We start from the raw sequence: 57,671 nt of genomic DNA, 5'->3' as shown, positions 1-57,671 counted from the left end.
TTCTCCTTTTCTTCTTATTAATATGTATCAGTATAATTCCAAAACATTAAAGAAAGATTAGAAACTATTTAATTATATCATTTTATTTTTTTGTATATTAATCTTCCTTTAATGTTTGTTCAGTAATATAAAGGCAAGGATAAGATGCACATGTAAAGGGAGGAAAAAAGAATGAGAAAGTGGATGGTGATTGGAGCAATGTCTTGTTTATTCTTAACAGCTTGTTCTACTCAAGCTGATAACAATACAGAAGTACAACAACTGAAAGTGGAAAATGATACATTGCAAAAAGAAAGTGCTCAACTACAACAAGAACCACACAAAACAGGGCCTGCTGCGAATGATACGAAGCAAATACAAGATTTTAAAAATGAAGTCACATCTATCGTTGAAAAGGCAAATAATACGAAACCAGTTGGAGCAAAAGAAGAAAACTTAAATACGTACTTAGCAGCAAAAAAAGAAATTGATCAATTAGATGACAAAATAGATCTATCTGATAATCAGCTTGAAGCAGATTATCGTGCTGGAACGATAACTGTTGAACAATATGAAACGCAAGAAAGAGAACACGATATACTAGAAGATCAATTAGAGCAAGCAGAAAATGCACTTGAAGCAAGATTCGGAATAGATGATTAATCATGAAGGAGTGGATGAAAATGTTAAAACATAAAAAGAAAATAATGATAAGTATAATTGCTATTTTAGTAAGTGGTATTGCTATTGTTGGGGGATATTATGGTATGGGTTACAATTATGCAAAAAAGAATGAAAACTACACAGAGAAACAAGTTCGTGAAATTTCTTTATCTCATACAAAAGGAGAAATTATTAATGTGAAAAAAGAATTCGAATTAGAAGATGACAACTTAACACAATCTACATTTGAATATGAAGTGGAAATCAAAACACCTGATAATCTGTTAAATAGTTTAAAAGTTAGTGCTAGAACAGGTACAATAGAAATCAATAGTGAAGATTAAAAAAATATCGCATATTTGAAAAAACTCCTAACAAAATTTGTTAGGAGTTTTTTCATGTTTTGTGTTTGGATATTCGCTTTTCTTAGCTTGATAGCAATGTGGCTCTACCCCTTATAAACCGTACAAAAACCTTTCAAATAGCTCTAACTTGCACAATGCTTCCCGTTAATATAATACGCCGATTCTGTGAAAACCGTAAATACAACCTCTACTTCTGGAAGTCCAAAATCCATTACATATGTAGTAATGGCCTTGGCAAATCGATCACGAATTTCCTGTCCGCGCTCGAACCATTTCACTTCAATAAGAGGAAACGCTTCTATTTCTTCTCCATTGAATACAAACGTAGAACTTGGTAGTTCTAACGTAAAATTATCCGTACCACACTCACAAATCTCTGCGAGCTCTTCTACTAATGGCTTGCTTATGCGTTTTAATTGTTCAATAGTAATTCCACGAAATACAACATGCGGCATATGAATCCCTCCGTTAAATAGCTTTATATTTGCTCACATCATAACACAATTTATTTTACTGCACTAATATCTATTGGTACATTTCAATGACATTCTTAAGAATGATCATATGTTATTGAAGCAATACATGTATTATAACTATTTAAAACATTTGAGAGCTCGGTAATTGGGTAAATAAAAAAAGCCTTATCATTCTCCCTGTAAGGAAGCATGAGGGGAGGCCTCTGTTAGGAAAGGGATAGTACGCTTATATATTTTAAAAAGAAAAGACACCTTAAGGTGCCTTCCTCCGACTTGATAACCACTTTAATTTTAATAACATTGGATTCGCATCCGAATACTATTTTACTATGTTAAGTAATGTTGGTCATTGAGAAAGTCAAATACGTAGTGTTCATATATAGTGACACCTAGGAGGATGCAAGATGTAATACAGTTTTTTATTTATACAACAACAAAAAAGAATCCTAAAACCGTGCCGGGATAGGAATGTATAAAAAAATGCATAGATCGATAGAACAAAGAAAGGGGGTTCCCTTGTAAGGGGAAGATGCCTCCTTGTCCTTGCTACCGATAATAATGCGTTATGTAGACAATATTTGTATAGATAGGATATATAGTCCATACCCATCAACTTAAGAATTTAGAACTCCCCCAAAAAATTATGAGTTTTTTGTTACAAGTTATCACAAAATTTTCGTTTTTTGGGTAGTTTTATTTTCTTAGCTTGATTGCGATGAGCGGTACTCCATAAAGGCCCCTGATACATAATTGATGTTCTGCCATTTGTAGAAAACAATCCACTTATACCATTTTAACAAGAATAAATATCTCGTCCATGTTGTAATATTGGCTTACGTTAAGCTTGTGAAAAAAACATATTCATGTATAATACAATTGATGTATGATACATTAGTTGTAGGAGGGTGACCTATTTGAAAAGAGAAGATGCCTTAAAACTAAGAACAGATATTAAGAAAATGATTATAATAACTGGGGTTTTTGAATCTCAAAATTTGCCCAATGGACCATTTGAAAAACCTTTACCAACTTCTCAAATGATGGCGTTAGAGGAACTAGAGGTGGAAAAATTAACTGTTTGGCAACTATCCAATAAACTTAGATTAGAGACTTCAACTGTAAGTAGATTGGTAGATAAGTTAGTAAAAAAGGGGCTTATTTATCGTGAAGTAAATGAAAAAAATAGAAGAGAACTTTTTCTGCACCTCACAGAAAAAGGTCACATAACTGTTAATTGCTTAAGAGAGCAATCCATTACATTTTATCAAAGTATTCTCAATAATTTATCAGAATCAGAACAAAAAATAGTTGTGGATGGTTTTGAATTATTTATTGATTCTATTTCTAAGCCTTTTGATTAGAGTGAGGTAAATCATAACATTTGGAGGGTAAAATGAGTTTGGATTTTGAACGTCCTATTATTGAATTAAAAGAGAAATTTGATGAATTAAAGAAAATTATGAAAGAAAATAATGTAGATTTATCGCCAGAAATTCATGTATTAGAAAAACGTTTAAATAAAATGCAAGATAAAATTTATTCTAATATTACACCTTTTCAACGAGTTCAAATTGCAAGGCTACGTAACCGGCCCACGACATTGGACTATATACCTTTATTGTTTACAAACTTTCTCGAACTTCATGGTGATCGATTATATGGTGATGATAAAGCAATGATAGGTGGTATTGCAAAATTTAAAGGGATGCCCGTTACGGTTATTGGTCATCAAAGAGGTAGAAATACAAAGGAAAATATAGAAAGAAATTTTGGAATGGCACATCCAGAAGGTTATAGAAAAGCGCTAAGACTTATGAAACAAGCTGATAAATTTAATCGCCCTATTATTACATTTATTGATACAATAGGCGCCTATCCAGGGAAAGGGTCTGAAGAACGTGGAATTTCTGAAGCGATAGCTCGAAATCTATTTGAAATGGCTACACTTAAAGTGCCAATTGTTTGTATTGTAATTGGAGAGGCATCAAGTGGTGGAGCTCTTGGCATTAGTGTCGGTAACCATATCCATATGTTAGAGTATTCATGGTACTCGGTAATTTCGCCAGAAGGAGCAGCATCTATCCTATGGAAGGACGCTAAGTATGCTCCAGAAGCTGCCGAACATATGAAAATTTCAGCAAAAGATTTAAAACATTTAGGAGTTATTGATGAAATCATTCCTGAAATTAAAGGTGGAGCACAAAATGATATAAAATCACAGGCAAAAGTGATTGAATCTGTAATCGAATCATCTCTAAAAAAATTGATACTATTATCCTCGGAAGAGCTTATACAACAGCGGTATGAAAAGTATAGACAAATAGAGAATTATAAATGAAAATATTTAAAGTCCGTATTAAATTTTGGAGGATTATCGCAAAAAATTCTAAATATTTTGCAAGTAACCTCTTAAACTGGGATATGCTGATACTATTACACTACAAAAGGTGTATGATCGGTATGGAAAAGGAAAATTTGTTCAAATGGAAGCATTATCACATACCCATCAACTTAAGAAATGGATTGTTCCCCAAAACGAAAAAATGAGCTGAATTCTCATAAATAACTGTAAAAAGGTGGAAATTTCGGTATGGGGGTATCTCAAAGGCTTAGGTTGATGGCAATGGGGTGGGCCCCCTTTTAGCAAAACCGGAGTGGAAATGATGAGTATAAACAGTTTTGTGGGATTGATAAAGGACGAATTATTAAAAGAGGTAAGCATTAGAAGTGAGGATGAATTCGAGCCTGTAGTAGTTAAAGATATTCCTAGACTTTGGAAGTGTTTAGGGATGGGTAATTATGCCGCAGTATTTATGCATCAAGAATACAAAGATTGGGTAGTGAAAGTTTACGCGCGAGAAGGAGAAGGAATTGAAAAAGAGTCAGAAGTATACCGAAGAATTGGAAACCATCCTTCTTATTCGAAGCTTATATATAAAGGAGAAAATTTCATAGTATTGAAACGTTTAAAAGAAATTACCTTATACGATGCTATTCATAAGGGCATTAAAATTCCTAAGCAGGTGATCTTTGATATCAATGAAGCTTTAGAGTATGCAAGAGAACAAGGATTAACTCCTTGTGACGTTCACGGGAAAAATGTGATGATGGAAAACGGAAGGGGATATGTAGTCGATGTATCTGACTTCTTAAAAACAAAAGAAGATAGTAAGTGGAGAGACCTAGAAAAGGCATATTTTATATTTTATTTGCCTTTCATTTATAAATTTCCTTTCCCTGTTAAAGTACCGTATTTTATGTTAAACATTGTTAGACGTTCGTATAGAAAATATAAGAAGCTTAAAAAGAAATTCAAATTGTAAAAGGACCACATACTTATCTTTAGGTTAGATAGGTGAACCACTAGTAAACAAAAGGACCGTACATTTTAGATATGTCTAATATGTACGGTCCTTTTTTTATGAATTTATGAAGTAATCAGTAAGCTGTACCTTTCCTTTTTCACGCAATTACTTATTTTCTTCCTCAAAGCCTTTATTCTTTTTCTTGTTTATTTCGCAAGAATTGATGCGTTCTTTGAGTTCTGTTTGGTTATACAGTGTGGTTTTACTAATCAGGATTCTTTTTGTCATACTCGTGAAGTTAATTATATTTTTCTACGTACTAAATAAAAAGATAAGGCCCCCATAATAACAGGTGCAACGAAATCAAAGAAATGGGAAAAATTAAAAAGAAAAAGAAATGGTATAAGTGTATAGATAACTGCTAGTCCTATAAATACAGGAATTCCAAATTGAAATTCTCTACATCGTTTGATTTTCCTGTATAACACTTCCCCAATTAGACAGGCTACAAGAGCCGGTATACTACCATAAGTGACGATCGTTTTAATGAATCCTAATACAACGTTCGGGTGAATAAAGCTAGGATGAGAAATATATGAAATCAAGAACCATCCAAAAATAAAAGCAAACAGATTTGCAGCATAACTAATTACAAATTTTATCAACGTAATCATCCTCACAGTTTTCTAATATTAACTCCATTGTATGACATAACGTCTCATTAACAGTAGTCAATGATGCATATAATTTTCATTTTTGTGGGATTCGCTTTTCTTAACTTGATAACGAGGGTTGAGTCATAAATTGTGGGAAATCTCTATACTGCTATTAACTCATTAGTTGAAGAAGAATTTGTTCTACAACTAATGAGTTATTATAATATGAAAAATGAAATTCTCCTTCTATAATTTATTCAAATGACTCAATCTCCGCATCTTTTGAATGCCCTGAAAGTGCTAAACATAAGCAAAATAATTAACTATCTCATGCAAGAAAGTTAGGCTAGTTAATTGCATATGTTTTATTGAAAGGGTGTGATGGAACTATGGAACGGCCGAATTGGGGAATTGGAGGATTAGTATTCGTTGGCTGCATGTTTCTTGGCGGAGGAGTGGGATCTATGTTAGGTAATGCCCAAACTGGATGGTTAATAGGAATGGGAGCTGGATTTCTTGGGATGGCTTTAACAAGACTGATTAGAAAGTGAGATAACGGGATTCTGCTTCCAGTAAATAAGGAAATATGTATGTAATACATGGCATAATAGCTTTATAAATTATAGTTAGAACCTTCTATTTTCTAAATTTTTCCATACATAGATATGATTCTCGAGTTGGAGTATGGCACCTTAGGGTGTTTTTTTTATGCTTTTTAAAAATGCCTTACCATATAATAGACTTCGTTAGATTCCGATAATCTTTTTTGTAATAGTATAGATTCATTACCGTTTCAGACTTAAGTATTCATTCATAACCTAACAGTAAAAGGGGGGATGATTCAAGATATGGCGTTTAATGATGAATTAATTTGTCAACAGTTTGCAAGAATTATCGGTGGTCAAGAAGGATTCGCCGGTGGGAAATGTGTGGCAACAATAAATCGGGATGAAATACATGCAACTATTTTAGGAAAACGTTTTAGAGTAACAACTTCTTTCTCGTTTGAATCACGAGATAATAAAACTGGACGAGCATTATGTCTAGGACGTGTAGCGCTCTTGCAGAAGGAAGTCAATGGATTTGTTGCTACAATTATTAAACAAGGAATAATCGTTTCGTCTATACACAATGAGTGGTTATGTGATGATCCAAATTTGATTTACGTTAATATTGAAGATGTTGATGATCCGCTAAGTTTCGCAAGGAAAGTTAGACGAGCGTTATGCAGTTAACCGATTTTTTTAGTTAAATGTGCAATAGAAAAGGATCTTCAATCGAAAGATCCTTTTATGCATAAGATGAAGGTTTTTCCCTTTGTTTCATTAATTAAGTCTAATTGACTAGCAAACGAACGTAATTTCTGTGTACGAATCGATATAATAATAATCTTCGCTTTTATTATAGAGTCAGTCTTTTAGTAGAAAATGAAAATATACGACAAATTTTGACAAATAAAGGCTTATATTTTTGTTATGCTATGAAAGTTATTGATTTGTAATGTATATATAGGAGGATTTTTTAATGTTAAAGAAATTGTTATTTTTTGTAATTTTGAGTTTGTGTGTAATGTCTTTAAGTGCTTGTAAAGGTGATGAAGAAAAATTAAAAGTGGCATCAGATGAGCAAAAAATAGATGAAGATAAAAAAGTAGCGGAGGAAGAAAAACGTAAGCAAGAAGAGCAACAAAGAGTAGAAGAAGAGAAGCGTAAACAAGAAGAGCAGCAAAGAGTAGAGGAAGAAAAACGTAAACAAGAAGAGCAACAAAAAGCAGAGGAAGAAAAACGTAAACAAGAAGAGCAGCAAAGAGTAGAAGAAGAGAAGCGTAAACAAGAAGAGCAGAAGACTCAGCAACAACAGTCTATACAACAAGAGAGAACACAAAAACAAGAAAAAACAACACAAGCAACAGGTGGGAAACCAACAAGATCACAAATTTCAGTTGGTTCACATGTAGTTATTCAATTAGATAATGACTATAGTAAAACTGTAAGTGGTGTTGTGAAAGACATCTTAACACATAGTGAAACACATACATACGGCATTAAAGTTCGATTACAAGATGGACAAATTGGCCGTGTTCAAAGTGTTAATTAGTGAAAAAAGATTTGACTACTTTTCAAATAAATAAACGCTACAAAAAACCGGTTCTTTCGTAAAGGAACCGGTTTTTTGTAGCGTTTTGCTTAGCGTACGAAATTTGCGTTTTGTTGATGCCACCACACCTTTAGCAAGTTATCACATACAAGGTAATAGATGTTTTTTATCATTTGAAAGGAAGGGAAACGAACTTGGAGGGAGTACTGGAACCATACAATACATACATTGAGGGGCATGTTTGAGTTATGGATCTATCCTCCCGTTCTAATGAACTAAAAGAAGAACTTTCCCATACCGATTAGACTACTAAGCATTCCGATTCCATTCATGGTGCCTTTTCCTACTGTCAGTAAGTTTCCAAGCATTCCTGGCTGACCGTTATTTCCCCATCCCATAGGACTTACCTGTCCTCCCCATCCTGGAGGGTTTCCAAAAATACCCCAGTTATTATTGGTATTAAAATTAAAAGCTTTAGCTGGTGGCGATAGTAAAGCGGCGAGATGACCTTGTGCGAACATCCCTGCATGATTGAATGGTTGGGCCCAGGGTAAGGGAGGTTTTTGGAAATTACCTACATGGCCTTGTAATGGCGTCCAATTAGCGGGATGTCCTTGTGGCATCATCCCTGCATAATGGATTGGCTGACCTAAAGAGAAGGGAGGAGTTTGAGGATTGAAACCCGTATAATAGGCTGGCGAACCCCAACCAAATGGATAGCCTCGACAACTCCAATTCTCAGGAATCTTCAAATCATTCATTCCCTCAGCCTTAGTGATTTGGGGCTGTAAATATAATGATGACATTGCAATTTGGTTCGTATATTGCTCACCGTTGCCCTCTGAATTCAAATACCAATATTGGTACATAAGTTTATTCCCCTCACTTTAAAAATGTAATGTTAGACTTAGCCTATGTAATATTCCTTTTTATGGATGGTTACATAACTAGATTTACAAGCCTGTATTTAAAGGAATAGGTGTATGGTCTTGTTGATTTATCCTACTATTTGTGGGCAATAAGACAACTCCACCTCAAAATTCAGTGAAAGCGGCTGCCTGTAAAAGCACCACTGATTAAAGTTTCACTTTATTTTAAGGGTATTTTCAATTGCTCTTTTTGTTTAATTCAGCCTAATTTAATTTCGGTTAACAAACGTGTTTATAAAGGTTTAATCAGTAAAAAAATTTTAACATTTTATGTCGAGCAAGTAGAATTACTAAAAAGAGAATATCCATTCGAAGAGTTTGGCAAAATACTGAAAGGATAATGTATTCTTGTACAGATATGCAAACGATTTGAACTAATTAATGGAATTTGTAATGAAGGGGCAAATGAATATATGAGTGAAACATTACATAAAAGAAAGCCACCATATTTAATGCTTGTAATCCTTTTTATTGGAGCATTTGTTTCATTTCTAAATAACTCGCTTTTAAATGTAGCCTTGCCATCAATAATGAAGGATTTAGACATAAAAGATTATTCAACGATTCAGTGGCTTTCTACAGGGTATATGCTTGTAAGTGGTGTATTAATTCCGGCCTCAGCATTTTTAATAACCCGCTTCTCCAATAGGAGCTTATTTATTACATCTATGTTGATTTTTATTCTTGGTACGGCCTTAGCGGCTTTAGCACCGAACTTTAGTTTATTACTTTCTGGTCGGATGGTTCAAGCAGCAGGTTCTTCAGTCATGGGGCCTTTGTTAATGAATATTATGCTAGTAAGCTTTCCAAGAGAAAAAAGGGGAACAGCGATGGGGATTTTTGGATTAGTTATGATTACAGCTCCAGCAATTGGACCGACACTATCGGGTTATATTGTAGAGTATTATGACTGGCGTTTGCTTTTTGAGATGATTTTACCGTTAGCGATCATTAGCTTACTGTTAGGGGTTTGGAAATCGGAGAATGTCATGAGACAAAACAAAAATGCAAAACTTGATTATCTCTCATTACTATTATCTTCTGTCGGTTTTGGCGGTTTGTTATATGGATTCAGTTCTGCAAGCTCCGACGGTTGGACGAATAAAGTTGTTTTAACAACCTTAATCATAGGCGCTATTGCCCTAATTACTTTCATTATCCGTCAATTAAAAATGAATGAACCGTTATTGGATTTACGTGTTTACAAGTACCCAATGTTCGCACTTGCGTCTGTAATTGCGATTGTTAATGCAGTGGCCATGTTTTCGGGTATGATTTTAACCCCAGCTTATGTACAAAACGTCCGTGGTATTTCACCGCTAAGCTCTGGGCTGATGATGCTTCCAGGTGCGGTAATAATGGGGATTATGTCACCAATTACAGGTAAACTATTTGATAAATATGGCCCTCGTATTCTTGGTATAGTAGGACTTTCCATTACAGCCGTTTCAACTTATATGCTAGCAAACCTGCAACTCGACTCTAGTCACACACATATTATTCTTATTTACACGCTGCGGATGTTTGGGATGGCGATGGTGATGATGCCACTTATGACAAATGGCCTTAATCAATTGCCAACTCGCTTAAATCCGCATGGTACAGCTGTTAATAATACAGCTCAACAAGTATCCGGTTCAATTGGTACTGCTATTCTTGTTACGATTATGAATTCGGTAACAAAAACAAAAGCTGAAAGTCTAATGGCTGATGTAGATCCAACAACCTTCACAGAAGCTACGAAGGCAATGTTAACTCAGAAGGCTTTATTATCTGGAATTCAATATTCATTCTATGTAGCGCTTGGCATGAATATTGTTGCACTACTATTAGTTTTTTTCGTTAAACGTGTAGATACAAGCGCGGAAGCTGTCGAGAGGTTAAATCGGTAGAGTAAAATAAAACTTTAGATCATGACTCCTATAAGTTTTTACTGTTTAGTTAGACTATGAAGAAATGCGAATTTCTGCTGCTAAGGCGCTGGTATTTAAATCTGGAAAAAACCAGTGAAATAATTATATATAGTAAAAAGGATCTGATATTCATATCAGATCCTTTTTTCATTAGCAACACAGTATACTTACTTATCGTATTTGTTTGAATTGACATTAGAAACTACTGGTTTTCCCAATACTACAATCTTTAGCTCTCAATTTCTGATAAACATTATCATAATACGCTTCATTTTTATTTAGTATTTTTTCTGCAAGTTATACATGTAATAGCAACAAACAACTTAGATTAACAACCTTATAAGCAATATCATAATCGTGAATAGTTAGGGAAAAGATAAAATAAGGTAATCAATTACATATCTTTATCCCAGGCGATTCATTGCTATCTTCTTTTTATTGAATGGGATATTTTATTACATGTTTTTTTGAAAGGGTGTTTTTAATGGATAAAAAAGTATCTGCCATTCCTCAACCGAAAACATATGGATTGCTGGGGAATCTCCCATTAATCGATAAAGATAAACCGACCCTATCCTTTATCAAGATAGCGGAAGAGTATGGTCCCATTTTTCAAATTCAAACTTTAAGTGATACCATCATTGTCGTTTCTGGGCATGAACTGGTAGCAGAAGTCTGTGACGAAACAAGATTTGATAAAAGTATAGAGGGTGCTTTAGCGAAAGTTCGCGCCTTTGCTGGAGACGGATTATTTACAAGCGAGACTCATGAGCCTAACTGGAAAAAAGCTCATAATATTTTGATGCCTACATTCAGCCAACGAGCAATGAAAGATTATCATGCTATGATGGTCGATCTTGCCGTACAACTCGTTCAAAAATGGGCACGGCTTAATCCGAATGAAAGCGTAGATGTACCGGAGGATATGACTCGCCTTACATTGGATACAATTGGTCTATGTGGTTTTAATTATCGATTTAATAGCTTTTATCGTGAGACCCCTCATCCTTTTATTACTAGCATGAGCCGTGCTCTAGATGAGGCGATGCACCAATTACAGCGGCTGGATATAGAAGACAAACTCATGTGGAGAACGAAACGTCAATTTCAGCATGATATTCAATCTATGTTTTCTTTAGTGGATAATATTATTGCTGAACGTAAAAGTAGTGGAAATCAGGAAGAAAATGATTTACTTTCCCGTATGTTAAATGTGCAGGATCCGGAAACTGGTGAAAAATTAGATGATGAAAATATTCGTTTCCAAATTATCACTTTTTTAATAGCTGGGCATGAAACAACAAGTGGATTATTATCTTTTGCAATCTATTTTTTATTAAAGAATCCGGATAAATTGAAAAAAGCCTATGAAGAAGTAGATCGGGTTTTGACAGATCCTACTCCAACATACCAACAAGTTATGAAACTTAAGTATATACGGATGATTTTAAATGAATCGCTACGTCTATGGCCTACTGCTCCAGCATTCAGTCTCTATGCAAAAGAAGATACAGTGATTGGTGGGAAATATCCAATTAAGAAAGGAGAAGATCGTATTTCTGTTCTTATTCCACAGTTACATAGGGATAAAGACGCGTGGGGAGACAATGTGGAAGAATTCCAACCTGAACGATTTGAAGATCTGGATAAGGTTCCTCATCATGCTTATAAGCCATTTGGAAATGGTCAACGGGCATGTATCGGTATGCAGTTTGCACTTCATGAAGCTACACTTGTAATGGGAATGCTTCTTCAACATTTTGAATTCATTGATTATCAAGACTATCAGCTGGATGTAAAACAAACATTAACGTTAAAGCCTGGTGATTTTAAAATTAGGATTCTACCCCGAAATCAAACTATTAGCCATACTACTGTTCTTGCGCCTATAGAGGAGAAACTGAAAAACCATGAAACCAAGCGGCAAGTTCAGAAGACTCCTTCTATTATTGGGGCCGATAATCTTTCGCTTCTTGTTCTATATGGATCGGATACAGGGGTAGCAGTAGGTATTGCCAGAGAACTAGCAGATACAGCTAGTTTAGAAGGTGTTCAAACGGAAGTGGTAGCTCTTAACGATCGAATTGGAAGTCTGCCAAAAGAAGGGGCGGTTCTTATTGTAACTTCTTCTTATAATGGAAAACCACCAAGTAATGCAGGGCAGTTTGTGCAATGGTTGGAAGAATTAAAACCGGATGAGCTAAAAGGTGTTCAATACGCAGTTTTTGGTTGTGGAGATCATAATTGGGCTAGTACTTATCAGCGAATTCCAAGATACATTGATGAGCAAATGGCTCAAAAAGGAGCAACAAGATTTTCTACACGTGGAGAAGCGGATGCAAGTGGTGATTTCGAGGAACAGCTCGAGCAATGGAAACAAAGTATGTGGTCTGATGCGATGAAGGCATTTGGATTGGAACTTAACAAAAACATTGAGAGAGAACGCAGTACATTAAGTTTACAATTTGTTAGTCGTCTTGGAGGATCTCCTCTGGCGCGAACATATGAAGCAGTTTATGCGTCTATACTAGAAAATCGTGAACTTCAATCATCTAGCAGTGAAAGAAGCACGCGACATATTGAGATATCCTTGCCAGAAGGCGCTACGTATCAAGAAGGTGACCACCTTGGGGTACTGCCAATTAATAGTGAGAAAAATGTCAACCGAATTTTAAAACGCTTTGGATTAAACGGGAAGGATCAAGTCATATTGAGCGCAAGTGGGCGTAGTGTAAATCACATACCTTTAGACAGTCCTGTTAGTTTATTTGACCTTCTTAGTTATAGTGTAGAAGTGCAAGAAGCAGCTACTCGAGCACAAATACGAGAAATGGTGACATTCACAGCATGCCCTCCTCATAAAAAGGAATTGGAATCGCTATTGGAAGAGGGAGTTTATCATGAACAAATATTAAAGAAACGTATGTCAATGTTGGATCTTCTTGAAAAGTATGAGGCTTGTGAAATCCGATTTGAACGCTTTTTAGAACTTCTTCCTGCGCTCAAACCGCGTTACTATTCTATTTCAAGCTCTCCACTCGTTGCACAGGATCGTCTGAGCATTACGGTTGGGGTTGTTAATGCACCTGCATGGAGTGGGGTAGGGACATATGAAGGAGTCGCTTCTAATTATTTAGCTCAGCGTCATAATAAAGATGAGATTATCTGTTTCATTCGAACGCCACAATCGAACTTTCAATTACCTGAAAATCCAGAAACACCAATTATCATGGTTGGACCAGGTACTGGAATTGCACCATTCCGTGGATTCTTGCAAGCGCGTCGTGTTCAAAAGCAAAAAGGTATTAACTTAGGACAAGCACATCTATATTTTGGTTGTCGTCATCCTGAAAAGGATTATCTCTATCGTACAGAACTAGAAAATGATGAAAGAGATGGATTAATCTCGTTACACACAGCTTTTTCTCGCTTAGAAGGACATCCTAAAACATATGTACAGCATTTAATAAAACAAGATAGAAGCAATTTAATTTCGTTATTAGATAATGGGGCGCATCTTTATATATGTGGTGATGGAAGTAAAATGGCTCCTGACGTAGAAGACACCCTTTGTCAAGCATATCAAGAAATTCATGAAGTCAGTGAACAAGAAGCAAGGAATTGGCTGGATCGTGTGCAAGATGAAGGGCGATATGGAAAAGATGTTTGGGCTGGAATCTAAATTCTTCTTAATTAGATAAGTACTATTTCATTCACGAACTTCTTTCGACTAAGTATAATTTTAAACAAAATAAACTGATTTATAAAAACCCTGTATTTTTTATTGAATATGGGGTTTTCTTATTTTTAAATAAAAGGGATGTATATGTTGATTCAAAATCCAATAATCTTTATGCTTTATATACACAACATGGTAGATTTGACTTAATAAAAAGGGGAAACATCAGGGAGAAGTAGACTTTAATTTAAACTCAACAAAATCTTCACACAAATCTGGGGGATATGATTTGAAAATGGGTTAAGAAAGGATTCATTTATGAATGAGTAAGTAAGAAAAGCAATCCAACATTTTTATGTAAATGGAGCTGTAAATGAATATTTACTTAGGTGTGAAAATGAAATTGAATTACCTAAAGAATTAACTGTATTTATTCATAATGCAGACATTCAAACAATGCCTGTCAACATTGATGATATTTGGCCAGCAGAAAAATATGTATTCGATTTTAAACCATATAAGAATGAAGTTAATAGTAAACGAAATTAAGAATAGTTAAGAAAAAGCTATTTCCGCTCTTAATTGACACAATTTTCGAAAATATACAAATGTTAATATTTGTTATATGATATATTTGTCAAAGTACTGTTCCTGTAGTTTCTATAATGAATCTGTAAGATAGTTTGTTTGTCTCATATATTCACCTTAAACTAAAAAGAACTTGCAGAGATTCTTACAAGTTCTTTTTAGTTTAAGGGTTGAATGTGGATTTGAAATAAAGAAACGATTTTTTGAGAGGAGAAAAGTAAATGTTTATAAGAGCAGAAAGATTATTAATACGAAATTTTGAGTTCAAAGATTGGCAAGCTGTCCATGAGTATACATCAGATAGCAATGTTATGAAATACATACCCGAAGGAGTTTTTACTGAAGAAGATACAAGAAACTTTGTAAATAGAAATATGGGTGAAAATGCAGAGAACTTTCCTGTGATACTGGTAGATGAAAATATTCTGATTGGTCATATTGTTTTTCATAAATATTTTGGTGAGCATACTTATGAGATTGGGTGGGTATTCAATCCTAAATATTTCAATAAAGGATATGCTTCTGAAGCAGCACAAGCTACATTAAAATATGGGTTTAAGGAAATGAAATTACATAGAATTATAGCTACATGTCAGCCACAAAATACCCCGTCATATCGAGTGATGGAGAAAATTGGAATGAGAAGAGAAGGATATTTCAGGAAGTGTATACCCCATGGAAATGAATGGTGGGATGAATATTATTACGCTATTTTAGAAGAAGAGTAGTGTCTCAGAACGCATTGTTCAAATCAAAATCATAATTAAAATTGTGCTATCTTTTCAACCGAACATCCAATAGCAACAGCTCGCAAAGGAAGCAACCATTGGATAAAAACTGAGGATGGTAATAAATCACACTGGGCATTAGATAATTATCAAGAAGAAGGAATCAGAGTACACAACTGGTTTGTTGACGATAGTGTGGTTATTTATCATAGAACTGTTGCCACATTAATAAATACTTTAATTGAACACGGGCTTTCTCTGGATAAAATAATCGAACCACAAGCAACTTTGGCAGGGATAGAGAAAATGCCAGATTTAATAAACGAATCGCGAAGTTCATCTTTTATTATAATCAAGTCAAAAAAAACAAAATAATATTTAAAAATATATACCGCAATCTGGGAGCTTTTAATGAATTACGAAAACAGCCGTTTCACTAAGGAATGGCTGTTTTTTTTAAAACATAACCTAAGGCCGTTAAACTGTATGCATTCGAATTGAAAATATTGAACATAGGAGTGAGTGAAAATGGCATATTTATTGCAAGTTGATTTTCCGTTTGAAGGTCCTTTTGGTGAAGAAATGGAAAAAGCATTTTTGGATTTAGCAAAAAGTATTAATGAAGAAGAAGGATTCCATTGGAAAATATGGACGGAGAATCAAGAAACGAAAGGAGCAGGAGGCATCTATGTATTTGAAGAAAAACAAGATGCTGAAAAATACGCCGAAATGCACAAGAATAGACTTCAAGCATCTGGTATTAAAGATATTAGAGTAAGAATTTTTCACATTAATGAAAAGTTAACGAAACTGAATCATGGTTATAGTAAATAATAAGGGACACGTAATTCAAAAAAGAAGGGGGAATCTCCTTCTTTTTTTGAATTCTTCCTTTATAAAAAATCCCTATATAAATAGGGATTCGTGTATCGGCATATAGTTCCTTGGAAAAGGTTGTACCAAGTCGAACATATGAGAATTCTTATATTTGTGAAATAGACGTGAAAGTACTGTGGAAAAGTTGTATTGAAATAATTATTTATAAAAGGGTACGCCCCTTACTGGGAGGTAAGGGGCACAGGAAATGCAAATTTATTTGTAATTTGCTAAGTTGATTGTAACATATATACCCGTCTATACATGTTACAAAATTATGAACAAAACTATTATTTAGTAACTAGGAATAACGAAGGTTGTATGACTTAAGTTGTTTTTAAAGGAGTATAGCAGAGAAAATGCAAGAAAAGACCTGATAAAAGGACTGTTTTTGTTATTGTTTTTCAGATTTCCTTTGTTCTAGGCTGCATATCCCTATCTAACTGTGTGATCTACATAAAGCATCATTATCAGTAGTCAATGATGCATAAAGTTTTCGTTCTGGGGGAATTAAAAATCATAGCTTGAGGGCGCTACCCCATCACCATCAAGCTATGAAAAGTAAATACTTCAAAATGAAAATATAAGCGGTTTTCTTTCAAAAATACATGGGATTTTTAGCCTGGGTTGAGACTTCGAAATATTGTGCATTCGCATCAAATAACAAACATGAAAAGGACTTTAAATTTAATTCGCAAGATCTCTTTCTTTTACAAGATCTTCGATGTTATTTGCTTCTTTGATTTCTTTTGACGATAACCAATTTTTATTTATTGTTCCTGTCTTATTGGTTAAATAGATGTTAAAGTTTTTATTATATAGTTCTTCTTTAAGGATTGTAGTTACTTTGATTAAATCCTCAATTAAAAGGGGAGTGTTTTCAAATATATTATTGGTGGTATTTATAACTAAAGTCACTAAATATTTTCGACTATCCTCATCATCTGAACTTGAATAAGTAATACTTTGAAATGCAAATCGATCGTTTTGCATTTCATGTAATCTTTCTTCTACTTTGGTGTGCGTTCTAATCCGATTTTCCTAATATTTGTTTATGGCATCTGACGTCTTAGATTTCATTGTTTGTAACAGTTCTTCTTTTGTTATTATTTTTTGTACATTTTTAAAAGGTCCGCCTAAAGATTCACCATTTTGATCCTTAATCTCTAGTTCTGTTATCTTTTTATTATTCTTCTGAATGAGTTGAAATAGAGCATATAAACGATCTAATTCTACTGAATCCAATTGGCTAAAGTCAATCTCGTTACTCATTTGCAAAGTTAATAATAATTCATTAGTTGGTTTTCCTTCATCTGGATCTTTACTATCTAAAATATATTGAAGAGCATTTTTCGTTTCAGATTCCACGTAGCCTAATTTTTTCATTTCTTCTAGTGTTGGTTTGAATTTCTTATATTCCTCATATGTTTTTTTTCCATATTGGTATTCATCACCTACTGGATATGAATAGAGGAGACCTTGTACCTTTACTCGGAATTTTAGATATTTGTTATTTTTTTCTTGCACAGTATGGTATGTATTACCACCATTATTTTCATTTATCGGGCTCCAATCTGTTACAACAACATCAATACCGTGTTTTTTTTTAATATATTCTTTTACCTCAGCTCCATTTTCTTGATTACAACCACTTAGACATAAGAAGCATAATACTAGCAATATTACATGTTTCAATCTTTTCATATAAGCACTCCCTACGTAAGAATTAATTCTTGAATGTGCAGTACACTACAAAACCTTCTTTTCCTTAGTCATATACTTTATCTTTTATATAGTTTGAATCTTAAATCATTTAAGTTCCTGACGTTTCCAACTATACAGCTTGAAGTATTACTGTCTTAACATATGTAACTTAGTTGTTTTAAGCTCTTTCTCAATTCTATAAGCATATGGTTCATTGGGCTCATATGTAAAACGTACATTCATACCATGGTATCTATTTTACTATAAAATCTAGTTCTATTATTAAAATGTTCCTTTTTTGTTTTTTGTTTCCTAGTATAGATGTTCCTTCTACTTCAATGAGGGAGGATTTATGGAAGGACATTATACAATTTTAAGTTATGCACCATATATAAGAAGAAAAAACATAGCTACAAACTTAATGTAACAAAATTTGTATATATGAATAATTGTATCTAAAATCACTAATGATAATGTTATACTACTATCAACCAAGAAGAATCCAACAAACTATGATTAATCACTACATCTTCTTTTATAGCATGTCAACGTAAAAAAGACACTTTCCATTGTGTCTTTTTTTTACGCTTTAAGATGAATACATTGACTCAATACTTATATTTGGGGTAGCACCACATGCCCATCAAGTTAATATTTTGCAGTACCCCCAGAATGAAATTTTTATCTATTGATAGTTATTTATGTAAGTTCGGCTCGTTTTGAAACAACTGATATCTCAATTTGATGATTATGTGACGGTACCCCATATCTATCACCTAAGAATACTAACTCCCTCTAAGAGTAAAAATCATTATTACTTTTAAACAAACTAGATTATTAAAATAGAAAACGTTTTTTCTTTACAGTTCATAGTCAAAATTAAATTATCTATATATTAAAAAGTCCTTAAAATATTTTTCTCAATATCTATTTTTTTCTAAAAAATGTATATTTTATACAGGTGATATCTTAATTCATCTAAAATATTTATTAAAAAAAACGGGAATGAGAAAGGATTGATTTATATGAATAGAAAAAAGAACGGCAGGTTACAAAAGCCAATAAAAGTGCTTGCGACATCCGTTATTTTAGCAACCACGTTATTTGCACCTATTATGTCAAACAATTTAGATGTACATGCTGAAACTGCACAAACTGCAACTCAATTTGAACAAAGAGAGTTTGACCTTCCTGGTACAGGAAGTTTTTGGGATGAAGCAAAAAGAGAAAAAAGAGGTGAGCAAAAAAATTATATGCCAACAGGCATATATGTGAAACCTAATGAACAGGTTACAATTACAGTATCAGGAACGCAAAAGATTAGAGCCATTATTGGGACACATCAATATGATAAAGAATGGGGAAAAGAAATTGATCTTTCACCTGGCTCTAATACTATCTCTTCACCAAACGGCGGCGTATTGGGGTTAGATAATTTTCAAAGCACAGGAACAGTTAAGGTGCAAGTAACGCAAGGCGGTAGTCCGATTCCTTTCTTTGTATTAGGGAAACACACAAAAGCAGACTGGATTGCCATGATGAACAACTATCCAAATGCACATGCGGTACAATTAAAATCAGAACGAGCAGTACTAACTGTAACTCGTGATAGTGCCAATAAATATATAGTAAATCAAGATCCTGTGCCACTATTAAATAAGTATGATGAAATGATTCGAGCGCAAGATAGGATATCGGGGCTATCTGAAACAGAGCCTAATCCTTTACATCGCTCAACTCGTCGCATTTGGGCCTTTGTAGAAAACCCTAACGCACAAAGTTGGGGGATGTATGCAAGTTGGGATGGAGCTGTCTTTACGACTGCTGGTGAAGCAATCAAAAGTACGTTAAATGTAAATGAGTTTGGATGGGGACAAATGCATGAAGCGGGACATGCACGACAACAACATCCATGGACTTGGAATGATTTAAGAGGTATGGGTGAAGTCACTGTTAATCTATATTCTTTAGCTGCATTCAAGAAAATATACCCAAATCAACCAACACGTTTAGATACAGAGGGAGATTATAATAGAGCTTTTGCTTACTTAAAACAAACGAATAAAGAATATAAAAACATTGACGACCTGTTTGTAAAACTTGTTATGCTTTGGCAGCTTCATTTAGCATATGGTGATGATTTTTATCCAAATCTCCACAAACTATATCGAGAGTTACCAGAGGATCAACTTCCAAAAACGGACGAAGATAAAATACAAGCATTTATTTACAATACTTCAAAGGTAGCAAAACAAAATTTACTTCCTTTCTTTGATCAATGGGGGCTGAAAGCATCAACAGAAACACGACAAAAAATCGAAGCTTTGAATCATCCAACATTAATTGCCCCTATCTGGGAAGCGACGGATGCTAAACCTGTTAAACCACTTGCTGTATTGTCTAAAAAAATAATGAAAGCAAGTGCAAATAGTGAGGAATCAACGGGTTCAGCTAGTAAGGCGATAGATGGAAAGACAGATACATTTTGGCATAGTAGTTGGACACCAAATCAATATCCTTACAATTTGACACTAGAACTTGGTGATACACGTACCATTTCACAATTGGCATATCTTCCAAGGCAAGATGGGTCAGAAAATGGCCGTATTTTAACTTACAATATTTATACGAGTGTAGATGGCGTTAAGTATGACAAAATATCATCAGGAACATGGGAAAATAATAGTAATAAGAAAAATGTAACATTTAATCCTGTTACTGCAAAATATGTTAAAGTAGAAGTAACAAATGGACAGAATGGATTTGCTTCAGCAGCTGAAGTAGATATTTTGGGATATTAATTATTTAAACAAACGGCTGAGGTTCTTCAATTGATTGAGAGACATAAAACATCGGTATCAAGCTAAAAAAGTGTATCCGTAAAGAAAAAAACGCTATTCTTTTTGTAGAAATACAGAGAAAGGATGGCGTTCTTTTATGACTCTATCAATTCAGGATGAATTTCAGTTGTTCGCTAAAGAAATACAGCGATATCTATCTCCACATATTCTTCAACAACTTGCACAAGAGACAGGTTTTGTAAAACGTAAAAGTAAGTATGGCGCGCTTGATTTGGCTGCTTTATGTATCTGGATTAGTCAACATGTAGCAAGTGATTCTCTCACTCAATTATGTAGTCAGCTTTATGCAAATACAGCTACACTCATAAGTCCAGAAGGACTGAATCAACTCTTTAATCCAGCAGCTGTCGCATTTCTTCGAGAAGTTTTTACTTCTCTTCTCACACAAAAACTCTGTTCAAATCACTCACTTTCTGCACATATAATCTCTACTTTCAATCGTATCCGTATTCTAGATGCAACAGTGTTTCAACTGCCCGATCAATTCGCCACTAACTATCAAGGTTCAGGTGGGAGTAGTAATAAGGCAGGCGTGAAAATCCAATTGGAATATGATGTACTTAATGGTCAATTCCTTAACGTGCAGCTTGGACCAGGAAAAAATAATGATAAAACATATGGTACCATCTGTCTTAAAACCGTAGAAGCAGGCGATTTGTGTTTACGTGATCTTGGTTACTTCGATTTAGGAGACTTACAAGCCATTCATGATAAAGAGGCTTACTATATCTCGCGGTTGAAGTTGAATACACGCATTTATATCAAGAACCCTGAACCAGAATACTTCAATAATGGTACGTTAAAAAAGCAAACAGAATACATTCAGCTTGATATGACACAAATGTTGTCTGGTCTAATCCCTGGTGAAACGATGGAAATCCCTGAGGCATACATTGGCCAAAATCAGAAACTTCCAGCACGTGTCATTATCCATCGTTTAACCGATGATTAAACACAAATACGTCTGAAAAACCAAGCGATACGTGAAAAGAAGAAAGGCATTGTCATGAAGGATAAAAGTAAACGTTTAATAGGCATGAATGTATATATCACGAATACGTCGCTAGAAGAAGTACCGACGAACTACGTGCATTCATTATATTCACTTCGTTGGCAGATTGAAATTTTGTTTAAAACGTGGGAGTCATTCTTTGAAATTAATGAATGCCAAAATATAAAAAGAGAACGCCTAGAGTGCCATTTATATGGACAACTAATTAGCATTCTCCTCTGTTCCTCCACGATGTTTCAAATGCGACAGTTTCTGCTTGAAAAAACAAAGCAAGAGCTGAGTGAATATAAAGCGATTTATATGATTAAAGGTTACTTTCCGTTACTGTTTCAAGCGATAGCTATTGGCACAGAAGAGCTTTTAAAAATTTTGCATCGTCTTTATCTATTGCTCAAAAAGAACGGTCGTAAATGTCATCGGTATAAGAAAATGATCGTCTTTGATATTCTAGGGATTGTGTATAAAATGACGGTGAAGGATAGACAAGCTGCCTAGCGAAAAAATCACATTTTAATAGGCTTCTTTAGTATGCCTATTTTTCTATCAATTGTTGGTTTTGAACCAAGGATTGTTTCATATTTAGTAAGTTACTTGGTTAGCTTGATGGGCATGGGGTAGCATCACATTAAGAAAAGAAATAGGAAAAACACCCTATTTCTTTTTATTAATATAATAAAATGTAATGACTAGATCCAAAATAATGATAATAATGAGAAGTAACAAGTGTATAAATGCATCAGTTTTACTGTGTAATAAAGACTTTATAAAGAAATCCCATTCTGTTTCATAGGGGGACTCTATCCAATTCCGTTGCAGACCTAACACCATTCCATTTATGAAATAGACAATACTTAATAGAATTCTTCCAACAAATACGGCAACTACTTTTAAATTCCAATGCTTTATCTTGATTACATAAAGGATTGGAAAGAGTATAAGGATCCAAAAAATAATAATATAGATTGTATTAATCATTCTCTGCTCCTAACAAAATGATTGTTTTTTAATATAGGTGAGTTTTCGGATTGAAGATATGTTTCCTTGTTACTATTTAAAAACAAGGGCCGGAATTCCGGCTCTTTTTCTATCCTAAAGTCCCACTTTATCTCTCCGTTTCAAAAAACTCAATCCATTCTCCATCAGGACCAGCGAAGAATATGTAACGTGTTCCATCTGGTAATGTTTCAATTTCTTCTCCTAGTAAAAAGGTTACTTTGTGTTTCTTTAGTCTTTCGATTTCATCTTCTAATGAATCCACTTTAAAGCAAATGTGATGTACTTTTCCTTCTGCCGGAAGAGAAGAGTTGTAGCCTTCAATTAATTCAAGTATCGTTTCCTTCGATTCTTCCACACCTAAAAAAGCGAGTTTTAAGTCGGGATTCGGGTGACCTATACGTTTAATGAGCTGTAAGCCAACTACTTCTTCATAAAATGAAATAGATGCTTCTAAGTTTGCGACCATAAGACCGACGTGTTCAATTCTTCTAACTGGCATGTAGATCCCTTCTTTCTGAAAAATATATACAATATGTTATTGAAAATTAAGAAAATAAGCAAGATAAAAACCTTACAAATTTTAGCTTGTTATATGGTATAGTGAGAAAGTATGTTTGGGGAGAAGGAAGGAGATTATACGATGAATACACCTACTCAAACTCCTTCATTATCGGCAACGATGAAAGAGTGGCATTATGCATTAGCGTATGAAATTAAACATTGGAAAACGATAGGTGGTAGTAAAATTTCTATCATGAACGGTCGTTTTTTATATACAGATTATGAAAGTACAGTATACGTATTTCAGCTCATATCGGAAGTAAGCTTACCGGAAGGTTCACCAATTCGAATTGAGTTTGATGGTGAGGAAGCGACAGGAGAAGTATTATCTGTACATGGATTAGAAATAGAACTGAAATTAAATGATTATATACAAGGTGAAATACGAGAAGCTGTTTTATACAGTGAACCGTGGCAATTGTTAGAGCAACTACAAGAGCGATTGAAAGAGGCACATAAAGATAAGCTAAAACGTAATCGTATAAAGCGTCTTGTTGATGGGACGAGCAGTCCGAAACATATTGAGAAGATGAAAAATCCGAAAAATGAATTGGCATATCGTTCATTTTACAATCCGACAACGTACGTGTGGGGACCCCCTGGAACAGGGAAGTCTTACAATTTATCACGTATTATTTCGGCGCATTATCAAAAAGGAAAATCGGTACTTGTATTAGCTCATAGTAATGCGGCAGTAGACGTATTAATGAGTGAAGTAACGAAGCAAATTGAGAAGAAAAAGAAATGGACACCTGGTGAAATTGTTCGTTACGGTTATAGTCAACATGAACATATAAGAAATCATGAAACATTACTTACGTCGAAGTTAGTTGAAACGACGAACGGATCATGGGGAGAGGAAAGACTCTATTTAGAGGAAACACGACAAGATCTTCGTGAAAAGATTTTATCATATAAAGCGACTTCTGCTGATAAGAAGCGTATACAAGAGATTGAAAGTGATCTTCGAAAGCAAAAAGCGAAAATTAAAGAAGTAGAAAAAGAATATATTGAAAATGCAAAAGTAATCGGCGCAACTTTATCGAAATGTGCCATTGATTCACTTATTTATGAGCGTACATTTGATTTAGTTGTCGTAGATGAAGTGAGTATGGCATATGTTCCGCAAATTGCATTAGCAGCTTCACTTGGAAAACGTATCGTCGTTTGTGGGGACTTTTTACAGTTACCTCCAATTGCGATGGCGAACCATGAACTCGTTCGAAAATGGCTTGGAGAAGATATGTTTTACCATGCTGGGATTGTTGATTCTGTCAATAAATCAGAAGCACATCCGAACCTATTTATGTTGCAGGAACAAAGGCGTATGCATGCGGATATATCGAAGTTTACAAACTCATTTATTTATAAAAATAGAGTATACGACCATCCGTCTGTTTCAGAGCGTAAAGAACTTGCGCGATTGCAACCGTTCGCAAATGAGGCAAGTGTTTTATTTGATACGAGCTTAATGGGAGCCTTTTCGTTAAAGGACGCTGCTTCTGGTTCTCGATTTAACATTATGTCTGGTTTAGTAGCGATGCAAATGATGTTAATCGGACTGTTAGATGGTGTTCAATCGATCGGTGTTGTTACACCTTACAGGGCACAATCCCGCTTTTTATCAACGTGTATTAGAGAAATGTTGCAGAGAACGAAATATCAAAACATACCAGTTTTAGCGGCGACGGTTCATAAGTTTCAAGGTTCTGAAAGAGATATGATGATATTTGATACGGTTGATAGTTATCCGCAAGAACGACCTGGCGTGTTATTCTTTGACCATAAAAATCATCGCCTCGTCAACGTTGCAGTGACAAGGGCAAGAGGGAAGTTCATTCAATTATCAGATTGTCATTATATGCGTAAAAACCTTTCGAGAAAACAAGCGTTATCACAATTAACAGCTCATATAGAACGTCACGGAGATGTGTATGATCGTACGACATCAAGACAATTGTGGGAGCGGAAAATTTCGAAACGTTTACGCTGGTTTATGGAAATGAATCTTGAAGAGCCGAAAGGGTTATTGAAAGATATTTTAGCCGCAAAACGAAAAATTATTATTTCACTTCCAAGTACAAAGCAAGTGGATAAGCGAGTCTGGCAAGCGTTAATGCGTACAAATGCGCAAATAACAGTGTATAGTGATGGACCAGTTCCGTTAAAAAATGTAAAGTTACAAAGACAAAATATAGCATTCCCGTTTATCGTAATCGATGATGAAATCTTTTGGGCAGGAGCACCGCTCACATCTCAAATGATGTTTGAAGGTAGTATGGAATTTCCGTACGTATGTGCAAGATTACAAGCACCGGAAACAATTGGTGTGTTAAAAGGATTTTTAGATATTCGGTAAATTCGGATAGGAATTCCTTGACTTTTAATTGGAATGAACATAGAATGAATATAATTTAATATAATCTTATGAAAATTCTTATCACGAGAGGTTGAGGGACTGGCCCTATGACACCTCGGCAGCGGATTCTTTTATGAATACTGTGCCAATTCCAGCAAGGTAACTTGAAAGATAAGAAAGAAGCTCATTTTGACTGTAAATGCAGAAGCCTCTTTCTATCTTTTAGAAAGAGGCTTTTTTATGTGAAAATATAAGGGGGAAGAGAAATGGGAGCGACTGGAGTAACGTCACAAAGAAAAACAATTGAAGAGAGTATAGAAAGAAATAAGGAAAAGTACATAGAAACAAGTCACGATATTCATGCGAATCCGGAGATTGGTAACCAAGAGTTTTACGCATCAAGAACGTTAAGTTTATTACTAGGTAGTGCAGGGTTTCAGCTGCAGCACAATATAGCTGGACATGAAACAGGATTTATCGCGCGAAAAAGTTCAGGAAAACAAGGGCCAGTTATCGCATTTTTAGCTGAGTATGACGCTTTACCAGGACTTGGTCATGCGTGTGGTCACAATTTAATTGGCACAATTAGCGTTGCGGCCGCGATCGCATTATCAGAAACGCTTGAAGAAATTGGCGGAGAAGTTGTCGTGTTTGGTACTCCAGCTGAAGAAGGAGGACCAAATGGTAGTGCGAAAGCGAGTTATGTAAAAGCGGGGTTATTTAAAGATATTGATGCGGCACTTATGATTCATCCAAGCGGAAAAACAGCGCCAACGAGCCCTTCACTAGCAGTCGATCCACTTGATTTTCATTTTTACGGAAAAACAGCTCACGCCGCAGCTTCACCTGAAGAAGGGATTAACGCATTAGATGCGATAATTCAACTTTATAACGGTATTAACGCACTTCGCCAACAACTCCCGTCAGACGTGAAAATTCATGGCGTTATTACTGAGGGCGGAAAAGCACCTAACATTATTCCTGACTACGCATCAGCAAGGTTCTTCATCCGTGCAGCAACGCGAAAAAGATGTGCAGAAGTAACAGAAAAAGTAAAAAATATCGCACAAGGAGCAGCGTTAGCAACAGGCGCAAAAGTGAAAATCCATCAATTCCAAAACGAAATCGATGAACTACTCGTAACAAAAACATATAATGACGTCGTAGCCGAAGAACTAGAATTACAAGGTGAAGACGTAAATCGGAAAGAAAGATTTGGCATCGGCTCAACAGACGCAGGAAACGTAAGTCAAGTCGTACCAACAATTCATCCGTACATTAAAATCGGTCCAGATGACTTAATTGCGCATACGAATGAATTTAGAGAAGCAGCACGTTCAGAACTTGGAGATAAAGCGTTAATTACATCCGCAAAAGCACTAGCAAATACAGCGTATCGATTAATTACGGAAGAAGGGCTGTTAGAGAAGGTGAAGGAGGAGTTTAGAGAGGCGCAGAGAAATCAGGGGTAGGTGAGAAGGAGACGTATCTCTGGATTTTCTAGTAGGAAATTGAATGAAAAAAGAACCAGCCTATGGCTGGTTCTTTTTATATTATATAAGAATTTTCCCACATACACTCGGTATCTTTATCTTAGTACCCTCTTATCAGAACGACAATTTCTCCTCAAACTCACTCTTTAAAACAATTAAAGGAGACGATAATCCAAATTGCATTAAGGAGTCTAAAAATGTAGCGAGAGAATCCATCGAATCGCTCATGACCTTCATCATATAATTAAACTCCCCGCTAATTTGATATAAATCAGTTACTTCGGGAGCGGCATTACAAAATTGGATGAAATCAGAGTATTGACTCGTTTTAAACATGATGAATGCTTGAATGTTTTTATTAATTTTAGAAGGCTCAAATTTTGTTCGGCAAGCCGCTATAACTCCTTGATCTTCAAGTTTATTAATACGCTCTTTTACAGCAGGTTGCGTCATGGATATGATCCGTCCTATTTATGAAACGGAAATTCTCGCATTTTCATATAACAAGTTTTTCTACATGAAGCTACACTCTAGAAAACAGGATTTAGGGGAATCGGACATGAGATATTTTAAAGGAAAACAATTCAAGTAAGATGTTATTTTAGTAGTTGTCGGCTACTACTGCCGTTTTTCTTTCGGTTATCGTGATGTATCTGAAATCCTGAAAGAACGTGGTATTTCAGTGAAAACAACAACCATCATGCGATGGAGTCATAAATATGGCAATCCCATCTATTGAATTTGGAAAGTAAAAAGTAAATCTGCACGCTTATGAAACCTTTCATACCCTATATAAACAAAGGCGAAGTCTTCAAAGAGACTCCGCCTTTTCAACGTACAATGAACTTCAACAATTACTAGCTACTTCCTAAACATTGTTCTGCATTTACCAACCTGTTTATGCTTTTTTCAAACTTTGCAACAGAACCAGTTTAACCATCATCATGCACATGGAACTTTAGGTTATTTAAGTTCAGTTGAGTTCAGAAAACGAGCCCTTAAAAAAGCAGTCTGAATTTGTGTTGACAATCACACCTCCATCAATACTATCAAAAGAACCTTTATACTGTTACAGCTTGAGAAATCCATTGAGCAGTTAGTTCAGGAGATTCAACAGGAAACTGATGACCGTACTGAATACGTGTAATATCCAAGTGTTCAAACTGCTTTGGGACATGATGATCCTTGTCCAAAGCTCCCCATAGTATCTTAATTTTCCTCTTATCCCATGTCTCGGGATTTAACTGGATGGATTTTGATATAGTTAAGCAAGACATGACCGTAGCGTTAGTTTTGCGTATACGGGGGGATTTTAAATCACGGACCACAGAATGAGCGTAATTACTCAATAATTGACTCGATGTTCTGAAGCTATTGGTTTGAATTAGCTCTTTTTCCAAACGGGCGGGCTCCATATATTTTAGAACGAAACTTGTAATACGTCGAAATCTATATTTAGGTTGGATAGGATGCAGTACTGGCTGCAATAAAATGAGTTGTTTGATCAGTGAGGGCAGCCGTTCCATCACTTGAGCCGCAATCAATCCGCCAAATGAATGCCCCACTAATATAACGGGTCTGTTCAACTCAGTGATCATAGTGGAAATGCTCTCTACATAGCCTTCTATCACAGAAGGATTATGGTGATAAGGGGTACGCCCAAATCCAGGTAAATCTACGAACCAAGTATTTAAACCGCTTAAAAATTGTGAGAGGGGCAAAAGGGCATCGGCATTGCTGAACGTCCCATGAAGAAAAATAATAGGTGTTTCATTCCTATCTTTCTCTAGCGAAACTAAGTTAGCCCTTCTTCGTTGACTAAAATCTTTCTGCTCATTTTGATTCAGGCCTAAATGATTTAACCGATAATCCAAATCACTAATGATAAAAGGGAGCGTGGACGGAACTACGAATGAATTTCTGCCGTTCCTTTGTTCTATTTTTAATTTACTGTAAACAGGGAATTCCGACTTAACAAGAAAACTCATGGATTCTTTAGGAATACCAAGCATCTTATCAGCACCCATTCTAAGCACAGTTTTCAATAACGGAAGCGGTATAGTTCCTAACGGCTTTGTTGTCTGTAATTCGTGTGCCATGAGTTTGATGAAAGTTCGGATCGACGGACTTTCTTGCTTAGAATCTAAAAGATAGTAGGTATTGCTTGATAACCCTTCTGTGTTAACAAGTTTTGAAATAAACGAAGCCACATGGTCAATATGAACCATTGGTAACCAATAATCGTCGCCGCCTGGAACAAGCGGCATAAGATTTCGCCTTACGGCATCGACTAAGATACTAAGGCCTCCAATCTGTTCTGTTTTCCCTGAGAAGGAGTCTCCGACGATTACACTAGGATTAACAGTAGATAAGGGAATGCTCATGTTATGAAGAGATTTTCGTATATAAGAGTCGGCTAAAAACTTCATTTTTTCATAAGGCGGTTGATTGTCCAGCAAATGATCTAGATCCAACAATGCATTTTGTTCATGATAGGGACTCATAAAGCCTGCGACATGGATAAAATGCTTTAATTCTTTTTCAGCGTGGATATCCTGTGCTAGCCGAACAAGGGATTTTGCAGGGGTGAGGAAAGACTGTTCAGCTTCAATGAGGTTCAACTCAATATTCATTGGACCTCCTGCGTGAATAATTAGATCAGTTGCAAGTAATTGTTTGTAGCTGTCATCACTTAAACCTAATCGAGGCTGCGTTAGATCACCGATAACAGGAACAATGTTGTTCTGTTGATCGGGTGCCAGTTGATTGATGATGGTAAGAAGACGATTTTTTTGACGTACAAGTACATAAATCTGATGCTGAGAAGCTAACTCAGCGATTAAATGACGTCCAATATAACCAGTTCCGCCAGTCATGAAGATATTCATAATAAAAACACTCCTTTATTATTTTATAGTACTAACTAGTACTAATGTATCTAAAAATATTACTTTAGCATGGAAGCTAAAGTAGGAAATAAATTTTTGATCATATCTTGGTTGTTAGAAGCTTGAGCCAAGAAGAGAGCACCCTCAATAGAGGAGACAATCAACATAGCTGTTTGTTTAACGGGCAGCTCTTTCTTTAGTTCTTGTCGTGCAATCCCTTGGGCTAAAATCAATTCAACACCATGCAGCTGTTTTTCAAAAAAACTCTTGATTCTATCTCTAATTTCAACCGCGTCAATAGGCGTCTGTGTATACAGAGTCAGGAAAGGACAACCGCCAAGGTAGTTATTTTGTTCAATAGTATCGCTTAAAATGTGGAGTACCGCTTCTAATTTCTCTTGAACGGTGAGCTCAGTTTGAGACACAATATAATTAATTCGCTGTTCGTAATGTGCTATCAACTGATTAACAATAGCGAGCAGCAGCTCCTCCTTGCTCTTAAAATAATAATAAATGTTCGTTTTTGAAACTTTGCTATGTGCGACTATGTCGTCCATGCTTGTTGCTAGAAAACCTTTAGTAAGAAACAATGTAAAAGCGGATTGCAGAGCAATATCTTTATTAGTAAGTGTATTTTTTTTCATATTAGTACTATACAGTACTATAAATGGAGAGTCAAGGGAATGATTGATGAAATGCATAGGGGTTCGACCGCACATCCATCAACTTAAGAAAAGTAAACATCCCAAAAACAAAAAAATGAGCTACCTTCTCAAAGTAACTACCTGTAGAGAAAGAAAAAGTTCATTTAGTGGGTACTTCAAAACCTTAGCTTGATTGCGATGGGGTCACCATATCAAAAAAAAGAAAATTGTGCGTTTAGACATATTTTTCAACCGCTTCCTGTACGTTAAGGGACTCGTTATTTTTTTTACAGTTTTTTATTATGAAATTCTAAATAACTAATTATAATAGGTGAAAAAAACGATTAATAGTTGGGGGACGGAAAGGATTCGAATTTACATTCTTTCTCAATACATATTATGGATAAATAAAGTAAAATATGGGTTGGGGTTATGTCTCATGTTGTGTTAATCCTAACAATAACTAAGGGTACATAATATGCTTTCATACCTTTGAATGATTTTGTTATAGGAGGGATGGAGATTTAAATGGCTCAAATTGTTGGTATTGATAGATACCTTTGTACTGGGGCTTTAATCTATATGCGTGAGGGCCTTTCCCTAAGTCTTGTCAGGAAGTAAGGAACAGTAAGCAAACACTGATATAATATGAATAGAGAAGAGGAATGCCTTATGAAAATACGTAGTCAAATTACATGTGCAAGTCTGGCCCTTTTAATAGCTGGAAGTTCCCTGTTATATACAACACCAACCTCAATTGTAAAAGCAGAGCCCACTCAAAATGTATCTAGTTCGTTACAAACAAATACGCAACGAGATCGTACTTCCGTCAAGCAAGCAATGCGGGATACATTGCAACTTGGATACCCGGGGATACTTGCTAAAACTTCTGAGGGTGGAAAAACGTGGGGGTATGCCGCTGGGATAGCGGATCTGAGAACCAAGAAACCAATGAAAACAGATTTTCGCTTTCGCATTGGGAGTGTGACGAAGACGTTCACCGCAACAGTTGTACTTCAATTAGCTGGAGAGAATCGCCTGAATCTAGACGACTACATCGAAGACTGGTTGCCTGGTGTCATTCAAGGAAATGGATATGATGGTAACAAGATTACTATCCGGCATATATTGAACCATACAAGTGGTATCGCTGAATACTCAAGGTCAAAAGACGCTGATTTTACGGATACAAAAAAATCGTATACGGCAGAAGAGTTAGTGAAGATGGGGGTTTCTTTGCCCCCAGACTTTGACCCAGGAGAGGGCTGGTCTTATTCAAACACAGGATACGTATTACTGGGCATTCTTATTGAAAAAGTAACCAGAAACAGCTATGCGGAAGAGATTGAAAATCGGATTATTGAACCACTTGAATTGTCGAATACATTCCTACCAGGCAATTCAAGCGTTATTCCAGGCACTAACCATGCCCGTGGATATGACCAACCAGACGGAGCAAGTGAGCTAAAAGACGTTACTTATTATAACCCAAGTGCAGGTAGCTCGGCTGGAGATATGATTTCTACTGCTGACGACTTAAACAAATTCTTCTCTTACTTGCTCGGTGGCAAATTACTGAAAGAACAACAACTAAAACAAATGCTTACTACAGTTCCTACAGGAAGAGAAGGAATCGATGGATATGGTCTTGGAATCTATGAAACTAAGCTTCCAAGCGGTGTCTCGATATGGGGACACACAGGTGGCATTCTAGGGTTTACTACTCTTGTTGGAGGTACACTTGGAGGTAAGCATACGTTGGTTGTCAATTGGAATAGTTTGGGTAGAACTGACAGTCCTAATCCTTTTAAAAATATTTTACTTGCTGAATTTAGCAAGTAGAGAAAAAAGGAAAAATTTACCGTAGTTTTCATAGTTAAAAATATACTTTTCTGGTTCAAAAGCCCCACCTTATTTTCGAGAAAAATTTGGGGCTTTTTTTGTTTTGGTGGCGTTTATTCTCCTTAAGTTGATGGATGTGGGGTAGCCCCACATTACTATCAAGCTAAGGTTTTAATATATCTCCTAAATGAACATTTTCTTTTTCTACAGGTAGTTACTTTGAGAAGGTAGCTTATTTTTTCGTTTTGAGGGCGTTTATTTTTCTTAAGCTGATGGATATGGAGTATCCGCCCTAAGTTAAATAAATTTTGACTTAAAAACAAGTGATTTTAACAACGTTAGGAGTGTTTCATGCAGCACAATGTCATTTGTGTTGTATTGCAAGAAAAAAATTACATTAGAAAAGAGCCAGAATTCATCCTGTTAAGGGTAAATCGACTCTTAATATTTAAAAGGATGGTAAAAAGAAACACAGAAGTAAAAAAACTGTGTTTCTTTTTGATTAATATATTTACTGAACTTTACGGCACAGATGCTCCTTCTATCCTATTATAAAAGCGATTTTGAAAGTAAGTAATTTGTAAGAAATGGGTAAGAAAAAAGAAATTTTCATTGTGTATGATAAAAATATAAAGAAGCGTGAAAGGCGGAACAGATATGATTTATATATGAAAAACAGACCAGTAACAAGACTGTTTCAAGGAAAAGAAGTAATTTATGTGGTTAACATATACGTGGAAAAAGAGGGATTTACCCAGGACAGAATGGCGTTTGTAAAAATAATAAATATGAAGATGATTACGAATTCAATGTTGACCTTTTTTCATTGGTGGAGATGGTAGCTGTGTGGTTAATACGAAATAGCAAGAAACCACCTATACAATATGAATAGAGGAGAGGGATGCCCTATGAAAACATGTAGTCAAATTACATGTGCAAGTCTGGCCCTTTTAATAGCTGGAAGTTCTCTGTTATACACAACGCCAACCTTAATTGTAAAAGCAGAACCTACTCAAAGTGTATCTAGTTCGGTACAAACAAGTACTCAACGAGATCGTAATTCTGTCAAGCAAGCAGTGCGGGATACATTGCAACTTGGATTCCCGGGGATACTTGCTAAAACTTCTGAGGGTGGAAAAACATGGAGTTATGCCGCTGGGGTAGCGAATCTGAGCAGCAAGAAACCAATGAAAACAGATTTTCGCTTTCGCATTGGTAGCGTGACGAAGACGTTCACGGCAACAGTTGTACTTCAATTAGCCGAAGAGAACCGCTTGAATCTAGACGACTCTATTGAAAAATGGTTGCCTGGTGTCATTCAAGGAAACGGATATGATGATAAACAGATTACTATCCGGCAAGTATTGAACCACACAAGTGGTATCGCTGAATACACAAGGTCAAAAAGTTTTAATCTTATGGATACAAAAAAATCGTATAGGGCTGAAGAATTAGTAAAGATGGGGATTTCGATGCCCCCAGATTTTGCTTCAGGAAAGAGCTGGTCTTATTCAAATACAGGATACGTATTACTAGGGATCCTTATTGAAACAGTAACCGGGAACAGCTATGCGGAAGAGATTGAAAATCGGATAATTGAACCGCTTGAATTATCGAATACATTTTTACCTGGCAATTCAAGCGTGATTCCAGGAACCAAGCATGCCCGTGGATATATCCAACTAGACGGAGCAAGTGAGCCAAAAGATGTTACGTATTATAATCCAAGTATGGGGAGCTCGGCTGGAGATATGATTTCTACTGCTGATGATTTAAACAAATTCTTCTCTTACTTACTTGGAGGTAAATTAATAAAAGAACAGCAACTAAAACAAATGCTTACTACAGTTCCAACAGGAGAAGCTGCACTTGGCAGATATGGTCTTGGAATCTATGAAACTAAGCTTCCAAACGGTGTCTCAATATGGGGACACGGAGGTAGCATTCCAGGGTTTGTTACTTTTGCTGGAGGTACACTTGGAGGCAAGCATACATTAGCTGTCAATTTGAACAGCCTTAATGCTGATAGTCCTGATCCTTTTAAAAATATTTTACTTGCTGAATTTAGCAAGTAGGCCAAAAGGAAGAACGGATAAATTTTATCATATTTTCATAGTTAAACAAACAAATGATGAAATTGATCACTTATCTAAGGAGGCAATTCCCTCATGAAAAATAAACTAACTGGTGTATTAGCCGCTACATTAGCGCTAACTATGATTCTACCAACAGGGGCGAAAGCATTTTCTGATAGTAAGACTACAGTTGTATCTAACGTAGAAGTAGCTAGCCAAGAGCTGAAGAAGATTGCAGCAGAGAAGGCTGCGCTACTCACGAAGTCCCATGGGACGACTAGCGTGCAGTATGCGCTAATTGATAATGGCAAGCTTACTTTGTCGGGGCAGGCTGGAAAGAACGATATGGAAGGGGAACAGCCACTAACCAAAGATACTCTATACGGGATTGGTTCAGTCAGTAAAATGTATGCAACAGCGGCTGTAATGAAATTGGTCGACGAAGGAAAAGTCGATTTGGATGCTCCTGTGGTTAACTATGTTCCTGATTTTAAGATGAAAGATGGGCGGTACAAACGCATTACCCCGCGTATGTTGTTGAATCACTCCTCCGGCTTGCAAGGTTCCACGTTAAGTAATGCATTTTTATTTAACGATAATGATACCTATTCCCATGATTTCTTGTTGCAGCAATTGTCCAACCAGAGCCTGAAAGCAGACCCTGGCGCGTTCTCGGTATACTGCAACGATGGTTTTACGCTGGCCGAAATTTTGGTGGAAAGAGTCAGCGGTATGAGCTTTACCGAATTTCTACATCAACGGTTTACAGAACCCTTAAAGATGAATCATACAAAAACGCCGCAGGACAAATGGAGAGACGAAAAGCGGGCTGGACTTTATTTTCCGACGTACCAAGGGCAGCTTCCAATTGAATCGGTGAATGTGATTGGTACGGGAGGGGTCTCTTCCACGGCAGAAGATATGGTACGATTCTCACAATTATTTATGGGACAGGGAAAAGGGATCCTCTCTGATAAGGTAGTTAAGGCGATGGAGCAAGAGGAATATAAAAAAGGAATGTGGCCGGGGGATGGAGATAATATTTTTAACTATGGTCTTGGCTGGGATAGTGTGAAACTATACCCATTCAGTGAATATGGGATAAAAGGCTTGGCTAAGGGCGGCGACACGGCACTGCAACATGCTATACTGGTCGTGCTTCCGGAACAGAAAATGGCAGCGGCTGTGTTGTCATCCGGTGGACGAAGCTCTACAAATCAACTGCTGGCAACTGAATTGCTGCTCGCCGTGCTTAAAGAGAAGGGGACAATTAAGAACATCAAGCCGAACAAATCTTTTGGCAAGCCGGTCAAGGTCAAGATGCCTCAAGACGTGGCAAAGAAAGCAGGCTTTTATGGCAATAGCGAAACTCATTTCAAAATTGAAATTACGAAGAATGGAGAACTGTTCTTACCATCTAATCGAGAAGAAAAATATGTATATACTGTGGATGGAAGCTTTATTAATGAGAAGGGTACTTCTAAGCTCAACTTTGTCACCGAGAAGAATGGAAGAACTTATTTGAGGGAGAGCACATATAAATCGACACCAGACTTAGGGCAAGGTGCGATGAATCACTATTTAGCCGAGAAACTAGAAGACAATGTGCTATCGAAGAAAACCGCTGCCGCATGGGCGAAGCGGGAAGGTGTCAAGTTCTATCTCGTGAATGAGAAATTTAGTTCTATTGAATATCTCGTACAACCGAAATTTATTACCACACAAATTATTCGTAAGGAAGGCCTGGCGGGCTATTGGGAGGGCAGAAAAATTACAGGTCCGAACACCGCGGCGCATCAGCTCCAGATCCCCGTGATGAATGGCCGTGATACGACGGAAACGCATTTCTATACAGAAGGCGGCAATGAATATATGGAAATGGCCGGGTTGTTATACGTAAGTGGAAACAACGTAAAACCACTTGATGCTGGCCAATCATCCAAAGTTACTCTGCAAGCAAATGGGCATGCTAAATGGTTTACGATCCCGCAAGCGGCAGCAGGAAAAAGGATGACCGTGACATTGCCATCGAAGGGTGCGTTCGCGGTGTATGATGAGAATGGAGTATGTGTCAACTTTACCATCGTGAGCGGCAATAACAAAGTAAAACTGCCGAAGAATGGAACGGTTGTAATTGCTGGGGCACCGAACTCAGAATTTGCAATTACGTTGAACTAGCTACAATTCAAAATGGACTTCAACAAAACCAGTACGACATAGGAACGTTGTTTTGCTGGTTTTGTTTGTATTTACGTATTATCTTTAAGAAGAGAATTTCAAAGAATAATATCACGCTCAAACTCTGCAAAAACAGCTATCAAACCAATTTAGGGCAATCATCATTTGCTCCATTAATCTTCTTGATGTAAATACGTTCGCAGCCGGTATTATGATGTACAAGCCCTATACGATACAGGAATTATCCGAGGTGTTTCAGCTACTAAGTTTACGCCATATGGCACACTCACACGTCAACAGGCAGCACTTATGTTAGAACGAACTCTAGAATATCTAGGTGTAGAAAAAGAGTCAAATATAGGGCCCTACCACATCGCTATCAAGCTAAGAAAAGCATAAATCCCCAAATAATAAAATTGAGATCCCCAGAGTAAAAATCATTGTTTTTGGGTAGCATAAAACCTTAGTATGTTAGCGATGTGATGCTAACCCAAATTTGAACCCTATTCCTCAATGGATCAAACAATTTAACATGGTAAAAGTATATTTGGATGAGAGTCCAATACTTACTATTGAAATTGTGATGGTTCACATTGAAAGAAGGCACTTTAGGGTGTCTTTTCTTTATGAAAAAAATTCCCGCACAATGTACAGGGATAAAAAATTATAAGTCATGGTGGGACAGTTCCTGTTTTAGTTAATCAGGTAGTTTCTATTAAAGGTAAAAACAAAATGTAATGCTTTGAAAAAAACCATGTACTAGAACTGGTACTCTGTCGGTAAGCCATGAAAGAGGTACTTATATTATTTGTTTTGTAAATTATCTTGAATTTGTTGTTCCATATTTACTAGTGATGTTTTTAGGGAATTACTAAGCTTTTTAACAAATTTAAGAACAAGAAGTCAGTTTTTAATAATAGAATTCTAAAAGCGTTAGGGTAGAAATTTATTGTTTTTGTTAAAAAAGAATTGACTTCTACTATAGTTGTAACTAATATGGTTACATAAGGTTGTAATTGAGTTAGTTACAACTTATGGATATTTAAAGTGAAAATAAGGTTTATATATTTAATTAAGGATGGTAGCCCACATGTTATCGCCCGGTGTAGAAAGTTACTAACATATTTAAATCAAGATATATTCCGAATTTTAGTATCTTCTATTTTGGAGCAATGATGTGCAGCGCTATCTTTCATTAGAAATCTTATCTAATCTTTTTGGGAAAGGTTAGTTTTGAAAAATATAGTAAGGTAACTCAAAAAAGAACAAGATATAAAAAAGATGTACTTATATAAACCAAAAAGTTAGCTGAGAGTTTTAAGTGATAGCTGGACTGGTTAATAAAAATAAAGGTAGGGGATTTAAATGAAGACGAAACAAGATAATCTTATATACGTATGGGACGCATATTGTGGATGGTGCTATGGATTTTCAGAAAGTATTAAAGGATTTTACAAAGAACACACTGAAATGCCGTTAACGGTTTTATGTGGAGGATTATTTTTAGATGATTTACCAATAAAAAATTTCTCATATATAGAAGAGGGGAATAAAAGAATTAATCAACTTACAGGTGCAGAATTTGGTCCTTCATATCAAAAATTGGTGGAAGAAGGGACTTTTAAAATGAATTCGAAAGATGCTGCAATTGGCTTTTCAGCTTTACGCTCATTAGCACCAGACCGTTTGTTAGAATTCACTGCGGCTATGCAAAAAGCGTTTTATTATGAGGGCCAAAGTCTGAGTGATCCTGAAACATATCGTAAGATTGCAATCGAGCATGGTTTGGACCCTGAACAAGTACTAGAACGTTTAAACGCTCAAGAAACAATAATAGATGTCCAAAACGATTTCAATAAAGTGCGACAGCTTGGTGTTAATAGTTATCCTTCATTACTTTTACAAAAGGATAATCAAATTATCCCTATTGGTGGTGGGGTAATGACGCCGGATAAAATTGAAGCGCGTTTTAAAAATTTATATTAATGAATTTTAAGTTACAGTATATAACATTTAACGTTTTAAAAAAGGCTAGAAGTGGATGGACTTAAACCTTTTTATAACAGTCATAGTTTCAACTTATTTTTAAAAAGAGTCCAATTTTAATGTTTCTATTGACTATAGTAGCAAACATGTTAGCTTACGCCAACCGACATTCATCTCTCGCCTATTTGTTGGTGCTATCACACTTTCAGGTAAATTGAAGAGGGAGCTTCTGTCGGAACAAGATAAAAATATGTTAACTAGTAAATCACTTTAACAAAAGGAGAATAACATTCTATGTTTAAAACAATTGATACAAATCAAAAAGATGTGAAATTGACGGTGTTTAGTTCAGATGAAAAAAGTTTTATGGTCACTGCAACCTTAGTTGAGAAAGCGGGACATGCATTTTTAATAAACTCAAAATTTACTCAATCTGATTCGAAAGAAATTGTTGAGTATCTGAAAAAAAACGACTTATCTTTAGATGAAATCTTTATTATTCATGGGGATCCTGATTACTACTTTGGATTAGAAATTATTAAGGCTGCTTACCCAGAAGCTATAGCGTATGCTACAGAGTCTACTGTTGAACATATTGTTCATTCTGTCTTAGGTAAATTAAAAGTTTGGAAAGGTGCCCTAGGAGAAAACGCACCAAGCAACGTAGTATTACCTCAAGTGTTTAAAGAAAAAACGATTGATTTTCAGGGGTTAACATTTGAACTAGTAGGCTTAGATCATTACAGAACTAGCTTATTTAATAAAGAGCTAAAAGTATTAATTGGTGGTATTGATGTATTTAACGAAATACATGTATTCTTAGCGGATACTAGCTCAAAAGCGGCTATGGAGGCATGGATTGAGAACTTGAAAGTATTACAAGCATTAAATGCTGACATAATTGTACCTAGCCATGGATCAATTGAAAAATCCTTAGATAATCAAGCGATTATTGCAACTATGGATTACCTAAGAACTGCGGTTCAAGCTTCTGAGGAAAGTAAAACTTCAAAAGATTTTGTAGCGAAACTTGAAGCAGCATATCCAGACTATGCAAATAAAGGTGTATTAGAATTAAGTGCAAAAGTTGTAACAAAAGAAATGCCTTGGGGTTAATGCTATGAATAAATATCAAAAACTATTACATGAAACGTATGTGTTAACTGGCGAGGGGAAAATGGATGCTTTCAAAACGTATTTAAGTGAAAATGTATCTTGGACAGAAGCTGCTGGGTTTCCATATGCGGGCACTTATACAGGTCCTGATGCAGTAGTGAAAAATGTACATGAACGTCTTGGCACGGAATGGGATAACTATAACGCTAAAGATGAAATTTATGCTTTTAATAACAATACTGTTATCGTGTATGGAAAATATAGTGGAACATATAAAGTAACAGGGAAATCATTCATAGCAGATTTCTGTCATCTTTATGAGTTTGATGAGAACGATAAGGTTAAGAAGTTTATTCAAATTGTGGACAGTGCAACTGTTAATGATGTATTAAGTTAGAGTTATTAGTTTCTAACATGCCTTGTATAAGGGGGAGTGTAATTTCCTAACATTCCCCCTCACATTACATTTTTGGGAAGGTTTCTACTTCTCAAGCGTGTTATGGAAGATAACTTATACGATTAGAAGAGGTAGGCATAAATGAAATTAGAGAAAAATTTAATAGTAATAATTATTTCTGTGTTTATTTTAGGAATTGTGTCGACTTTGATATTTCAAGCTTCAACTGGTAATACCAAAGGTCACTCAATAAAGAGTGAGAATGTTGCATCGGTATCGAAAGAAGCGACAGAAAATGAAAAGAATAAAAAGATGGTAGTTGATTTCTATAATGAAGTTTTTAACAAACATGATATCGATATTATCCCTAAATATGTAAGTGAAGATTATAAGCAACATAATCCTTTTGTTGCTGACGGACGAAAAGCCTTCATGGATTTCTTTAAGGAGGACTTTGTTAAAAATCCTAATTCTTCTGCAGAGATTAAACGAGTAGTAGTAGAAGGAGATACAGTTGCTCTTCATGTACATTCTCGTACTAATTCTCAAGATAAGGGAGTTGCTATAGTCGATATATTTCGTATAAAGAATGGTAAGATTGTTGAACACTGGGATGAAATTCAAGAGATTCCAAATGAGGCAGCTAATGATAATACTATGTTTTAGACAGAAGGTATATTCAATTGTTATTGATGTATAGAATCTAGAAATTATAAAATGAAGGGGATGTCCTAGGTATACTACTAGGACATATCTTTTTGTTTTAACGAGATTTAATATATTATCATTTGTAGAGTGCTTACTTCATATGTTTTCTGATAACTTACCCTGAAACTGCACCATGTTAATATTAAATTATCGTATTAATTTGTAAGAAAGCTATTTTATATTGAGCAAGAAAAAGTATTCAAGTATAGATTTTGAAGAGGAAGTTTTTTTGATAAATCAAAAAAAATTGATGAATTAGTTGCATATAGAACTCATCTGCGTATATACTATAAATATCAAAAAAAATTGATGAAGGGAGAGTGACTACAGTGGCACAAGATTTTCAGCTCTATGAGAAAAAGTTTAAAGCGTTGGCGGATCAGAAGCGTCTAGAAATCATGTATGAACTTTGCCAGCGAGGCCAGACTTGTGTATGTGATTTAACAGAGATTTTTGAAATGACGCAATCTAAGTTGTCATATCATTTAAAGATCTTATTAGATGCAGGTTTAATTGTAAAAGAAACAAAAGGTACGTGGAGTTATTATGATTTAAATGATGCGGAAGTAAATAATTTATTATCAGAAGAATTATGCTGTATCTTTAGAAAAACAGGCAAAGGTAGTTGCTGTTAAAATTTTGCACCATTAATCAAAAAAAATTGATTAATGAAATATAAAGAGGAGGAATTAGCTATGAGATATGTTCACGTTGGTATAAATGTTACGGATTTAGAGAAGTCTATTGAATTTTACGAAAAGGTATTTGGTGTGTCACCAGTTAAGGTGAAAGTGGATTATGCAAAATTTTTATTAGAGACGCCAGGACTTAATTTTACACTGAACGTAAGAGATGAAGTGAAGGGAAATCAAGTAAATCATTTCGGTTTCCAAGTGGATACAGCTGAAGAAATTACATTACATAAAGAAAGGTTAGAAAAAGAAGGTTTCTTTGCGCGTGATGAAATGGATACGACTTGTTGCTATGCAGTTCAAGATAAGTTTTGGGTAACAGATCCTGATGGGAACGAGTGGGAATTCTTTTATACGAAAGCACATAGTGATGTTCATAAAATTGAAGAGCCTTCTTGTTGCACGACTTCTAACGTAGTAGAAAAAAATTCTTGTTGTTAATAGGAGATGGAAAATAAAATGAAACGTTTATCTTTTCTAGATCGATATTTAACACTATGGATTTTTCTAGCTATGGCTGTTGGGATTGGTTTAGGGTTTGTGTTTCCTAGTGTAGTAGACGGACTGAATACATTACAAGTTGGAACGACGTCTATTCCGCTCGCTGTCGGTTTAATTGTCATGATGTATCCACCATTAGCGAAAGTTCGTTACGAGGAAATGGGCCGTGTATTTAAAGATGTAAAAGTATTGGTTTTATCTTTAGTACAAAACTGGATTATCGGACCTGTACTTATGTTTGTTTTAGCAATTATTTTTCTTCCTGATAAGCCAGAATACATGGTCGGGCTCATTATGATTGGTTTAGCACGCTGTATTGCAATGGTAATTGTTTGGAACGACCTTGCAGATGGGGATAAAGAGTATGCTGCAGGTTTAGTAGCTTTTAACTCAGTATTTCAAATGTTATTCTTCTCCGTTTATGCATACGTGTTTGTAACAGTCATTCCAGAATGGTTAGGGATTGAAGGGGCTATTGTTGATATTACAATGATAGAAGTAGCGAAATCCGTATTTATCTATTTGGGAATTCCTTTTATAGCAGGTATGTTGACACGCTTTGTACTCGTTAAGTTAAAAGGAAGACAGTGGTATGAAAAGGTGTTTATACCGAAGATTAGTCCACTTACATTGCTGGCACTACTATTTACAATCATCATTATGTTCTCTTTAAAAGGGGAAATGATTGTTAGCGTACCATTAGATGTAGTAAGAATAGCAATTCCGTTATTAATCTATTTTATTGTCATGTTTTTTGTTTCTTTCTTTATGGGAAGAAAAATTGGTGCAAACTATCCGGTGACTACAACGTTAGCATTTACAGCAGGTAGTAATAACTTTGAGTTAGCAATTGCTGTAGCAGTTGGTGTGTTTGGTATTCATTCAGGCGCAGCATTTGCAGCTGTTATTGGTCCGTTAGTGGAAGTACCTGTAATGATTGCACTTGTAAATGTCGCTTTTTGGTTTAAGCGTAAATATTTTAATGATCAACCAGTATAATTTAAAAACAAAGGCGGAAAACAACATGGAAAACAAAAAGACAGTCTATTTCTTATGCACAGGAAATTCATGCCGAAGCCAAATGGCAGAAGCATGGGGCAAACAATATGTAGGTGATAAGTGGAATGTATATTCTGCAGGAATTGAAGCACACGGAGTAAATCCAAATGCTATTAAAGCAATGAATGAAGTAAATATTGATATAACGAATCAAACATCGGATATAATCGATTCAAATATTTTAAATAACGCTGATTTAGTTGTTACCCTTTGTAGTCATGCAGATTCTGTTTGTCCTTCCACACCTCCGCACGTTAATCGTGTACACTGGGGATTCGATGATCCAGCAGGAAAAGAGTGGTCTGAATTTCAACGTGTTCGCGATGAAATTGGAGAACGTATAAAACGGTTTTCTGAAACAGGGGAGTAAATAAAGGAAAGAGCCAATCTTCTATTGTATAGGGGATTGGCTCTTTTTTCTATAGATAGTCACCACTACATTGGTTTACAACAACTATCTCAACAAATGTAGAATATTATGTAAGGATGATATAGTTAGAATAGTCATCCCCTTTTATTAAATTTATACATATAAAACACTATTGATAGTTAATAATGAATAAAATTTGGTTTTTATAATAATCGAGATAGTGGTTATAAAAAGTAGTTTGTAATAAAAATTTTCACATGAAAGGAAAAAAGGATGAAACATATAATTAAAGATGTATTAATGAACTATTTTAAAGAAATTCGTACATTAATAGTTGAAGAAGAACTACATACGAACAGTTGGCATACCGATCTACACTATAAAATCATCGTAAATGGAGATCGGTACTCAGCACGGTTTATAAATAGCGATCGAACAATCAATCCGGCCTTTGGGACGTTATCAAATGAACAATTGAAAGAGCAAGTACGGTTTACGTATTATTTACGAGAGCATGGAATTCCATTTATGCAGATTAAGGAGAATAGGGCGGGAGAGTCCTTTACATTACTCACTTGGAATGAGGAACAGTACCGGTTTGTATTGTCTACTTGGACGGAAGGGGAACATGTCACTTATTTCACAGAAACGATGGCAGAAGTCTTTGGAAAGGAAGCAAGAAAGATACATGATATTTCTAGTACGTTTCAAAGCCCGATTTTTCAAAAGAAATCTCATTTAGATGGATATGGTGAGTTTATAAGATTATTAGAAAATAAAGGTGGTACACGCAAGGAATTGCAGAGATATATGGATTTAGCTAAGTATCATATAGAATGCGCACATACGAGTGATTTGGAGTTTATTGTACAAACTGATTTAAATCCTTTAAATGTCATATGGGATTCGAATCAATGTGTAAAAGGGATTGTAGATTTTGAATCGATTGGATATGTAGATCGTATTGAAGGTTTAGCCTTTTTAATAAAATGGTATTCCCGGACAGAAGGAATAGAGTCGCATGAAGTATGTTCGAAAGTTGCTAGAGCATTTTTAGAAGGGTATGGAGCTAATAACATTTTAACTTTAAAGGATTATAAAAGACTGTCTTCGTTGCTGTGGTTATCCGGTAGTCTAAATTGGAACTTTGTTAAAAAGACGATGAGTCTATTAGGTGACGAGAGTGCATTAGTAGAACATTTGAGAGTTTATAAAAGAAGAGGAGAAAGACTATCATCATTGTTAATTTGTAGATAACATTTATTCTTCTAATTTTGGATGCGAAAAAGAAAGTATATGAGGTGTTCAAAAAATGAAAATACAAATTGTATTGTTTGACGGTTTCGGAGAACTTGTCTCCTTTGCACCTTTTGAAGTACTGAAAAGAGCGATAGAAGAAGGGGCTCCATTTACGGTTGAACTCGTATCAAGTGAACGAAAACAAGAAGTTACTACTTCGTTCGGAGTTACGATCAAACTACATGATTTTTTACGAATGGATAATCGTCCAGATTTATTAATTGTGCCTGGTGGTGGCTGGAATCATAAAGCTGAACATGGGGCGCGAAAGGAAGCTGAGCTTGGTACTTTGACTAAAATAATTAGAGAGATGCACAATGAAGGAACGATCGTTGCTGGAGTTTGTACTGGAGGTATGTTACTAGCTGCATCCGGTATATTGAATGATAAAAAGGCGACAATGCATCATTTGGCGCAGAATGAAATGAGTGAATATGGAGCAGAACTGCTTCCTTACAGAATTGTGGATCAAGGGAATGTTATTAACGCAAGAGGAGTTACTTCAGGAGTTGATTTAGGACTTTGGATCACGGAAAGATTCGCAAGTTCTAAAATTGCAGCTGCTGTTGAATATAGAATGGAATATGAGCGGCGAGGTGTTGTTTGGAAGTAATTTGACCGTAATCATAGTTTTTTTGCTGTATAGCGTATTAGATATTGTAAAAGAGAAAGAGCCAACTTATACGAGCAGGCTCTTTTTTTTTATGTATTCATTCTCTATGTTTAATAATTGGGCTGAATATAACCTAATTTTATTCCTTTCGTGACAGCTTCTAAAATGAGGGAAGTGCAACATAATGGACATAAACGTTGCTTATACATGTAAAGTAAGATGTCATAAAATGAATAAAGACTGCTAATTTTCGTGCACTTTGATTATGTAGAAATAGGGGGGATGACATGAAAGACAATACGCCTAAGAAAATTTTATTTATTCAATCAGGAATTCCTTTTTATTACCCAATGATCGAAGCAGCAATTTTGAATAGTTTACAAAAGGTAAACAGTAATACAATTATGGTGAACCCAGAAAGAGCGATAGAAACCGCATTAAAAATGAAACCGGATTTTATTTTGGTACTCGGTGGTTTAAACGAGGGAATTATTAGTGTCATGCCAGTACTAAAGAGTGCGGGTTTTACTACTGGACTTTGGCTGACAGATGATCCGTATTATACGGATGTAACACAACATCTTGTGCCGTATTATGTTTACATATTTACGCAAGATTTAAATTGTATCAAGTTTTATAGAGGGTTAGGATGTAAGAATGTGTTTCATCTTCCGTTAGCAGCAAATCAAGATGTGTTTAAACCTTCTCAGAAAGAAGATACATATAAGTATGATCTTAGTTTTATAGGCACAGCATTTGAAAATAGACTTACCTTTGTTGATTCTATTTCAGAGTATTTAGCAGAAAAAAATATAAAAATTGTGGGGTTCGGTTGGGAGAAGTTAAAGAATTATGAAAGATTAAAGGATAAAATACAACTATTGCCACTTGCGAAGTATGAGGATGCATTGCAATTTTACGTATCGACTAAAATCAATATAAATTTACACCGTTCACCAAATGATAAAGAATTGAATTGTAATGCCGCAAACATCCAAGCATATTCAGTAAATAATAGGACTTTTGAAATCAATGCTGTAGGTTCTTTTCAATTAACTGATATACGACCAGATGTAGCAAAGCATTACATACCAGGTGTTGAAATAGAAACTTTTAATAGTGCACGGGAGTTTATACAAAAAGCGGAGTATTATTTGGAACATGTACAAGAAAGAAAACAAATAGCAAAAAATGGACTGGATAAAACTTTGAAAAATCACACTTACGATAGACGTATAGTACAATTATTAAACTATATTAATTTCATAGGCGTGAAGATGTAGTCTAACCATTAACTGAAATGATAAGCATTTGGTGCTTTCTAACTCTCGTATTCTATAAAAATTATTTACGAAAAATGGATTTGGATAATTTTGTTGAATTTATTTATTATGAAAAAACAATTTTACATTCAAACTAATTTATATCTAACAATTAGAGGAGATTAAAAATGAATCACTTTTTTGTAGAATTTGGTGAATATGAAGCAAGTGTTTGTGAATGGGGAGATAAAAGTAATCCTCAAATCATTTGTTTTCATGGTCTAGGAAGTACAAAATTAAGTTTTATAGAAATAGCGGAACTTTTAAAAGATAAATTTCATATTGTATCGTTTGATCTACCTGGACATGGGAAAACACCAAGTTTCGGGAAGGATGAAGATTACGGTGCATCTCATTTAACAAAATGGGTAGTAGCATTACTTGAGCAGCTAGGAAAAGAAACATTTCATATAGTAGCACATTCATGGGGAGCAAGCGTTGCGCTTCACTATGCAGCAGAATGTCCAGAAAAAGTGAATAAAATGGTATTGTTAGATGGTGGTTATCATCATGGCAAAATGAATGCAGATTATTTTGCGAAGCTATATAAAGGTGCGAAAGAAGGAGAGTGTCCACCGCGATCATTAGAAGAAGAAATCACCCATTACGAAAAAGATTTTGATGAATACATTTTTGACAGTAAAGAAGCATTCATCCAATCAGAAAAAATGGTTTACAGCAGGTGGTCACCATTAATAGAACGTGCGGTTTATGACTTAATGCGAGAAGAAGATAATAAAGTGAAATGGCATGCTACTGGCGATACCGCTAGAAGTGTAATTAAGTTTCAATATACGGTGTATAAAACGTTGAAATCGCATGAAATTAAAAATGATATTTTATTATTGTATTGTGATCTCCCACATAATTATTTAGAAATAAGGGAATTGCAAATTGCAGAATTTAGGAAGCATATTGATATTACGACTAAGCTCTATAGAGATACAGGGCACTTAATGCATTGGGATAGACCGGAAGAGATTGCTGAGGATGTTTTACATTGGTTCATATAAAGAAGGTCCGTTGTTCGCATTTGAGCAACGGATTTTCTTTTGAAAAATTGAATGTAGTTGTCATAACCAGTTCCTTGTAAATAAAGATAATAAAGCTAGCTATAAGTCCAGAAAAGTTTTTGGAGAAAAGTAAGCCTAATGCTCAAAACTGGCTCAGGGTTCTTGATATAAATCTGTGTATGTAGCTTCAACCGCGAGATGTAGTAGACCTGTTATCATGAATAGTTTGTAAGTCTCCTAAATTGAAGTAACCAAGATTACATAAACACAAATCGCCTGCTTCTACTGGATTAGGTTTCTTGCGATTTTTAAATTAAAGGTCTTATCCAAAGTTGAGAAAAATCCACATACCCAAAATATTTCATCTTAATATTCGTTAAATCTGATGAAAAAGGAATTTGACGTGTATCATAGTATAAGGGAATCATAATAGAGGATTCTATCAGTTCTTTTTCAAGATTCTTATTTAGTAAAGACCACTCTTTAAAATGTGTATGTTTGTATTTAGATAGTTGGTTTCTTAGTGATTTATTTGTTTTTAAAACTTTAGCCAATGGTGAATATCTAGCTGTTAAAAAATAATAAAATGATATCTCTTGATTCATCTCGAATACTTCACCATGAATAAAAAGGTCGACTTGTTCATTAAGTTTTTCATCCCTAAGATAGTTTTCAAATGGAACCCATTTAACTTGAAAAGGTATATTTTCTTTTTCTAAGATATTCATTAACCATTTTGTGGTTGCTTCTGTATACTGAGTAGCTTTTATAATAAGTGGTTCTTTAAATTCAGGACGTTTTCTTTTTGGGATATTGATTTGATGATCTATGTCTTTTAAACAGCTTTTAATATTTGGGATTTTTTGAGAATCATATTCATGAATATGATTTATATTGTTAGCGATAATAGAATGTAAGTAATTACGAACATCTATGTGCTGAATGGAAGAATCGCGCCAAGCATTCATAATTATAACGCCAAAACCGGAATTCCTTTCTACTTGAAAAGTAGAATTACATTTATGGTGTTTGGAAGATTGATAAATAGTATCAAATTCCAGAGGGACCTGAATGAATTCTACTGTATCTAGCAAAGGTCTTTCTTGAAAATAATCATGAAATGCTATCAATGATGTTTTCTCCAGGCTATTCTCTCCTATATAAAAACCACCGCTTCCTATGATTTGACCGTTATTTTCTTTATAAATACTTGTATTTATCATACATAACATTTGTAAACAATAACTACACCCCTTTGGGTAATGTATATCAATAATTAATGGTGATACAACTTTTATTTTTTCTATGGGTGCCCATAAGTCTTTATAGTATGTATGACTGCGTAATTTTGAGAGACATAATTTCACATCAGACGCTGTTAAAATGGATCCATCATGAAATTTTATAGACTTTTTTAAATATAGTCTAAGCGTAGATTGAGTTAAATCCCAACTGTGAGCTATTTCAGGGAATATGTTCCCCTTTTCATCCATATAAACAAGTCGATTAAAAACATTCGCAACAATACGTGCACTATGTACATCGGCAGCTTCGAGCGGATGTGTTGTTAAAAAGGGCTTCCTTCTAGGAATAATTAATTTGTCATCTGAATTATGTATATAGCCAAATTTTGAATGAAACTTAGTCATTAAGCGTAGTTTACTGTTTGGAGACCAATTATATAGTAAATATTTACTACTTTTTTCAACAGGCTGTTGGTCCATAATTTCCATTACTTGTGACTCATAGATTTGTTCTATATTTTTCAACCATTGGAGAGAGGAGGGGTTTCCTCTACCCTTTCCAGAAATGAACGTTAGCCAACCTTCATCCATCCATTTATGTAAGTAACGTACTGTTTGCTTTGTACTTAAATTTAAAAAATCTGCTAGGTCTTGTATTTTTATATTTCCAGAAGAAAATGATTGCCATAGGTTTAGTAAAGTTTTATCCATTTTCCTATCTCCTTTTATAAGTGGACATGTTTTTCTGAAGGTGTCCATTTTTAATTTGATAAGTCTAGTTTAATATAACATTAGACAAGGGGAGGAGATACGATGAATTGGAAAGAATTTGAACAAAATATAAAAGTACGCTTAATTACATCATTTTTTAATCGTGCTGTTACATCAGCAGTAATGCCCTTTATGGCATTGTTTTTTGCTCAAGAAATAAATAAAGTATGGGCTGGTTTATTTTTAATCTTAACGGTTATGTTAAGTTTTTTTTCAAATTTAATTGGAGGTTACATTTCAGATCGATTTCAAAGAAAGAAAATCTTATTGTTAACTTCTTTTTCTAGTACTTTGATGTTTTTATTCATGACTTTAAGCTTATATCCGACAGATAAGATGATTTGGTTATTTGCAATCGCTTATGTAGGTTTTATAATAACTAGCAGTCTTGGGCGTCCATCCATGCAGGCTATCATCATAGACTCAACTACACCGGAAAATCGAAAGGCTGTCTATACAATTGACTATTGGCTTATGAATCTTTCTATGGCAATTGGTGCAGCATTAGGAGGTTTTTTGTACATTAATCATCAACAAGAGTTGTTTATACTACTGACTTGTGTTTCTGCTACAGTACCGATCGCTTATAAAATTTGGCTAGTTACAGAAGTTAAAGAATGCTTAGAAAAAAGGCAGGAAAATATAGTACTTGATCTAATTCAACATTATAAGATTGCTATTCAAGATAGAGCATTTTTAAGAGTTGTAATAGGGTCTACCTGCATATTTGCAGCAGAGTTTTCTTTAAACAGTTATATTGGTGTACGACTTTCAGAAACATTCAATCCAATAAGCATTGGGAACTTTGAAATAGTAGGAGTGAGGATGCTAAGTATTCTTAACATACAAAATATGCTCTTAGTAGTATGTTTAACATTTATTATAAATAGATTTACAGATCATATAAGTGGGAAAAAAGCGTTACTTTTAGGTCTTGTGCTCTATGGGATAGGCTATGTGGCAGTAACATCTTCAAACACTTGGTACGTACTAATTATTTTTAACTTTATTGCTACTGTTGGTGAACTTGTCTACTCACCAATCAGAAATGCAGAACAAGCTAATATGATTCCGGCTGACAAGAGAGGATCATATTCAGCCTTTGCGGGCCTATCAGATATTGGGGCGGACCTAATTGCAAGAATGACTATTATCGTCGGTGCATTCTTAATTCCTACGATGATGTCTGTTTATATTGGTATGATTGTAATAATAGGGGCATTTTTCCTATATAACGGTCTGTTTGTTAGAACTAGTAGTCAATCACAGGAAAGATTGAATAAAATTTCAATATAATATAATACCTAAAATGAAATATACACTATTCTTTCTATAGAATCGTAGAATAAGTGTGTAAAGAGGGATTATACAACTTTGGAGGAATTATCATGGTAAAATATATTTCAATTCTTGGTTCAACTGGCTCAATTGGTACGTCTGCATTAGATGTAGTCACTTCTCATCCAGAACATTTTAAAATTATTGGTTTAACAGCAAATCACAATATTGACCTTCTCGAACAACAAATACATACATTTCACCCTCAGATTGTAAGCGTAAGCACAAAAGATTTAGCAGATGCACTTCGGAAGCGAATTTCTACGGACACAAAAGTCACATATGGAACAGATGGATTAATTGAAGTTGCAACTTACCCTGATTCTAATCTTGTATTATCTGCAGTTGTCGGTGTCTCTGGTCTCCTTCCAACAATTGAAGCATTAAAAGCGAAAAAAGATATAGCAATTGCGAACAAAGAAACATTAGTTGCAGCAGGGCATATTGTGACAGATTTAGCGAAACGAAACGGCTGCCGCTTAATTCCAGTAGATAGTGAGCACTCTGCCATTTTTCAATGTTTAAATGGGGAAAATACTCAAGAAATTGAGAGGCTTATTGTTACTGCTTCAGGCGGTGCATTTCGAGATAAAACGCGTGAGGAAATGGAAATCTTACAAGCTAAAGATGCCTTAAAGCATCCCAACTGGTTAATGGGAGCAAAACTAACCATTGATTCAGCTACATTAATGAACAAAGGCTTTGAAGTCATGGAAGCACGTTGGTTATTTGATATCCGGTATGAGAAAATTGATGTTTTAATTCATAAAGAAAGTGTTATTCATTCCTTAGTTGAATTTATAGACGGATCCATCATGGCACAGCTCGGTGCCCCTGACATGAGAATGCCGATTCAGTATGCATTTCATTATCCAACTAGATTACAATCAAATTATAAAAAATTAAATCTACTAGAGATAGCTAGCCTACACTTTGAAAAACCAAATTTCAAAAAATTCCCTTGCTTACATTATGCGTATGAATCAGGAAAAATTGGTGGTACAACACCAGCTGTCTTAAATGCAGCAAATGAAATTGCAAATGCGCTATATTTACAAAATAAAATTTCATTTTTTGATATTGAAAAAACAATTTATTCTACTCTTGAAGCTCATCATAGCATTGCAAATCCAGATTTGGAAACAGTATTAGACGCCGATCATTGGGCTCGTGAATATGCAAACGAATTATTAATTAGAAAATGAAATACGAGCTAGAACAGAACTCGTATTTTTTAGCTCTCCATTTTACGTGTTCTTTTGTTTTCATACATTTACATTCACGGAATTGTAAAGGAAGGTATTTAAGATATCGCATGCAGAAGGATTTATAGTAATTATTAGTTATGCTCATTGGGAAAGTTCTTTTTAATTAATATAAGCTATATACAGAATAAAGAAACCTAAAAAAACTGGAGGTAATTATGAAAACTTTCATATATATGGTTAGACACGGAGATTCACCAAAGTTTGGAAAAGAAGCATCAAGAGGATTAACCGAAAAAGGGAAATTAGATGTTCAACGAATAACAGATATATTACAAGGTGAGGGAATCGACGTTGTTATCTCGAGTCCATACAATCGTTCAATTCTAACTGTTCAGCAGTTAGCGAAGCAAATAGGACAAGAAGTTTTAGTATTTGAAGAATTAAAAGAGAGAATTTTTATTGCTGAAGAGGAACGAATGTCGGATAAAGAATTATTTCCTTTGATAGAAAAGTCATTTTTAGACCCCGACTTTGCTTTAACGGGAGGAGAGTCTAATGTCGACTGTCAGAAACGTGCTATAAAAGTCTTAAAAGAATTATTAAACACCTATCGAGGACAGAAAGTAGTAGTAGGCACTCATGGAGCTATTATGACGTTGATGATGGGGTATTATGACAGTAAGTATGATTTGAATTTTTTACTACAGACATCAAAGCCAGATATATATAGAATGGAATTCAATGGACAGGAATTGGTGGAGGTTAAAAGATTGTGGGAAATTTCATAGATTGACTTTATTCATCCATAGCTTTTCCTAGTGACGTATATTATAAGCAATAGGGTTACTGCGGTAACTCTTTTCTTATGGCACTGACGGGGGACTGATTTCAAAAATATAAAAAATTCGGTTTCTTAGCGTACGAAATTCACGTTTTGTTCTTGCTATCCCGAGGTGAAATGGGAGGGAATATTTTTGGACAGGATATCTTTAAAGTTATTTTTTAAATCAATCCTATTTTTTTTCATATGTGCTATTGTTGTTTTTTCTATATTTCAGATTATTTTTGTCTGGAGTGTTTCGACAGGATTAGGAAGGGATGATATAGTCGGATTTTCTGATAATAAGTATGTAATTGGACGTCCACCTGTTAGCTATAATTTATATAAAAAAGATAGTGGAAAAACTATATTAGATAATGTTATTGGTTATAAAAAGGGAAAACTAAAAGCTATATTCGGAATGAAATTGAATTTGTAGTGATAAATGAGACAAAGGGTAGCTATGAATTGTATAAAATAGAAAAGGCTTCAGAAAAGGATATAGAACGGCTGAAAGAAATGAAGAAATTAGAATAAAAGAGACTATCTGATAGGTAAAAATGTACACTTGTTATTGTTAGATCTAAAAAATGGTTTAGACTGATAACTGGGTTTTATTGTATGAAAAGAATTATTATTAAAATAAAGCATTAGGGGTTCAGTCCCATGCCCTCAAGCTAATATTTTGAAGTGTCCTCAAAACGAAAATTCTCTTCGTTTTGGGGAACTACCAATTTCTTAAGTTGGGCATGGGGTATCGCCAGCATTTGGGAAAAAATCAAGCTAAGCAAAAATAAAATAAGCCATCCGTTTGGACAGCTCATTTACATAATTCTCGTTAGCGGGAGTTATCAATAATTCATATATGATAAAACTCTTAATTTAGTAGTTTGCGTAGTACAAGCCGTAACCAAATCTATTAATCTGACATACCATATGAAGGTAACTTTAAATCGATAAAAAAGTTGCAAAGGAGGTGAATATAAAGTGGCATCATTTGAAATTGGAGCAAGATCTCTTTTCAATTTTCGAAACCAACGTTTTTTCTTATTAGTTGAAGATGAAATTACAATTCCAGATAAAGGTGTAGAAATTGATCCAGTTAATATCTACGAAATTGACGAGCAAACTTTCAATCTTATCAGAGATGAAGGTGATACACCTGTAATTGTACCAAGTGATGAATTTCCAACTGTACCACCTGGATTTAAATTAGAACGAAAATGTATTTTTACAGTCGATAATGCATACTTTGTAATCTATGATTTAGAAGATGGAACTGATAACAACGTCCTATTAAGAATCAGTGCAGCTTTATTTAACTCATTGAAAAATTCCGGTGTTCGTGAATGTGTACCTCAAAATTTCATTTGAGAACATAATTTGATTAAACCTCAAATGGAATACCCTTTGAACAATTTAACTCTTAGTAGAAAACTACGAGGAGTTAAATTGTTATGTAAAAAGTTTTTTTAATTATTAGCAGTTTTTGGCGGTTCGGCAGGTACAATTGCTAGTCCAAGTCGAGCAACCTAAGAAAAGAAAATACCCCAAAACGAGAAAATTAGCATATCCAGGTGAAAATGTACAATTTTTTTGTTTTGGGGGTATTATGAAATTCTTAAGTTGATGGGCATGCAACTGTACCCCATATTAGAAAAAACGATATTTTGATGCAAAGTTATCGTGCAAACAAGAGCATTAAAGTTCTATCGCCAATTCTTTTTTTGATATAATAGATGCGAAGCAGAAAACAGATAGAAAGATACTGCTAGTAATTTATACTTAAAATGTAGGGAGATTGAACAGATTTATGGGGACAGAAAAAGAAATTAGTTCCGCTAAATTAATATGGAAGATGACGCGCCCGCATACGTTAACGGCGACGTTTTCTCCTGTAATTTTAGGGACAGTGGCATCACTTTATGTTGCCGAAATTCATTGGCTTTTATTTATTGCGATGATGGTTGCATGTTTAGCATTGCAAATAGCAACGAACTTATTTAATGAGTACTATGATTTCAAACGTGGATTAGATACCGCTGATTCTGTTGGCATCGGTGGTGGAATTGTCCGTCATGGATTGAAACCAAAAAATGTGTTAACAGTTGCGCTTTTATTGTATGTAGTAGCAGCATTTATTGGCATTTATATTTGTATGAATAGCAGCTGGTGGTTAGTCGTTATTGGTTTAATTGGAATGGCGGTTGGCTATTTATATACAGGTGGTCCATTACCAATTGCGTACACTCCATTTGGAGAATTAGTTTCTGGATTGTTAATGGGGACATGTTTTGTACTCATTGCTTTCTTTATTCAAACGAATACGATAACGATTGAAAGTGTATTAATTTCCATTCCAATTGGAATTTTAGTCGGTGCAATCAACATGTCGAATAACATCCGAGATATCGAAGAAGATATTAAAGGTGGAAGAAAGACATTAGTAATCCTCCTTGGGAGAGAAAAAGCAATAGTAACATTAGCTGTAGCCTTTTTCATTGCTTATTTATGGATCGCTGTGATTGTATTGATGGGTTATATAAGCCCTTGGGCATTAGTTATGTTCCTAGGTTTGAGAAAGCCAATCTCTGCCATTCAAAGTTTCCAAAAAGGTGCAAAGGATCCCGGGTATATGCGCATCGCAATGAAATCAACAGCGATGACAAATACGATTTTTGGCTTTTTATTATCGGCAGGATTATTAATCAGTTACTTGTTTTAAATAAAAAATATTATTACGTGACTAAACCCCAATTTCTCAATTTTAATATAGAGAAATTGGGGTTTTATTTTTATAGCGTGTATTTTCCCTTTTAATCAAAAGCAAACTTTAAAAACAAATAAAAATATCAAGCATGTGAGCATCAAGAAAAGAAGTGCATGGAATATACATCTTTAGCTTGATGGGTATGTGGCGGTACCCCATCGCTATCAAGCTAAGCCCGTGTTACGTCAATGATAAGCAAGATTATTTCTTTTTTCTCTTACAACTTGATCTTGTAATCGTTTTTGTTGTTGTTCTTTTGTTAGTCGATGAACAATCACACGAGTTGGGACTTTATCAGTCATTCCTACATAAGCATCAGCTATTTCACATGTTTGTCCTGGTTGAAGGGAGCTCATTAACGTCTCCATATCTATCTGTATATACTCTGTACCTTTCTTAATTCTTCCGTCTTGAAAATAATCAGGATTAGGATTTTTTTGATAAATACGTGTATTCGACTTGATACGAGAGATATAGTAGGCCTCTTTATCTGGTATATATTGAAGGTCTTTTAAATGAAAATAACCTAAATTTCGGATACATAAATCATTCGCTGTCACAGTTGGGGCACACAGAGAGCCGTAAGTGCAATCATGATGTTTACCTGGACCTGTATGAATATGTAGAAACTGTCCACTTAACAAATCATACTCAAGTTGAATTTTTATCCCAGCTGTATGGCTGCATCCTCCTGCACCTGGATAAACCGATGAAAATATATCCGGGAGTTGAAATGCAGTTGAATCTAAAATACGAATACGCTTGAAAACAGAAGTGTATGGAGAAGAAATCTGCATAGATGCGGCCAATTTTTTGCTTAGTAGTTCGGCTAGTAGGTGTTGTAAAAGTTGGACGGCCGCCTTATTAAACCGTTGATTCAGTCCCTCAGGACTGATGAGTACTTCTGTTGATGCTTCTAAACAGCTAGATAACTGAGTTAAAGAAGTCATAGCTATATTTTGGCTCAACCATACACATAAAGCTACTAAATCTTTTGCTTGGTACTTACTGGTTCGTTGTACAAAGCCAGCATCTTTTGCAAGATCCCGTAAGGTATTTGGAGATAAAAAACTTTGAATCTCTTGAGCAAATAGTTGTAATTTGTCATACACAGAAACAGACATAAAAAACGCCATCCTTTCCTATGATTCTACAGAAAGAATAGCGTATTTTTTCTACTTAGGGTTATTAAAATCGCTTAATTTGATAGGCATGTTGTGAAATACCCACAAGAACAGGCTTCATTAAAATTCTATATACCTCTTTCGAATGGGTGCACTCTTTGCGCCAGAACCAAATTTACTATTAATACACAAATACTATCATTGGATCATCACAAAACACACAATAGTAAAGATGTAGCATATTATATGGTGATAAATAAATTTTATGAAGGCTAATTGTATATATTCCTATAATAAAGTATATCTGTAGGAGGTAGTTACATGTTTGATAAAAACAAAATACTTCAAGCTAATGCATTTAATTCAAATTTAATTGGTCCTACACTTCCACCAATTCCACCATTTACTCTACCAACAGGCCCAACGGGAGGGACAGGCCCTACAGGCCCTACA

44 protein-coding genes, 8 pseudogenes and 1 riboswitch are annotated in these 57,671 nt (G+C 35.1%); of the genes and pseudogenes, 41 read left to right on the top strand and 11 right to left on the bottom strand.

Annotated elements, in window-relative coordinates:
- The first annotated feature begins 171 nt into the window (after positions 1–171).
- Together DT250_RS00285 and DT250_RS00280 are read left to right on the top strand one after the other, a co-directional pair.
- Entirely contained in the window at positions 172–642 is a 471-nt protein-coding gene (locus DT250_RS00285) for a hypothetical protein (RefSeq protein WP_088063969.1), read from the top strand.
- A 20-nt stretch (positions 643–662) separates the two neighbouring features.
- Positions 663–986, top strand: a complete 324-nt coding sequence (locus DT250_RS00280; protein WP_088063968.1) for a PepSY domain-containing protein — start codon at positions 663–665, stop codon at positions 984–986.
- Between the two features lie 143 nt (positions 987–1,129).
- Here the strand turns inward: DT250_RS00280 and DT250_RS00275 are convergent, their stop codons facing one another.
- Complete coding sequence (locus tag DT250_RS00275) at positions 1,130–1,462, bottom strand: DUF1904 family protein (protein ID WP_088063967.1); 333 nt, start codon at positions 1,460–1,462, stop codon at positions 1,130–1,132.
- Positions 1,463–2,397: 935 nt separating this feature from the next.
- Here DT250_RS00275 and DT250_RS00270 point away from each other — a divergent pair.
- From DT250_RS00270 to DT250_RS00255, 3 genes are all read left to right on the top strand, one after another.
- On the top strand, positions 2,398–2,844 hold the full coding sequence (locus DT250_RS00270; protein WP_000817662.1) for a MarR family winged helix-turn-helix transcriptional regulator: 447 nt from the start codon (positions 2,398–2,400) through the stop codon (positions 2,842–2,844).
- Positions 2,845–2,876: 32 nt separating this feature from the next.
- Positions 2,877–3,821, top strand: a complete 945-nt coding sequence (locus DT250_RS00265; RefSeq protein ID WP_000050728.1) for an acetyl-CoA carboxylase carboxyltransferase subunit alpha — start codon at positions 2,877–2,879, stop codon at positions 3,819–3,821.
- 325 nt (positions 3,822–4,146) lie between these two features.
- Entirely contained in the window at positions 4,147–4,806 is a 660-nt protein-coding gene (locus DT250_RS00255) for a protein kinase family protein (protein WP_088063964.1), read from the top strand.
- 284 nt (positions 4,807–5,090) lie between these two features.
- Here the strand turns inward: DT250_RS00255 and DT250_RS00250 are convergent, their stop codons facing one another.
- A complete protein-coding gene (locus tag DT250_RS00250; protein ID WP_088063963.1) occupies positions 5,091–5,462 on the bottom strand; it encodes a hypothetical protein in 372 nt (123 codons plus the stop codon).
- A gap of 371 nt (positions 5,463–5,833) precedes the next feature.
- Here DT250_RS00250 and DT250_RS31510 point away from each other — a divergent pair, with 371 nt between their 5' ends.
- The 3 genes from DT250_RS31510 (at position 5,834) to DT250_RS00240 (ending at position 7,541) form a co-directional block, all read left to right on the top strand.
- Positions 5,834–5,995 carry a hypothetical protein gene (locus DT250_RS31510; protein WP_029442740.1) on the top strand — a complete coding sequence of 54 codons (162 nt, stop codon included), beginning with the start codon at positions 5,834–5,836 and terminating at the stop codon, positions 5,993–5,995.
- Positions 5,996–6,292: 297 nt separating this feature from the next.
- Complete coding sequence (locus DT250_RS00245; protein ID WP_097907795.1) at positions 6,293–6,679, top strand: DUF1259 domain-containing protein; 387 nt, start codon at positions 6,293–6,295, stop codon at positions 6,677–6,679.
- A 289-nt stretch (positions 6,680–6,968) separates the two neighbouring features.
- Complete coding sequence (locus DT250_RS00240) at positions 6,969–7,541, top strand: YwbE family protein (RefSeq protein ID WP_149212277.1); 573 nt, start codon at positions 6,969–6,971, stop codon at positions 7,539–7,541.
- A gap of 275 nt (positions 7,542–7,816) precedes the next feature.
- Here the strand turns inward: DT250_RS00240 and DT250_RS00235 are convergent, their stop codons facing one another.
- Entirely contained in the window at positions 7,817–8,410 is a 594-nt protein-coding gene (locus DT250_RS00235) for a hypothetical protein (RefSeq protein WP_149212276.1), read from the bottom strand.
- Between the two features lie 473 nt (positions 8,411–8,883).
- On the opposite strand from DT250_RS00235, the gene DT250_RS00230 reads away from it, so the two are divergent.
- From DT250_RS00230 to DT250_RS00205, 5 genes and pseudogenes are all read left to right on the top strand, one after another.
- Complete coding sequence (locus DT250_RS00230; RefSeq protein WP_149212275.1) at positions 8,884–10,362, top strand: DHA2 family efflux MFS transporter permease subunit; 1,479 nt, start codon at positions 8,884–8,886, stop codon at positions 10,360–10,362.
- Between the two features lie 505 nt (positions 10,363–10,867).
- Positions 10,868–14,065 (top strand): bifunctional P-450/NADPH--P450 reductase, encoded by a 3,198-nt coding sequence (cypD, locus tag DT250_RS00225; protein WP_149212274.1) that lies wholly within the window; start codon positions 10,868–10,870, stop codon positions 14,063–14,065.
- 806 nt (positions 14,066–14,871) lie between these two features.
- A complete protein-coding gene (locus DT250_RS00215; protein ID WP_088063957.1) occupies positions 14,872–15,378 on the top strand; it encodes a GNAT family N-acetyltransferase in 507 nt (168 codons plus the stop codon).
- A 48-nt stretch (positions 15,379–15,426) separates the two neighbouring features.
- Positions 15,427–15,753, top strand: a pseudogene (locus DT250_RS00210) (SAM-dependent methyltransferase); the annotation flags it as partial.
- Between the two features lie 153 nt (positions 15,754–15,906).
- Positions 15,907–16,212 carry a monooxygenase gene (locus tag DT250_RS00205; RefSeq protein WP_097889862.1) on the top strand — a complete coding sequence of 102 codons (306 nt, stop codon included), beginning with the start codon at positions 15,907–15,909 and terminating at the stop codon, positions 16,210–16,212.
- Between the two features lie 729 nt (positions 16,213–16,941).
- Here the strand turns inward: DT250_RS00205 and DT250_RS00195 are convergent.
- Positions 16,942–17,958 (bottom strand): annotated as a pseudogene (locus tag DT250_RS00195) (hypothetical protein).
- A 1,025-nt stretch (positions 17,959–18,983) separates the two neighbouring features.
- On the opposite strand from DT250_RS00195, the gene DT250_RS00190 reads away from it, so the two are divergent.
- Both DT250_RS00190 and DT250_RS00185 read left to right on the top strand, forming a co-directional pair.
- Positions 18,984–20,759: a M60 family metallopeptidase gene (locus DT250_RS00190; protein WP_149212272.1), complete on the top strand. Its 1,776-nt coding sequence runs from the start codon at positions 18,984–18,986 to the stop codon at positions 20,757–20,759.
- Between the two features lie 136 nt (positions 20,760–20,895).
- A pseudogene (locus DT250_RS00185) lies at positions 20,896–22,326 on the top strand (IS4 family transposase).
- Between the two features lie 156 nt (positions 22,327–22,482).
- Here DT250_RS00185 and DT250_RS00180 read toward each other — a convergent pair.
- Positions 22,483–22,806 carry a hypothetical protein gene (locus tag DT250_RS00180; protein ID WP_149212271.1) on the bottom strand — a complete coding sequence of 108 codons (324 nt, stop codon included), beginning with the start codon at positions 22,804–22,806 and terminating at the stop codon, positions 22,483–22,485.
- A gap of 127 nt (positions 22,807–22,933) precedes the next feature.
- Positions 22,934–23,326: a VOC family protein gene (locus DT250_RS00175; protein WP_149212270.1), complete on the bottom strand. Its 393-nt coding sequence runs from the start codon at positions 23,324–23,326 to the stop codon at positions 22,934–22,936.
- 111 nt (positions 23,327–23,437) lie between these two features.
- On the opposite strand from DT250_RS00175, the gene DT250_RS00170 reads away from it, so the two are divergent.
- Both DT250_RS00170 and DT250_RS00165 read left to right on the top strand, forming a co-directional pair.
- Positions 23,438–25,747 carry an AAA domain-containing protein gene (locus DT250_RS00170; protein WP_149212269.1) on the top strand — a complete coding sequence of 770 codons (2,310 nt, stop codon included), beginning with the start codon at positions 23,438–23,440 and terminating at the stop codon, positions 25,745–25,747.
- 75 nt (positions 25,748–25,822) lie between these two features.
- Positions 25,823–25,925, top strand: a riboswitch (SAM riboswitch).
- Between the two features lie 88 nt (positions 25,926–26,013).
- On the top strand, positions 26,014–27,219 hold the full coding sequence (locus DT250_RS00165) for a M20 family metallopeptidase (RefSeq protein WP_088063955.1): 1,206 nt from the start codon (positions 26,014–26,016) through the stop codon (positions 27,217–27,219).
- A gap of 135 nt (positions 27,220–27,354) precedes the next feature.
- Here DT250_RS00165 and DT250_RS00160 read toward each other — a convergent pair.
- Positions 27,355–27,747: pseudogene (locus DT250_RS00160) on the bottom strand (Lrp/AsnC family transcriptional regulator).
- Positions 27,748–27,838: 91 nt separating this feature from the next.
- Between DT250_RS00160 and DT250_RS32035 the strand changes: the two are divergent.
- Positions 27,839–27,976 (top strand): annotated as a pseudogene (locus DT250_RS32035) (IS6 family transposase); the annotation flags it as partial.
- A gap of 325 nt (positions 27,977–28,301) precedes the next feature.
- Here DT250_RS32035 and DT250_RS00145 read toward each other — a convergent pair.
- Together DT250_RS00145 and DT250_RS00140 are read right to left on the bottom strand one after the other, a co-directional pair.
- On the bottom strand, positions 28,302–30,128 hold the full coding sequence (locus DT250_RS00145) for an alpha/beta fold hydrolase (RefSeq protein ID WP_149212268.1): 1,827 nt from the start codon (positions 30,126–30,128) through the stop codon (positions 28,302–28,304).
- A 59-nt stretch (positions 30,129–30,187) separates the two neighbouring features.
- Positions 30,188–30,772 (bottom strand): TetR/AcrR family transcriptional regulator, encoded by a 585-nt coding sequence (locus DT250_RS00140; protein ID WP_060749950.1) that lies wholly within the window; start codon positions 30,770–30,772, stop codon positions 30,188–30,190.
- Between the two features lie 672 nt (positions 30,773–31,444).
- Between DT250_RS00140 and DT250_RS00135 the strand changes: the two genes are divergently transcribed.
- The 16 genes and pseudogenes from DT250_RS00135 to DT250_RS00055 all read left to right on the top strand — a co-directional run bounded on the left by DT250_RS00135 (position 31,445) and on the right by DT250_RS00055 (position 47,943).
- The gene (locus tag DT250_RS00135) at positions 31,445–32,614 is read left to right on the top strand and encodes a serine hydrolase domain-containing protein (RefSeq protein ID WP_149212267.1); all 1,170 of its coding nucleotides are present in this window, start codon (positions 31,445–31,447) and stop codon (positions 32,612–32,614) included.
- A gap of 908 nt (positions 32,615–33,522) precedes the next feature.
- The gene (locus tag DT250_RS00125; protein WP_149212266.1) at positions 33,523–34,689 is read left to right on the top strand and encodes a serine hydrolase domain-containing protein; all 1,167 of its coding nucleotides are present in this window, start codon (positions 33,523–33,525) and stop codon (positions 34,687–34,689) included.
- A gap of 93 nt (positions 34,690–34,782) precedes the next feature.
- Entirely contained in the window at positions 34,783–36,867 is a 2,085-nt protein-coding gene (locus DT250_RS00120; RefSeq protein ID WP_149212265.1) for a serine hydrolase domain-containing protein, read from the top strand.
- 222 nt (positions 36,868–37,089) lie between these two features.
- A pseudogene (locus tag DT250_RS32595) lies at positions 37,090–37,266 on the top strand (S-layer homology domain-containing protein); the annotation flags it as partial.
- 966 nt (positions 37,267–38,232) lie between these two features.
- A complete protein-coding gene (locus tag DT250_RS00110) occupies positions 38,233–38,853 on the top strand; it encodes a DsbA family protein (protein ID WP_060486498.1) in 621 nt (206 codons plus the stop codon).
- 294 nt (positions 38,854–39,147) lie between these two features.
- Positions 39,148–39,969: an MBL fold metallo-hydrolase gene (locus DT250_RS00105; protein WP_149212264.1), complete on the top strand. Its 822-nt coding sequence runs from the start codon at positions 39,148–39,150 to the stop codon at positions 39,967–39,969.
- Between the two features lie 4 nt (positions 39,970–39,973).
- Positions 39,974–40,366, top strand: a complete 393-nt coding sequence (locus DT250_RS00100; RefSeq protein ID WP_149212263.1) for a nuclear transport factor 2 family protein — start codon at positions 39,974–39,976, stop codon at positions 40,364–40,366.
- Between the two features lie 141 nt (positions 40,367–40,507).
- Positions 40,508–41,032, top strand: a complete 525-nt coding sequence (locus DT250_RS00095; RefSeq protein ID WP_149212262.1) for a nuclear transport factor 2 family protein — start codon at positions 40,508–40,510, stop codon at positions 41,030–41,032.
- A 371-nt stretch (positions 41,033–41,403) separates the two neighbouring features.
- Positions 41,404–41,709, top strand: coding sequence for an arsenical resistance operon transcriptional regulator ArsR (arsR, locus tag DT250_RS00090; RefSeq protein WP_000046014.1), 306 nt, complete (start codon positions 41,404–41,406; stop codon positions 41,707–41,709).
- A gap of 60 nt (positions 41,710–41,769) precedes the next feature.
- The gene (locus DT250_RS00085) at positions 41,770–42,207 is read left to right on the top strand and encodes an ArsI/CadI family heavy metal resistance metalloenzyme (protein WP_087984492.1); all 438 of its coding nucleotides are present in this window, start codon (positions 41,770–41,772) and stop codon (positions 42,205–42,207) included.
- Positions 42,208–42,225: 18 nt separating this feature from the next.
- Positions 42,226–43,266, top strand: coding sequence for an ACR3 family arsenite efflux transporter (arsB, locus tag DT250_RS00080; protein ID WP_046954878.1), 1,041 nt, complete (start codon positions 42,226–42,228; stop codon positions 43,264–43,266).
- A gap of 25 nt (positions 43,267–43,291) precedes the next feature.
- A complete protein-coding gene (arsC, locus tag DT250_RS00075) occupies positions 43,292–43,696 on the top strand; it encodes an arsenate reductase (thioredoxin) (RefSeq protein ID WP_088063945.1) in 405 nt (134 codons plus the stop codon).
- A 273-nt stretch (positions 43,697–43,969) separates the two neighbouring features.
- Positions 43,970–44,953 carry a phosphotransferase enzyme family protein gene (locus DT250_RS00070; RefSeq protein WP_149212261.1) on the top strand — a complete coding sequence of 328 codons (984 nt, stop codon included), beginning with the start codon at positions 43,970–43,972 and terminating at the stop codon, positions 44,951–44,953.
- A gap of 55 nt (positions 44,954–45,008) precedes the next feature.
- Complete coding sequence (locus tag DT250_RS00065; RefSeq protein ID WP_088063944.1) at positions 45,009–45,608, top strand: DJ-1/PfpI family protein; 600 nt, start codon at positions 45,009–45,011, stop codon at positions 45,606–45,608.
- 287 nt (positions 45,609–45,895) lie between these two features.
- Positions 45,896–46,891, top strand: coding sequence for a CgeB family protein (locus tag DT250_RS00060; protein ID WP_149212260.1), 996 nt, complete (start codon positions 45,896–45,898; stop codon positions 46,889–46,891).
- 167 nt (positions 46,892–47,058) lie between these two features.
- Entirely contained in the window at positions 47,059–47,943 is an 885-nt protein-coding gene (locus DT250_RS00055) for an alpha/beta fold hydrolase (protein WP_149212259.1), read from the top strand.
- Positions 47,944–48,251: 308 nt separating this feature from the next.
- Here DT250_RS00055 and DT250_RS00045 read toward each other — a convergent pair whose 3' ends face one another.
- Positions 48,252–49,898, bottom strand: coding sequence for an ABC transporter substrate-binding protein (locus DT250_RS00045; protein ID WP_149212258.1), 1,647 nt, complete (start codon positions 49,896–49,898; stop codon positions 48,252–48,254).
- 102 nt (positions 49,899–50,000) lie between these two features.
- Here DT250_RS00045 and DT250_RS00040 point away from each other — a divergent pair, with 102 nt between their 5' ends.
- The 6 genes and pseudogenes from DT250_RS00040 to menA all read left to right on the top strand — a co-directional run bounded on the left by DT250_RS00040 (position 50,001) and on the right by menA (position 56,049).
- Positions 50,001–51,254, top strand: coding sequence for an MDR family MFS transporter (locus DT250_RS00040; RefSeq protein ID WP_149212257.1), 1,254 nt, complete (start codon positions 50,001–50,003; stop codon positions 51,252–51,254).
- 92 nt (positions 51,255–51,346) lie between these two features.
- Positions 51,347–52,501 (top strand): 1-deoxy-D-xylulose-5-phosphate reductoisomerase, encoded by a 1,155-nt coding sequence (locus DT250_RS00035; RefSeq protein ID WP_098858020.1) that lies wholly within the window; start codon positions 51,347–51,349, stop codon positions 52,499–52,501.
- 218 nt (positions 52,502–52,719) lie between these two features.
- Positions 52,720–53,292, top strand: coding sequence for a histidine phosphatase family protein (locus tag DT250_RS00030; RefSeq protein ID WP_098858021.1), 573 nt, complete (start codon positions 52,720–52,722; stop codon positions 53,290–53,292).
- Positions 53,293–53,478: 186 nt separating this feature from the next.
- Positions 53,479–53,861, top strand: a pseudogene (locus DT250_RS00025) (hypothetical protein).
- Between the two features lie 450 nt (positions 53,862–54,311).
- A complete protein-coding gene (locus tag DT250_RS00020; protein WP_000135755.1) occupies positions 54,312–54,698 on the top strand; it encodes a hypothetical protein in 387 nt (128 codons plus the stop codon).
- Between the two features lie 439 nt (positions 54,699–55,137).
- A complete protein-coding gene (gene menA, locus DT250_RS00015) occupies positions 55,138–56,049 on the top strand; it encodes a 1,4-dihydroxy-2-naphthoate polyprenyltransferase (RefSeq protein WP_149212256.1) in 912 nt (303 codons plus the stop codon).
- A gap of 236 nt (positions 56,050–56,285) precedes the next feature.
- Here menA and DT250_RS00010 read toward each other — a convergent pair.
- Positions 56,286–57,218, bottom strand: a pseudogene (locus tag DT250_RS00010) (IS4 family transposase); the annotation flags it as partial.
- Positions 57,219–57,539: 321 nt separating this feature from the next.
- On the opposite strand from DT250_RS00010, the gene DT250_RS32590 reads away from it, so the two are divergent.
- A partial coding sequence (locus DT250_RS32590; protein ID WP_149212255.1) for an exosporium leader peptide-containing protein occupies positions 57,540–57,671 on the top strand: 132 nt, incomplete at its 3' end.

The sequence above is a fragment of the Bacillus sp. AR2-1 genome (assembly GCF_008368755.1).
GTDB lineage: Bacteria > Bacillota > Bacilli > Bacillales > Bacillaceae_G > Bacillus_A > Bacillus_A wiedmannii.
The sequence above is the reverse complement of the archived record's forward strand: the minus strand, read 5'-3'. Positions and strand labels throughout refer to the sequence as shown.

Bases quoted from the DNA above. Each gene is read 5' to 3' on its own strand.
- DT250_RS00285 (WP_088063969.1), top strand. From the start codon at position 172: ATGAGAAAGTGGATGGTGATTGGAGCAATGTCTTGTTTATTCTTAACA.
- DT250_RS00280 (WP_088063968.1), top strand. From the start codon at position 663: ATGTTAAAACATAAAAAGAAAATAATGATAAGTATAATTGCTATTTTA.
- DT250_RS00275 (WP_088063967.1), bottom strand. From the start codon at position 1,462: ATGCCGCATGTTGTATTTCGTGGAATTACTATTGAACAATTAAAACGC.
- DT250_RS00265 (WP_000050728.1), top strand. From the start codon at position 2,877: ATGAGTTTGGATTTTGAACGTCCTATTATTGAATTAAAAGAGAAATTT.
- DT250_RS00255 (WP_088063964.1), top strand. From the start codon at position 4,147: ATGAGTATAAACAGTTTTGTGGGATTGATAAAGGACGAATTATTAAAA.
- DT250_RS00250 (WP_088063963.1), bottom strand. From the start codon at position 5,462: ATGATTACGTTGATAAAATTTGTAATTAGTTATGCTGCAAATCTGTTT.
- DT250_RS31510 (WP_029442740.1), top strand. From the start codon at position 5,834: ATGGAACGGCCGAATTGGGGAATTGGAGGATTAGTATTCGTTGGCTGC.
- DT250_RS00245 (WP_097907795.1), top strand. From the start codon at position 6,293: ATGGCGTTTAATGATGAATTAATTTGTCAACAGTTTGCAAGAATTATC.
- DT250_RS00240 (WP_149212277.1), top strand. From the start codon at position 6,969: ATGTTAAAGAAATTGTTATTTTTTGTAATTTTGAGTTTGTGTGTAATG.
- DT250_RS00235 (WP_149212276.1), bottom strand. From the start codon at position 8,410: ATGTACCAATATTGGTATTTGAATTCAGAGGGCAACGGTGAGCAATAT.
- DT250_RS00230 (WP_149212275.1), top strand. From the start codon at position 8,884: ATGAGTGAAACATTACATAAAAGAAAGCCACCATATTTAATGCTTGTA.
- cypD (WP_149212274.1), top strand. From the start codon at position 10,868: ATGGATAAAAAAGTATCTGCCATTCCTCAACCGAAAACATATGGATTG.
- DT250_RS00215 (WP_088063957.1), top strand. From the start codon at position 14,872: ATGTTTATAAGAGCAGAAAGATTATTAATACGAAATTTTGAGTTCAAA.
- DT250_RS00205 (WP_097889862.1), top strand. From the start codon at position 15,907: ATGGCATATTTATTGCAAGTTGATTTTCCGTTTGAAGGTCCTTTTGGT.
- DT250_RS00190 (WP_149212272.1), top strand. From the start codon at position 18,984: ATGAATAGAAAAAAGAACGGCAGGTTACAAAAGCCAATAAAAGTGCTT.
- DT250_RS00180 (WP_149212271.1), bottom strand. From the start codon at position 22,806: ATGATTAATACAATCTATATTATTATTTTTTGGATCCTTATACTCTTT.
- DT250_RS00175 (WP_149212270.1), bottom strand. From the start codon at position 23,326: ATGCCAGTTAGAAGAATTGAACACGTCGGTCTTATGGTCGCAAACTTA.
- DT250_RS00170 (WP_149212269.1), top strand. From the start codon at position 23,438: ATGTTTGGGGAGAAGGAAGGAGATTATACGATGAATACACCTACTCAA.
- DT250_RS00165 (WP_088063955.1), top strand. From the start codon at position 26,014: ATGGGAGCGACTGGAGTAACGTCACAAAGAAAAACAATTGAAGAGAGT.
- DT250_RS00145 (WP_149212268.1), bottom strand. From the start codon at position 30,128: ATGAATATCTTCATGACTGGCGGAACTGGTTATATTGGACGTCATTTA.
- DT250_RS00140 (WP_060749950.1), bottom strand. From the start codon at position 30,772: ATGAAAAAAAATACACTTACTAATAAAGATATTGCTCTGCAATCCGCT.
- DT250_RS00135 (WP_149212267.1), top strand. From the start codon at position 31,445: ATGAAAATACGTAGTCAAATTACATGTGCAAGTCTGGCCCTTTTAATA.
- DT250_RS00125 (WP_149212266.1), top strand. From the start codon at position 33,523: ATGAAAACATGTAGTCAAATTACATGTGCAAGTCTGGCCCTTTTAATA.
- DT250_RS00120 (WP_149212265.1), top strand. From the start codon at position 34,783: ATGAAAAATAAACTAACTGGTGTATTAGCCGCTACATTAGCGCTAACT.
- DT250_RS00110 (WP_060486498.1), top strand. From the start codon at position 38,233: ATGAAGACGAAACAAGATAATCTTATATACGTATGGGACGCATATTGT.
- DT250_RS00105 (WP_149212264.1), top strand. From the start codon at position 39,148: ATGTTTAAAACAATTGATACAAATCAAAAAGATGTGAAATTGACGGTG.
- DT250_RS00100 (WP_149212263.1), top strand. From the start codon at position 39,974: ATGAATAAATATCAAAAACTATTACATGAAACGTATGTGTTAACTGGC.
- DT250_RS00095 (WP_149212262.1), top strand. From the start codon at position 40,508: ATGAAATTAGAGAAAAATTTAATAGTAATAATTATTTCTGTGTTTATT.
- DT250_RS00085 (WP_087984492.1), top strand. From the start codon at position 41,770: ATGAGATATGTTCACGTTGGTATAAATGTTACGGATTTAGAGAAGTCT.
- arsB (WP_046954878.1), top strand. From the start codon at position 42,226: ATGAAACGTTTATCTTTTCTAGATCGATATTTAACACTATGGATTTTT.
- arsC (WP_088063945.1), top strand. From the start codon at position 43,292: ATGGAAAACAAAAAGACAGTCTATTTCTTATGCACAGGAAATTCATGC.
- DT250_RS00070 (WP_149212261.1), top strand. From the start codon at position 43,970: ATGAAACATATAATTAAAGATGTATTAATGAACTATTTTAAAGAAATT.
- DT250_RS00065 (WP_088063944.1), top strand. From the start codon at position 45,009: ATGAAAATACAAATTGTATTGTTTGACGGTTTCGGAGAACTTGTCTCC.
- DT250_RS00060 (WP_149212260.1), top strand. From the start codon at position 45,896: ATGAAAGACAATACGCCTAAGAAAATTTTATTTATTCAATCAGGAATT.
- DT250_RS00055 (WP_149212259.1), top strand. From the start codon at position 47,059: ATGAATCACTTTTTTGTAGAATTTGGTGAATATGAAGCAAGTGTTTGT.
- DT250_RS00045 (WP_149212258.1), bottom strand. From the start codon at position 49,898: ATGGATAAAACTTTACTAAACCTATGGCAATCATTTTCTTCTGGAAAT.
- DT250_RS00040 (WP_149212257.1), top strand. From the start codon at position 50,001: ATGAATTGGAAAGAATTTGAACAAAATATAAAAGTACGCTTAATTACA.
- DT250_RS00035 (WP_098858020.1), top strand. From the start codon at position 51,347: ATGGTAAAATATATTTCAATTCTTGGTTCAACTGGCTCAATTGGTACG.
- DT250_RS00030 (WP_098858021.1), top strand. From the start codon at position 52,720: ATGAAAACTTTCATATATATGGTTAGACACGGAGATTCACCAAAGTTT.
- menA (WP_149212256.1), top strand. From the start codon at position 55,138: ATGGGGACAGAAAAAGAAATTAGTTCCGCTAAATTAATATGGAAGATG.